At 68.5% G+C, this 41,577-nt stretch carries 37 protein-coding genes, 1 tRNA gene and 1 pseudogene; 19 read left to right on the forward strand and 20 right to left on the reverse strand.

Annotated features, from left to right (window positions below; genetic code table 11):
- The 3 genes from K8638_RS42150 to K8638_RS42160 form a co-directional block, all read left to right on the forward strand.
- Positions 1-923 (forward strand): hypothetical protein (locus K8638_RS42150; RefSeq protein WP_223760443.1); only part of this gene is annotated, 923 nt, incomplete at its 5' end.
- A 12-nt stretch (positions 924-935) separates the two neighbouring features.
- On the forward strand, positions 936-1,511 hold the full coding sequence (locus tag K8638_RS42155; protein ID WP_223760444.1) for a rhodanese-like domain-containing protein: 576 nt from the start codon (positions 936-938) through the stop codon (positions 1,509-1,511).
- A gap of 229 nt (positions 1,512-1,740) precedes the next feature.
- On the forward strand, positions 1,741-2,490 hold the full coding sequence (locus tag K8638_RS42160; RefSeq protein ID WP_223760445.1) for a glutathione S-transferase family protein: 750 nt from the start codon (positions 1,741-1,743) through the stop codon (positions 2,488-2,490).
- Positions 2,491-2,534: 44 nt separating this feature from the next.
- On the opposite strand, the gene K8638_RS42165 is transcribed toward K8638_RS42160, so the two are convergent.
- The 10 genes from K8638_RS42165 to K8638_RS42210 form a co-directional block, all read right to left on the reverse strand.
- Positions 2,535-2,780 (reverse strand): hypothetical protein, encoded by a 246-nt coding sequence (locus tag K8638_RS42165; protein ID WP_223760446.1) that lies wholly within the window; start codon positions 2,778-2,780, stop codon positions 2,535-2,537.
- On the reverse strand, positions 2,777-3,403 hold the full coding sequence (locus K8638_RS42170; protein ID WP_223760447.1) for a hypothetical protein: 627 nt from the start codon (positions 3,401-3,403) through the stop codon (positions 2,777-2,779). The genes K8638_RS42165 and K8638_RS42170 overlap by 4 nt, the downstream gene beginning before the upstream one ends.
- A gap of 108 nt (positions 3,404-3,511) precedes the next feature.
- Positions 3,512-5,314 carry an Ig-like domain-containing protein gene (locus K8638_RS42175; RefSeq protein WP_223760448.1) on the reverse strand — a complete coding sequence of 601 codons (1,803 nt, stop codon included), beginning with the start codon at positions 5,312-5,314 and terminating at the stop codon, positions 3,512-3,514.
- 71 nt (positions 5,315-5,385) lie between these two features.
- Positions 5,386-6,915 carry a caspase family protein gene (locus tag K8638_RS42180; RefSeq protein ID WP_223760449.1) on the reverse strand — a complete coding sequence of 510 codons (1,530 nt, stop codon included), beginning with the start codon at positions 6,913-6,915 and terminating at the stop codon, positions 5,386-5,388.
- A complete protein-coding gene (locus tag K8638_RS42185; RefSeq protein WP_223760450.1) occupies positions 6,912-7,631 on the reverse strand; it encodes a hypothetical protein in 720 nt (239 codons plus the stop codon). The genes K8638_RS42180 and K8638_RS42185 overlap by 4 nt, the downstream gene beginning before the upstream one ends.
- Positions 7,628-8,143 (reverse strand): RNA polymerase sigma factor, encoded by a 516-nt coding sequence (locus K8638_RS42190; RefSeq protein WP_223760451.1) that lies wholly within the window; start codon positions 8,141-8,143, stop codon positions 7,628-7,630. The genes K8638_RS42185 and K8638_RS42190 overlap by 4 nt, the downstream gene beginning before the upstream one ends.
- Positions 8,144-8,266: 123 nt before the next feature.
- Positions 8,267-9,139, reverse strand: coding sequence for a carboxylating nicotinate-nucleotide diphosphorylase (nadC, locus tag K8638_RS42195; RefSeq protein ID WP_223760452.1), 873 nt, complete (start codon positions 9,137-9,139; stop codon positions 8,267-8,269).
- Positions 9,140-9,150: 11 nt separating this feature from the next.
- Positions 9,151-12,858, reverse strand: a complete 3,708-nt coding sequence (locus K8638_RS42200) for a valine--tRNA ligase (RefSeq protein ID WP_223760453.1) — start codon at positions 12,856-12,858, stop codon at positions 9,151-9,153.
- Positions 12,859-12,924: 66 nt separating this feature from the next.
- The gene (locus K8638_RS42205) at positions 12,925-14,223 is read right to left on the reverse strand and encodes a PleD family two-component system response regulator (protein WP_223760454.1); all 1,299 of its coding nucleotides are present in this window, start codon (positions 14,221-14,223) and stop codon (positions 12,925-12,927) included.
- Between the two features lie 119 nt (positions 14,224-14,342).
- On the reverse strand, positions 14,343-15,158 hold the full coding sequence (locus K8638_RS42210; RefSeq protein WP_223760455.1) for a chemotaxis protein CheW: 816 nt from the start codon (positions 15,156-15,158) through the stop codon (positions 14,343-14,345).
- Positions 15,159-15,208: 50 nt separating this feature from the next.
- Between K8638_RS42210 and K8638_RS42215 the strand changes: the two genes are divergently transcribed.
- Entirely contained in the window at positions 15,209-16,600 is a 1,392-nt protein-coding gene (locus tag K8638_RS42215) for a diguanylate cyclase (protein ID WP_223760456.1), read from the forward strand.
- Positions 16,601-16,602: 2 nt separating this feature from the next.
- Here the strand turns inward: K8638_RS42215 and K8638_RS42220 are convergent, their stop codons facing one another.
- Positions 16,603-16,998, reverse strand: coding sequence for a demethoxyubiquinone hydroxylase family protein (locus K8638_RS42220; RefSeq protein ID WP_223760457.1), 396 nt, complete (start codon positions 16,996-16,998; stop codon positions 16,603-16,605).
- Between the two features lie 143 nt (positions 16,999-17,141).
- Between K8638_RS42220 and sinK the strand changes: the two genes are divergently transcribed.
- Together sinK and sinM are read left to right on the forward strand one after the other, a co-directional pair.
- Positions 17,142-18,662, forward strand: a complete 1,521-nt coding sequence (gene sinK, locus K8638_RS42225) for a hybrid histidine protein kinase/response regulator SinK (RefSeq protein ID WP_223760458.1) — start codon at positions 17,142-17,144, stop codon at positions 18,660-18,662.
- The gene (gene sinM / locus K8638_RS42230) at positions 18,659-19,885 is read left to right on the forward strand and encodes a signal integration modulator SinM (protein WP_223760459.1); all 1,227 of its coding nucleotides are present in this window, start codon (positions 18,659-18,661) and stop codon (positions 19,883-19,885) included. The genes sinK and sinM overlap by 4 nt, the downstream gene beginning before the upstream one ends.
- Positions 19,886-20,063: 178 nt before the next feature.
- On the opposite strand, the gene groL is transcribed toward sinM, so the two are convergent.
- Positions 20,064-21,704: a chaperonin GroEL gene (groL, locus tag K8638_RS42235; RefSeq protein ID WP_223760460.1), complete on the reverse strand. Its 1,641-nt coding sequence runs from the start codon at positions 21,702-21,704 to the stop codon at positions 20,064-20,066.
- A 163-nt stretch (positions 21,705-21,867) separates the two neighbouring features.
- A complete protein-coding gene (locus K8638_RS42240) occupies positions 21,868-22,224 on the reverse strand; it encodes a response regulator (RefSeq protein WP_223760461.1) in 357 nt (118 codons plus the stop codon).
- A 91-nt stretch (positions 22,225-22,315) separates the two neighbouring features.
- On the opposite strand from K8638_RS42240, the gene K8638_RS42245 reads away from it, so the two are divergent.
- The gene (locus K8638_RS42245; protein WP_223760462.1) at positions 22,316-23,389 is read left to right on the forward strand and encodes a metallopeptidase family protein; all 1,074 of its coding nucleotides are present in this window, start codon (positions 22,316-22,318) and stop codon (positions 23,387-23,389) included.
- Here the strand turns inward: K8638_RS42245 and K8638_RS42250 are convergent.
- On the reverse strand, positions 23,343-24,341 hold the full coding sequence (locus K8638_RS42250) for an NAD-dependent epimerase/dehydratase family protein (protein WP_223760463.1): 999 nt from the start codon (positions 24,339-24,341) through the stop codon (positions 23,343-23,345). The two genes, K8638_RS42245 and K8638_RS42250, sit on opposite strands and share 47 nt — an antisense overlap.
- Before the next feature lie 107 nt (positions 24,342-24,448).
- Here K8638_RS42250 and K8638_RS42255 point away from each other — a divergent pair, with 107 nt between their 5' ends.
- The 5 genes from K8638_RS42255 to K8638_RS42275 all read left to right on the forward strand — a co-directional run bounded on the left by K8638_RS42255 (position 24,449) and on the right by K8638_RS42275 (position 28,127).
- On the forward strand, positions 24,449-25,090 hold the full coding sequence (locus tag K8638_RS42255) for a TetR/AcrR family transcriptional regulator (RefSeq protein WP_223760464.1): 642 nt from the start codon (positions 24,449-24,451) through the stop codon (positions 25,088-25,090).
- A gap of 50 nt (positions 25,091-25,140) precedes the next feature.
- Positions 25,141-25,239: transfer RNA gene (locus tag K8638_RS42260), tRNA-Sec, on the forward strand.
- A gap of 109 nt (positions 25,240-25,348) precedes the next feature.
- Positions 25,349-26,491 carry a tyrosine-type recombinase/integrase gene (locus K8638_RS45060; protein WP_305071230.1) on the forward strand — a complete coding sequence of 381 codons (1,143 nt, stop codon included), beginning with the start codon at positions 25,349-25,351 and terminating at the stop codon, positions 26,489-26,491.
- Positions 26,492-26,689: 198 nt separating this feature from the next.
- Positions 26,690-27,475 carry a hypothetical protein gene (locus tag K8638_RS42270; protein ID WP_223760465.1) on the forward strand — a complete coding sequence of 262 codons (786 nt, stop codon included), beginning with the start codon at positions 26,690-26,692 and terminating at the stop codon, positions 27,473-27,475.
- Positions 27,476-27,584: 109 nt separating this feature from the next.
- Positions 27,585-28,127: an HNH endonuclease gene (locus tag K8638_RS42275; protein WP_223760478.1), complete on the forward strand. Its 543-nt coding sequence runs from the start codon at positions 27,585-27,587 to the stop codon at positions 28,125-28,127.
- Positions 28,128-28,254: 127 nt separating this feature from the next.
- Here K8638_RS42275 and K8638_RS42280 read toward each other — a convergent pair whose 3' ends face one another.
- Positions 28,255-28,767 (reverse strand): hypothetical protein, encoded by a 513-nt coding sequence (locus tag K8638_RS42280; protein ID WP_223760466.1) that lies wholly within the window; start codon positions 28,765-28,767, stop codon positions 28,255-28,257.
- A 280-nt stretch (positions 28,768-29,047) separates the two neighbouring features.
- Positions 29,048-31,375 carry a DUF3854 domain-containing protein gene (locus K8638_RS42285; protein ID WP_223760467.1) on the reverse strand — a complete coding sequence of 776 codons (2,328 nt, stop codon included), beginning with the start codon at positions 31,373-31,375 and terminating at the stop codon, positions 29,048-29,050.
- A 276-nt stretch (positions 31,376-31,651) separates the two neighbouring features.
- On the opposite strand from K8638_RS42285, the gene K8638_RS42290 reads away from it, so the two are divergent.
- Positions 31,652-32,134: a hypothetical protein gene (locus K8638_RS42290; RefSeq protein ID WP_223760468.1), complete on the forward strand. Its 483-nt coding sequence runs from the start codon at positions 31,652-31,654 to the stop codon at positions 32,132-32,134.
- Between the two features lie 34 nt (positions 32,135-32,168).
- Here the strand turns inward: K8638_RS42290 and K8638_RS42295 are convergent, their stop codons facing one another.
- Positions 32,169-32,501 (reverse strand): helix-turn-helix domain-containing protein, encoded by a 333-nt coding sequence (locus K8638_RS42295; protein ID WP_223760469.1) that lies wholly within the window; start codon positions 32,499-32,501, stop codon positions 32,169-32,171.
- Between the two features lie 69 nt (positions 32,502-32,570).
- Here K8638_RS42295 and K8638_RS42300 point away from each other — a divergent pair, with 69 nt between their 5' ends.
- The 3 genes from K8638_RS42300 (at position 32,571) to K8638_RS42310 (ending at position 35,222) form a co-directional block, all read left to right on the forward strand.
- The gene (locus K8638_RS42300; RefSeq protein WP_223760470.1) at positions 32,571-33,596 is read left to right on the forward strand and encodes a hypothetical protein; all 1,026 of its coding nucleotides are present in this window, start codon (positions 32,571-32,573) and stop codon (positions 33,594-33,596) included.
- 11 nt (positions 33,597-33,607) lie between these two features.
- Positions 33,608-33,823, forward strand: coding sequence for a hypothetical protein (locus K8638_RS42305; RefSeq protein ID WP_223760471.1), 216 nt, complete (start codon positions 33,608-33,610; stop codon positions 33,821-33,823).
- Between the two features lie 232 nt (positions 33,824-34,055).
- On the forward strand, positions 34,056-35,222 hold the full coding sequence (locus tag K8638_RS42310) for a serine/threonine-protein kinase (RefSeq protein WP_223760472.1): 1,167 nt from the start codon (positions 34,056-34,058) through the stop codon (positions 35,220-35,222).
- A 59-nt stretch (positions 35,223-35,281) separates the two neighbouring features.
- Here the strand turns inward: K8638_RS42310 and K8638_RS42315 are convergent, their stop codons facing one another.
- Entirely contained in the window at positions 35,282-35,641 is a 360-nt protein-coding gene (locus tag K8638_RS42315; protein ID WP_223760473.1) for a helix-turn-helix transcriptional regulator, read from the reverse strand.
- Between the two features lie 137 nt (positions 35,642-35,778).
- Complete coding sequence (locus K8638_RS42320; protein ID WP_223760474.1) at positions 35,779-36,030, reverse strand: helix-turn-helix domain-containing protein; 252 nt, start codon at positions 36,028-36,030, stop codon at positions 35,779-35,781.
- A gap of 200 nt (positions 36,031-36,230) precedes the next feature.
- Here K8638_RS42320 and K8638_RS42325 point away from each other — a divergent pair, with 200 nt between their 5' ends.
- The 3 genes from K8638_RS42325 to K8638_RS42335 all read left to right on the forward strand — a co-directional run bounded on the left by K8638_RS42325 (position 36,231) and on the right by K8638_RS42335 (position 39,598).
- Positions 36,231-38,219, forward strand: a complete 1,989-nt coding sequence (locus tag K8638_RS42325; protein ID WP_223760475.1) for a serine/threonine-protein kinase — start codon at positions 36,231-36,233, stop codon at positions 38,217-38,219.
- Between the two features lie 39 nt (positions 38,220-38,258).
- Positions 38,259-39,158 (forward strand): DUF2381 family protein, encoded by a 900-nt coding sequence (locus K8638_RS42330; protein WP_223760479.1) that lies wholly within the window; start codon positions 38,259-38,261, stop codon positions 39,156-39,158.
- A gap of 101 nt (positions 39,159-39,259) precedes the next feature.
- Complete coding sequence (locus tag K8638_RS42335; RefSeq protein ID WP_223760476.1) at positions 39,260-39,598, forward strand: hypothetical protein; 339 nt, start codon at positions 39,260-39,262, stop codon at positions 39,596-39,598.
- Between the two features lie 1,131 nt (positions 39,599-40,729).
- Here K8638_RS42335 and K8638_RS42340 read toward each other — a convergent pair.
- Positions 40,730-41,500: pseudogene (locus tag K8638_RS42340) on the reverse strand (hypothetical protein); the annotation flags it as partial.
- Positions 41,501-41,577 lie beyond the last annotated feature (77 nt).

A 41,577-nucleotide genomic window follows, 5' to 3' on the forward strand; every position in this document is an offset into this window, starting at 1 on the left:
CGGAGGGACGGGCGGCCCAGGTGCAGCAGGGAGCCCTTTACCTCGCTCCTTGCCCGTTACAGCAACACGCTCCTAGCCCTGCCACGAGCATCGCGCATGGCCTCTTCGAGGCCATGAGTGAGGCCCTCCCGGCCCTCGATGACCTGCTTGATGAGGGCCCTGCCCTCTTCCAAGGGCTCCGCGAGTTGCTCGAAGACGTATTGCCCACGACTCCGGACGAGGTCTCCACCGCTCTCGTGGAGGCGGGGGTTGACCCGTCCTCGCTCGCTCCTGAGCAGATTGATGCCATCGCCACGAGCCTCGGCGGAAACCAAGCAGCGCCTTCCGCTCCACCCGCCTCCGAGGGCGTGCGCTTCAGTGGGTTCGACAGCATTGAGGCCATCAACGACAGTCAGGGGAGCCTGCCCACCTGCTTCCCGGAGACCGTCGAGAACATCATCCAGCTCTACCAGGGCGATGCCTACGGCATCCAGAATGAGCTGGCTCAACTGGTCTCTGACCAAGCCCAGGCTAACGGTTGGACGAATCCCAAGGGAATCATTCTCCACGGCCATCATCAGGACGTCTTCCAGATGCTGGGCATTCCGACCGAGCTGGTGGCCTTCAATAGCCCGAACTTCAGCTTCGATTACTTCAAGGCGCACCTGGATGCGCAATGTCCCATCCAGCTGGGCGTGGACCCAGCGGACTTCGGCAATCCCGGGCCGAATCCGCACAGCGTCACGCTGGTGGATGCGAAACCGGACGCCCAGGGCCGCTGGTTCTATCGCGTGCTCGACTCCGCCAATCCCCAGACGCAGTGGTACCCCGTGGAGACCGTGGAGCGGTCGGCCCGCTCCGCCTGGTTCAAATGGAACGACGGTCACAATGGCAGCGCCATAATCTGCAAGCAGCCGGCCTTACGCTGGCCATTCCGCACCTGATCTAAATACGCCGTGGTCGCCTACGATGACCAGGGCGGCATGAATGCCGCTGCACGCATGTGGTGGATGGTGCGGGCGCTCGGCCACGAACGTGTGTACGTGCTCGACGGCGGCCTCGAAGGGGCGCGCTCGGCGGGCATGACGCTCACGACGGCGCTGCCGGACGTCGACGAGCGGCCGCCCTACCCGGCCGATACCTGGCGCCTTCCGACGGCGGACATCGACGAAGTGGAGCGCGCGCGCCTCTCGCCCTCCATGCGCGTGCTCGACGTGCGCGCCGCCGTGCGCTTTCGCGGCGAGCAGGAGCCCATCGACCCGGTCGCGGGGCACATCCCCGGTGCCCACAACGTGCCGCTGTCCGAAAACCTCGAGGGCGGCCGTTTCAAGTCACGCGACGCGCTGCGTGCCCTGTACGCGCCCATCCTGTCGGGCTCGAGCCCTGAGCAGTTGATCGTCCACTGCGGCTCCGGAGTCACCGCCTGCCACACGCTGCTCGCCCTGCAGCGCGCCGGCCTGACGGGCGCGAAGCTGTACGTGGGCTCCTGGAGCGAGTGGTGCAGAAACCCGGAGCGGCCGCGCGTCCCCTGAGCTCGGCTCGCGCACTGCTCACAGCTCTGGGGCGCGGCGAACGTGAGGCGAACCGCGGCAAGGAAGCCTGGCACCTAGTGAACACAGGCGAGGGCTGGAGGATTGTACGCCGCACTCGGCGGAAGGTGGAGGCCGCGCCGTGAATGGACGTGTGCCGCACCGTCGAGAGCAGGGCGCGCCAGACAATCCTGACATATAGCTGTCACAGGCGGGGTATACCGTGTACGCCATGAACACGAAGGCACTGCCATCCCTGACCCTGCTCGAGCTGGCCGACCCCGGCCTCCCCGGCCTCGAGAGCTATTCCCCGTTCTGCCTCAAGGTGCACCGCGCCCTGAAGTACGCGGGCCTGCCCTACACGCGGGCGTGCGCGGGGAACCCGGCGTCGCACCGGGCCCACAACCCCACGGGGCAGGTGCCCGTGCTGCTGGTGGACGGCGAGGCGGTGCCTGACTCCACGAACATCCTCGCCCGCCTCACCCTGCTTGCTCCGGACCGCTTCGCCGCCAGCCCGGAGGCCCTGCTCTGGGAGGAGCTCGCCGACACGGCGGTCAACGGCTTCCTCGTGGCGTCGAGGTGGGCGGACGAGCGCAACTGGCCGGCCACCCGCGCGGCCTACTTCGCCTCCATGCCAGCGCCGGTGCGCGCGGTGATTCCCAACCTGATCCGGCGCAAGGTGGTGCGGGGGCTGGTGGCTCGCGACGTGTGGCGCGCGGGCCCGGAGGCGTGCTGGCGGCGGTTCGAATCGCTGCTGGACCAGCTCGACGCGCGCGCCCCCGAGCAGGGCTTCTGGCTCCCCGGCGGGCTCGGCGTGGCGGACCTGGCCCTCTTCGGCCAGTTGCACAGCCTCCGCACGCCCCTCACGCCCTGGCAGGCGGGGCAGGTGGCCCTCCGGAAGCGGCTGAGCACGTGGCTGGACCGGGTGGATGAGGCTACCCGCGGCGCGGCCACGCCCCTCCACGCCGTGGAAGGGCCGTGACCGCCACAGGGGGCACGGCCCTCCACGTCACGCCCTGGGCGCGCTCACGCCCCCGAGCCGCGCACCGAGCGCCCTCCGAAGGGAGGGTCGGCCATGATGGCCCGGGCCATGCGGTCCGCGAAGGCGCGGCCCTCCCGTGCGTAGGCGGCCGCCTCGTCCGCGTTGAGCCGCACGCGGACCTCGTACATGGCGATGCCGCCCACCACGACCTCGAGGGTCAGCGTCCCGTCCGGAGCCCGCAGCAGCCGATACATCAGCGGGCTCTGGATGAGGACCTCCTCGTCGCTCACGGGACCTCGGTGACGGTGGCCTGCTCCACCGGCGCGTTGATGGCCATGAGCTCCGGGATGCCGCCGGAGGTGTAGCCCCCGAACTTGAAGCAGTCCGTGTCCTCGGGCGTCTGGCACTTCCACACGCCCGGGTCCTCGTCCACCGGCAGGCGGGCGCAGGTCTTCGAGGCCGCCAGGTCCAGCGTCATCATCCGCAGCGTCCCCTCGAAGTTCTTCGCGGGCAGCCCGAGCGCCTGGCCGATGACCGCGGGGGCATGCTTCCCATCCACCATCGACTTCGCAACGGCCTCCTGGATGGTGGCCGCGGGGGCCGCGAAGAGGAAGCAGCCGCTGTCGTTGCACCGGCCGAAGTTCTTCGCGCCCGTCTGCACGATGAACTTCTGGTAGGCGCTGTCCGTCATCAGCCACGACACCTTGCGGTCCTTGAAGTTCTTGTCGACGTGCTGGTCGATGCCGTACGGGCTCGCGCGCAGGTCCGCGTCCTTGGAGATGGCCTTCTGCGTCTCGTCGCAGTAGGCCACCGTGGACTCGAACACGGGCTCTTGGGGAGTCGGACGGACCTCCGCTCCCGTCTTGCAGCCCACGACGATGAACAGGGAGCACAGCAGGGCACTTCGGAGCATCACTCGCATTGCCATTCCTCGTTTCCAGGGGAGATTGGGAATGCGTAGCTATCACAACGCGGTGGCAATGCCCCCGGCAACGCGTCCGCGCTGCCGGGGGGAGCGACGTCACTGGTTGTACCAGGCGACGTGCACGCTGGCGCCTCCATCCCAGGCCACCACGGGCCTGTTACCCGCGCCCATGACCATGGACAGCCGCCCGGTGCCGCTCGAACTCCCCACCTGCTCCACCGACTGGACGCCGAACGGGTACGTCGCCAGATGCACATGCGCGCCGAACGCACCGCCATTCCAGGCATACACCGGGCGCCCCAGCGCATCGAGCACGGCCACCGGCCCACGGTCCATCTCCATGGAGTCCGAGTTCTCCACGGGCAACCGCTCCCAGTCCATCCCGGACCAGGTGGCGGTGAAGACGGTCGTCTGCCACGTGATGTCCGGCGCTGACTGCTCACTCCAGACAACCCGCGGGTGCTGGCCCTGCTGGATGACGAGCGCGGGGGCCCTCACGCCCAGCCCCGAGCGGTTCAGCGCCTGGAAGCCGCTCCCCAGCGCCGTCCAGCCGGCGCCAGCCCACCGGTGCACGTGGAGGTCGGCGGGCGCACTCGCGCTCGAGGACTCGGCCCATGCGACGACGACCCCGCCCTTCGCGTCCGCCGCCAGCGCCGGCGCCTGCGCCGAGATGACTCCGACGTCCGCGGCACTGGCCCGCCGCGGCGTTCCCAGCGCGACCCAGTGGTCGGTCTCCCAGCGGACGACGTGGACGCCTCCCTCGGCGCTCCACGCCGCGACGGGGCGCCCCTCACCATCCACGGCGAGCGCCGCGCCGTGGACCCGTCCTCCCCCGGCGTCGTTCAGCTGCGTGCCCAGCGGACGCCAGGTCCCCGCCTCCCACTGGAAGACATGGAGCGCACGCCCCGGCTCCAACCCGGTGCCCTGGAGGAACGCGACCACGGGGCGTCCCCCCGGGCCCATCACCATGCGCGGATGGCGCACCGTCGTCTCGGCCACGGCCTCTCCCGCCACCAGCGGACTTCCCTGGAGGGCCCAGCCGGTGGGCGTCCAGCGCTTCACGTAGAGGTGCTCCCCGGGCAGCGAAGGCGCCCCCAGGTCAGCGGCCGTGTAGGCCACGACGGGCTCGCCATCGGCCCCCAGGGCCAGGGCCACGCCGTCGGACACCGACTCGCTCGTGTTCGGGTTGGACTCCCAGTAGGTGGGGACCTGCCACGACCAGCGCAGGAGTCCCTGATCCTGCGTGCTCGGCGCCGACAGCGGGTTGCCCGCCAGGTCCATGAGGCCCGACGTCTCGAGAATGGCCGTCAGCGGCTCTTCGCGCGTGGAGTTGTAGGAAATGCTCAGCGTCTTTCCGTCTTCCGACAGCGTCGCGGACGAGGCGGCGTGCGTCACCGACAGCTGGTCGCTCCGCACACTCGCGGAGAGCATCGGCTCGGAGAACGTGACGCTGGCGACGCCCGTCTCCGCCCAGCGCACGTTGTTGCCCTGCGGCTGCGTCTCCACGACGGTGGGGGGCGTCCGGTCCACCACGACCGGATGCGTGGGGCTCTCGTACGTACGCCCCCGCCACTCGGCGCGGGCCTTGAGCTTGTAGGCCCCTTCCGGCTCGAAGGAGACGTCCCACGTGTACTGGAACGGCGGCGGGAGGACGGCGAGACGCTTCCCGTCACGTGTGAGCTCCACCCGCTCGGGCGTGACGCCCGTGGTCTGCACGGTGATGAGCAACGACTCACCCCGGACATGGTCCACGGCCCTCGGACCGTTGATGTCCAGGACGAGCGCGTCCGCGGCGGGCGGCGCCTCACCATCGGACAGCCCTCCACACGCGAGCAGTGGCAGCAGACACGGGAGGAGGAGAAAGCGCGGTGCGCGGTGGGAGAGGGCTGGACGTGACATCGGGGCTCCTGGCGAAGACCTGAATCGTGTGCGCTTTGGACACGCGAGCCGGTTTCGCTGGGAACCCGAAGTCAGAAGTTCCAGCCCACTCCGCCGCTGGCGCCGAAGCGCGCGGTGAGCCGGGGGCCCGAGTCCTCGGGGATGCGCGCGGCGCCCGCCGTCCCGGCCAGCACCACGGCCACCGGCCCCAGGTCGAGCCAGAGCGACGCGCCCACGCCCCCATAGGGCGCGAGCCCCGTCCGGGAGGTTCCCGGCGCCGTCTGTTCGAGGAAGAGCAGCCCCACCTCCGGCCCCACCAGGAGCGTGCCCTCACCTCCCCGGAAGCGAGGCCCCAGCCCGAGCCGCAGCTCCCACTCCCGCTGACGGAAGTCCTCCCACCGCGTGGAGCGGCTGGACCGCCATGAGGCCGTCGCGAAGAGGGCCTCGGCCACGCGGGGCACCAGGGGCGCGTGGAACGCCGCGAGGACCTGCACGCCGGTCGCGGACGAGAGGTTGCCGCCCGTCCTCGTGGCGAAGGTGCCGCCCACGCTCACCCCGCCGCGCCACGCGTCTTCCGCCATCTTCCCCCGGCTGGCGACGAGCGTCCCATGGCGGAGCACTTCCGCGTCCACCGCCGCCACGCCCCGCGCCGGCACGGTGACTCGGGTCTCCAGCCATGCCGTGTCCCGGCGCACGCGCAGACGGTAGCCACCGGGCGGCACCGCGAGCATCACCGGCCCGCTGCCCTTGGAGAAGACGCCCAGCACCACGCCACCATCCTCTGAAGCAACCACCCACTCGCCCGGCTCGGGCACCGCGATGACGAGCTGGCTGGACGCGGACACGGGAGCGGTGAGGACCAGCTCGCCCTGCCCCTTCAGGTCGAAGAGGAACTCCGGGTGCTGCGTGCCGGCGCGCGTGAGCAGCGTGGACTCCACCGTGCGCCCATACGCATACGTATACGCCTCCTGGAGCGTGACGCGTCCGTCCTTCGTGAGGTCTCCCGCGCCGCGCAGCCCCGCCAGCAGGTGGTGCGTGAAGTAGGAGCCCTGGATGTCATCGGACTCCTGGGACAGCTCGTCCGCGCTGGACGAGGTGACGATGACGCGGCCCTGGATGGCGGGCGTGGACCACTGGACGAGGCGCTCCTCCACGGGCTGAATCCCCTTCACGCGCGTGGCGGCCCCCGAGCGGCACGAGTCGATGAACATCACCGCCACCCCCACCGGGGCCTCTTCCACGAACCGCACCAACTCCTTCACCGGAAGCCGGGTGCCGGACAGGTGCAGCGAGTCGCCGTCCGCGTGACTCGACACGTAGACGACGAGCTGGTCGGCCGGCCCCGCGTGACGCGCCATGCGCGCGCGCAGCGTCTCCAGCGCGGAGCGCACGCGGGCCGCGTCCGCGCCCGTGACGAACTGGGCGTCTTCCGGCAGGAGCCCGCCCGCCTCGCGGAACAGCGAGAACATGCGGCGCGCGTCGGAGTCCGCGAAGCGCAGCGGCTCATCCGCGGCGAGTCCCCGGTTGGCGCCAATCAGCAGCGCGTACCTGCGGGGCAGCGGCTCGGCCGTGGCAGGGGACTGCGACAGCAACACGGCGGCCATCAGGGGGAGGAGCATCATGGGGCCGGACTCACGGTAACGGAGAGGCGGTAGTGGCGCGCCAGGCCCTTCACCTCCGAGGGCGGCGCGCAGTCCGCGGGCCGGCCCCGCTCCTCGCATCCGGCGACCGCGCGGGCGACGGCCTCCCGCACCCGGGCGAGCGGCAGGGGCTCGTCCGAGAAGAAGGCATCGAGCATGAAGTCGCCGGGCGTGATGACGAAGGTGGGCGACGCCGGAACCTCGACCGGGTCTCCGCTCCGGTCTCCACGCGACGGCCAGAGCGGAGCCGTGGCGCCCCCCGCGTCGGTGACGAGCACGAACGCATACCGGTGGGGCGCCGCATGCACCGAGAGGGTCACCACGTCGCCCGGACTCAGGGGCGCATCCACCGCCCCATCCCGCAGGCGCACGAGCGACACGAAGGGCCCACCCTTGATGCGCGTACCCTCGGACGGACTTCCCACCCACACCAGCACCGCGAGGCTCATGGCCATGGCGAGTGGGGCCGCGAGGCGCACCCAGGAGAACCACGGGCGAGCCGGGGCTGCCGCTTCCGCGTGGGCCAGGATGCGCGCCTTCCCACGAGAGAACTCCGGCGTCGCACGGAGGGCCACGCCCCGCTCGCGACGCCGGGCCAGCCGCGCGCGGCACTCCTCGCAGGCGTCCAGATGGGAGGGCGGCGGCCTGCTCCCCACGGTCAGCTCGTCGAGGACGAGGTTGGAGAGGTGCTCACTCATGACGACGCCCCCCATCCGGGTTCGAGCGTGAGCTGGCGGGCGCGGACCCGCACCTTCTCCAGCTCCTTGCCCACCGTCTTGCGCGACAGGCCCACCACCTCGACGATTTCCTCCTGGGTGAGCCCATCCATGAAGTGCAGCGTGGCAATCTGGAGGGCCCGCTCATCCAGGTCGCGAGCGAGCGCTCGCAGCAGGTTGCGCGCCTCCACCTCCCCGGGCGACGCCCCCTCCTGCTCCTCCGAGGGCTCCGGCTCCCGGGTTGTCACGTCCCGCAGCGCGCGCGAGCGCAGCAGGTTGAGGCTGACGTGGGTGGTGACCCGGTAGATGTAGGTCATCGGACGCGCCTCCGCGCGAAACGCCCCCGCGGACTCCAGCAGCCGGCAGAAGACCTCCTGCACGGCATCCCAGGCATCCGAGTCACGGCCAAGCAGGGTCCTGGCCCGGCCGAAGACGGTGGGCGCGTACAGTTCGTAGATTTCCGCGAGCTCCGAGGCGCTCAGTCCCCGTGCCATTTCGACTCCACGCCGGTTGAGACACGCGACCGGCCTGGCGTGGGAACCCGGCCCGCGAAAAAAGAAGCGGGCGGGCCCCGGACGGGCTCGCCGCCGGTACCCACCCGCCCTTGTGGCCGCGCGTCAGGCCGTCTTCGGCTTGCGAGGCCTCTTCGCGGCGCCGGTGATTTCCAGCGACAGGTCCATGGCCCGCGCGGAGTGCGTCAGCGCGCCCATGGACACGAAGTCCACGCCCAGCTTCGCCAGGCGGGGCAGCCGGTCCAGGGTGACGCCGCCGGAGACCTCGAGCGGAACGCGGCCGTTCGTCAGCTTCACGGCCTCGCGAATCTGCGCGTCGTCCATGTTGTCGAGCATCACCACGTCGGCGCCGTGCTCGATGGCCTCGGCGAGCTGCTTGAGGTTGGTGACCTCGATTTCAATCTTCACCAGCCGGGGGCCATGCAGCTTCGCGAGGCGGAGCGCCTCGGAGACGGAGCCGCCCACGGCCGCGATGTGGTTGTCCTTGATGAGGATGCCGTCGAAGAGGCCGAAGCGGTGGTTGGACGCCCCGCCCATCCGGACGGCTTCCTTGGCGAGCGTGCGCATGCCCGGCGGCGTCTTGCGGGTGTCCAGCACCTTCAGCTTGGAGCCCCGCACCGACGTCATGGCCTGCTGGGCCAGGGTGGCGATGCCGGCGGCGCGCTGCACGAGGTTGAGCGCGGTGCGCTCCGCCGCGAGCAGCGAGCGCATCCGCCCGTGGCAGCGCGCGGCGACCACCTTGGGCTTGATCTCCTCGCCGTCACGGCGCAGCAGCTCCACCTCCACGTCCGGGTCGACCTTGTGGAAGGTCCGGATGAAGGCGTCGAGCCCCGCGAGCACCAACTGCTCCTTGGCGACCAGCTCCGCGCTGCCCTCCGCGTCGGGAGGGATGAGGGCCTGCGAGGTGACGTCTCCCGCCGCCCCCAGGTCCTCATCGAGTGACAGCGCGATGAGCCGGTCGAGGTAGTCCTGCTGCACGTCTCCTCCAATTACCGCCGGGCCCTGGCCCGTGCAGTGGGCTTCGCCCGGGTGGCCTTCTTCGCCGCCGCCTTCTTCGCGGGGGCCTTCTTCGCGGCCGGCTTCCGGCCCGCCGCCTTCTTCGCGGGGGCCTTCTTCGCGGCTGCCTTCTTCGCCGGAGCCTTCTTCCCGGCCGCCTTGACCACGGCCTTCTTCGCCGCGCCCTTCTTCACCGCCGCCTTCTTCGCGGGGGCCTTCTTCGCGGCCGCCTTCTTCGCCGGAGCCTTCTTCCCGGCCGCCTTGACCACGGCCTTCTTCGCCGGGGCCTTTCCGGCCGCGGGCTGCGCGGCGGCCTTCTTCGCCGGCGCGGCCGCCTTCTTCACCGGGGCCGGAGCCTCGGCGGCTTCCGCGGTCGGAGGCGGCGCCAGCTTGTCGCCGTGCACCTTCTCGGGAGCGGCCGCCTTCTTCTTCCCGGCCGGGCGCGCGGGCTTCGCCTGCGCCTCCTCGCGCGCGACCAGCTTGTCCCCATGGGCCTTCACGGGAGCGGACTCACCCTCCTCCGCGCCGGCGGCGGGAGCCTCGCGGGTGTCGCCGCCCTCCTTGGCCCGGTTGAACTCCCGCATCGCGTCGTCCACGAGCCCCATGGTCATGTACGCGACGCCGAGGTCATGGTGGTCGGACGGGGACAGTCCCTCCTTCGTGCCCTCGCGCAGCTTCGCGAGCGCCTCCTGCACCTGCGTGTCCGTGGCCTCGGGCGCGCTGCCCGTTTCGCCCAGCTCACCCTTCAGTTCCTGGCCCAGGTCCACGCCGCCCGCCTCTTCCTGCTTCGGGGCGACCTTCACCTGGGCCGGCTCGGAGGGGGAGGCACCCTCTTCCGCGGGCTGCATGCTGCGCTCGGACGTGTGGCTTTCGGACGGCGTGGACTCGGGCATGGAGGGCTCCGGGGCAATCCGCTGCAGGTGGTCCTGAAGCTTGGCCTTGCGCTCCTTCAGCTCCTCGACGCGGGCGCGGTCCTTCTCCACCACGTCCGGGGGCGCCTTGGCCACGAAGTTGGGGTTGTCCAGCTTGCGCAGCACGCCGGCCATCTCCTGCTCGGCGCGGGCAATCTCCTTCTTCAGCCGCTCGCGCTCCGCGTCCAGGTCGACGAGGCCCGCCAGCGGGACGTAGATCTCCAGGTTGGAGCCCATGAAGGCGGCGGCCTGCGGCGGCTTCGCGCCCGGCGCGCCCACCTGCACCTCGGACAGGCCGGCCAGCGGCATGAGGTAGCCGCGCCACCGCTCCAGCAGCTCACGCGTGCGCGGGTCCGCGCTCTGCACCACCGCCTTCACCTTGGTGGCGGGGGGCAGGTTGCTCTCGCCGCGGATGGTGCGCAGGCCCTCGATGGCGGCGATGACCGGCGCCATCTCCGACTCCGCCGCCTCGTCCACCAGTGCCGCGTCCGGCTCCGGGTACGGCGCAATCATGATGCTGTCCGTCGGCCGGGACATCGGCAGCTTCTGCCAGATCTCCTCGGTGATGAACGGCATGAACGGGTGCAGCAGCCGCAGGATGCGGTCCAGGCTGTACACCAGCACCGCGCGGGTGGAGTCCTTCGCCGCCGCGTCCTCGCCGTAGAGCGCGCCCTTGGCCAGCTCGATGTACCAGTCGCAGAACTCGGCCCAGAGGAACTGGTACAGCGTGGAGGCCGCCTCGGCGAAGCCGTACGCCTCCAGCGACGCGCGGGCCTCCGTGGTGGCGCGCTGCAGCCGGGAGAGAATCCAGCGGTCCGCCAGCGTCAGCTTGCTCCTGTCGAGCGGGCGGTCCTCCAGCCGGAAGTCGCCCATGTTCATCAGGGCGAAGCGGCTGGCGTTCCACAGCTTGTTGCTGAAGGCCTTGTAGCCCGCGAGCCGGTCCATCGACAGCTTGATGTCGCGGCCCTGCTGGGTGAGCGAGGCGAGCGTGAAGCGCAGCGCGTCCGCGCCGAACGCCGGCATGCCCTGGGGGAACTTGTTCTTCAGCGCGGGCGCGAGCTTGTCCGCCGTGGCGCCGAGCACGATGTCCAGGGGGTCGATGACGTTCCCCTTCGTCTTGGACATCTTCTCGCCCTTCTCGTCGCGCACCATCGCGTGCAGGTACACGGTGCGGAAGGGCACGTCGCCCATGAAGTGCAGGCCCATCATCATCATCCGGGCGACCCAGAAGAAGATGATGTCGTGGCCCGTCTCCATGACGGACGTCGGGTAGAAGGTCTTCAGCTCCGCCGTCTCACGCGGCCAGCCCAGCGTGGAGAACGGCCACAGGCCGGACGAGAACCAGGTGTCCAGCACGTCCGGGTCCTGGATGAAGGACGTGCCGCCGCACTTCGGGCAGGACGTGGGCTGCTCGCGAGCGACGATGGGCTCCGCGCGCGCGAAGTCCACCCCGCCCACCTTCACCGTGGGCGCGTCCAGCGGCAGGTCCGTGTCGTCGCCCTGCCGCGGGCTGCACGAGGTGCAGTAGTACGCGGGAATCTGGTGGCCCCACCAGAGCTGGCGGCTGACGCACCAGTCGTGGATGTTGCGCATCCAGTGGAAGAACGTGTTCGTCCAGGACTCGGGGACGAACTTCGTGCGGCCCTGCTCCACCGCCTCAATCGCCGGCTTCGCCAGCGGCTCAATCTTCACGAACCACTGCGGCGACAGGCGCGGCTCCACCACGGTGGCGCAGCGCTGGCAGGTGCCCACGGACAGCTTGTGCGGCTCCTCCTTCTCCAGCAGCCCCTGCTCCGTGAGGTCCGCCAGCACCTGCTTGCGCGCCTCGAAGCGGTCCATTCCGGCGTACTTCCCGGTCTCCTTCAGCATCCGGGCCGCGTCGTCCAGGATGGTGAGCATGGGCAGCTTGTGCCGCAGGCCCGTCTGGTAGTCGTTGAAGTCGTGGGCCGGCGTCACCTTCACCACGCCGGTGCCGAACTTCGGGTCCACCAGCTCCGCGTCCGCGATGATGGGAATCTCGCGGTCCGTCAGCGGCAGCTTCACCACCTTGCCGGCGAGCCCCTGGTAGCGCTCGTCCTCCGGGTGGATGGCCACCGCGGTGTCGCCCAGCATCGTCTCCGGGCGCGTGGTGGCCACGGTGAGGGTGCGGTCGCTGTCCTTGACGGGGTAGCGGATGTGCCAGATGGAGCCGTTCTTCTCCTCGTGCTCGACCTCCAGGTCGCTGAGGGCGGTGCGGCACGAGGGGCACCAGTTGATGAGCTTCTGGGCCCGGTACATCAGGCCCTCTTCGTACAGGCGCACGAAGACCTCGCGCACGGCGGCGGAGGATTGCTCGTCCATGGTGAAGCGCTCGCGGCTCCAGTCCAGCGAGGCGCCCAGGAAGCGGTGCTGCTCGCCGATGCGGGCGCCGTACTTGCCCTTCCACTCCCAGACGCGCTCCAGGAAGGCCGCGCGGCCCAGGTCGTGCCGGCTCTTGCCCTCGGTCTTCTTCAGCTCCTTCTCCACCACCATCTGCGTGGCGATGCCGGCGTGGTCCGTGCCGGGGAGCCACAGGGCGTTGTAGCCGCTCATCCGCTTCCAGCGCGTGAGGATGTCCTGGATGGTGGCGGTGAGCGCGTGGCCGATGTGGAGGCTGCCCGTCACGTTGGGCGGCGGCAGCACGATGGAGAAGGCGGGCTTGTCGGAGGTCGCCTCGGCGCGGAAGTAGTTCCGCTCCATCCAGACGGCGTACCAGCGGGCCTCGACCTCGGTGGGCTCGTAGGCCTTGGACAGTTCAGTGGTGTCGGTCATTGCAGACGGCCGGCCCCGGGAACGGGGCCGGCGGGAAGGTCAGAGGGTACGGCGAAGAAGAACGCGTCAGTGCTGCGTCTCTCGGTCCTTGATGAGCCGCTCGAGCTCCTCACGGATGATGGTCTCCGCGAGCTGCGGTACGACCTCCCAGGCAATCTTCTCGATGACCTCGCGGGAGGCCTTCGAGAGGGCCTCGCGCAGCAGCGCCTCGCCCCCATCCGCGGGACGGGCCGCGGCCGGAGTGACGGCCGCTACCGGCGCCGGAGCGGCCGGCGCCGGGCCGCCGATATCCAGGGAGATCTCCTCGGCGCCGCTGGGCTCGGGCAGCGAGTCCTCGATGCTGATGGACGGCTGGGCCGGCGCCGCGGGAGCGCCCAGGCCGAATGGATCCCTCGCGCGGGCCGCCGGCTGCGGCGCCGCACCCGGAGCGGGAGGCAGCGGCTGGGCGCCCCCCGGGGGACGGGGGAAGCCCGGCTGGGTGCCCTGGGGAATGCCCGGACGGGCCATGCCCGGAGGCGCGGGCACACCCGGACGCGGCGGCATGCCCGGCGCGTGCGCACCCGGCGGAGGCGGCACGCCCGGACGCGCGGCGGCGCCCGGCGGCATGCCCGGGCCCGGAGGACGCGGCGCTCCCGGAGCACCCGGCGGCATTCCAGGCCCCGGCGGGCGGGCCATGCCCGGCCCCGGCGGCATGCCCGGGCCCGGAGGACGCGGCGCTCCCGGAGCACCCGGCGGCATTCCAGGCCCCGGCGGGCGGGCCATGCCCGGCCCCGGCGGCATTCCAGGCCCCGGAGGACGCGGCGCTCCCGGAGCCCCCGCAGGCGGCATTCCGGGCCCCGGAGGACGGGGGAAGCCCGACTGGGTGCCCTGCGGAATCCCACCCGGGCGGGCGCCCGCGGGAGCCGTGGGCTGGGGACCGGGGGCCGGCGCGGGCGCCGTGGGCTGGGCGGAGGGCGGGCGCACCTGCGTGGCCATGGAGGCCGGCATCGTGTTGGACTTCTGCCCCACCAGCGCCTTCACCTTGTCGAGCAGCACCTGGCTCTCGAAGGGCTTGGCGATGTGGTCGTCCGCACGGGCGGCGCGGGCGCGGTTCTCGTCGAAGGCCTCGAAGGTGCCGGCCAGCAGCACCACGGGGATGCCCTGGGTGGCCGGGTCGTTCTTCAGGGCCTCGCAGACCTCGTAGCCGCTCTTCCCCGGCATCATCACATCGGCGAGCACGACGTCCGGGCGCAGCTCGCGGGTACGGGAGATGGCGTCCAGCCCGTTGTCCACCGCGGTCACCTGAAAGTCCTCGGTCGCGAAGATCATCCCAATCACCTTGCGGATGGTGAGCGAGTCGTCGGCGACCAGCAGATTCTTGGGCATCGGTTCGGGCCTCGGGGGGTGTTCCACCCCCCTGAATTCGTTGGAGATTCCTGCCGCGTCAAACCCAGGTCGCGGCACTGTATCAAGCGGGGCAGCTTACGGTTCGCGCTCCGGCACGATCAAGAAAACATGCGCTGCAGGTCCAGGAACAGCACGGGGCCGGGCACCCCGGGCGCGCGGAAGGAGCCGGCGGTGTCGTCTGGCTCGAAGTGCTGCAGCACGCCGAGCACCCGTGTGGCCGTCAGCCCCACGTTCCGGCCGGCCAGCTCCGTGAGGATGAAGAGGGCCTCGGGGGCTGGAGCCGCCCCCAGCAGCGCGGGCACCGAGCAGATGGGCCAGAGCACCTGGACATGCGGAAAGATACCGGCCACGGGCCCGCTCTGCACGGGCAGGACGCTGAAGGCCTCCCCCCGCTCCACCACCTGCGAGACGAAGCCCAGCGGGACGCCGTACAGGCGCCCCTGCGACTCGAAGACGAGCGCCTTCTCGGGCGCGGCCTCGGCCCAATGGACGGGGCGCGGGGGGGCGGGCGAGGCCCGGGGGCCTACCCGGTGGGGCAGCGCCTCCGCGATGAGCTCCAGGTAGAGCCGGTCCTTGTGCAGCACCGCGCCACGGCTCAGGGGCGCGAGCGAGTCCGCCAGCCCGGGGGGCAGGAGGAAGAACGGCGCCCGCGCCACGTCGGCGACCTCCACCACGGAGCGCACGCGCACGGCCAGGGTGGGACTCACGTCGAGCACCACCACCATGCCCGGTCCCTCCTCGGGCGGGCCGCCGAGCAGGGCCGACAGGTCCTTCACCTCCAGCACGCCGCGCAGGCTGGAGCCGTTGGCTCCTGGCATCGCCACCTCCATGACGGAGGTGGCCTCCACCGCGTAGCGTGTCTCCCCTGCTTCCACGAGGAGGCAGAGCCGGCGTCCGCTTTCAAAGGGTGACACGGGGCCACCCTAGCAGCGTTCCACGCCTTGGTGGTAAGCCCGCGTGTGAGATGGCGCGCATCCTCCTCGTCGACGACGAAAAGATCGCCCGCACCCTCTACGGCGACTACCTCACGGCCGTGGGGCACGCCGTCACGGCGGTGGGCTCGCTCCAGGACGCGCGGGAAGCGCTGGCCGGCGACCGCTTCGACGCGGTGGTGACGGACCTCATCCTTCCCGGTGGCGACGGCATGGAGGTGCTGCGCTACGTGCGCGAGCGCCACCCCGGCGTGGAGGTGGTGGTCATCACCGGCCTGGAGAAGGTGGACCCCGCCGTGCGCGCCATCAAGAGCGGCGCGGCCGAGTACCTCGTCAAGCCGGTGGCCCCCGAGGCCCTCCAGCACGCCGTCCGCCGCGCCCTCACCACGAGGGACCTGATGCAGGAGAACGCCTCCCTGCGCCGGCACGTCGCCATGCTGGAGGCCGGACAGCGCATCGCCACCACGCTGGAGCGGGAGAAGCTGGCCGCCGCCACCACGAGTGCGCTGCAGTCCATGGCCTCCGCCAGCGCCGTGGTGCTGCTGGAGCGCGACGGCACCTCCGGCCTGCTGCGGCTGCAAGGCGCGAGCGGGCTTCCCGCCGGGCGGGAGGAGTCGCTGGTGGCCGCGCTCATCGGGCACCTGTCGGACGCGCGCGCCCCCCGGGAGCTGGAGGGCCTGGACGCGTCCTTCCCCCGTACCCTCTCCATCCCCGCCGTGGAGGGGACGACGGTGCTGGGGCACGCGGTGCTCTTCTTCGACGGCGCCGAGCCGGAGTGGACCGGCGAGACGGCGGGCTACCTGGTGCGCAACTGGGCGCTGGCGCTGCGCAACCTCGGCCGCTTCGCGGCGGTGGAGGACCTGGCGTACGTCGACGACCTCACCCGCCTCTTCAACACGCGCTACCTGCACCTGGTGCTGGACCGCGAGGTCCAGGACTCACTCCAGACGCAGCGCCCCTTCAGCCTGCTGTTCCTGGACCTGGACCACTTCAAGTCCATCAACGACACCCACGGCCACCTGGTGGGCTCCAAGCTGCTGGTGGAGACGGCCCGGGTGGTGAAGGGCTGCGTGAGAGACCACGACGTGGTGGCCCGCTACGGCGGGGACGAGTACGTGGTGCTCTTGCGCAACACCGACTCGGGCGGCTCGCTCAAGGTGGCGGAGCGCATCCGCCGCACCATGGAGACGCACCACTTCCTGGCGCGCGAGGGGCTGTCGCTGAAGCTCACCACCTGCATCGGCGTGGCCAGCTTCCCCGAGCACGCCCGGGACAAGGCCACGCTGCTGGACTTGTCGGACCGGGCCATGTACCGGGGCAAGCGCGGCTCCCGGAACGTCGTCTACATGGCGGCGCGGGACTTGGAGCCCCTGCCGGCGGAGCGGCGCCTGGGCGGTACGGGCCCCGGCGGCTCCGGCGCATAGCGTCAGCGGCGCAGGTTGCCCACGGTGAGCTGCTTGTGCGGGCTGACGTCCACCTCGGCGCGGGCGCTGCCGCCCTCCTTGCCCACCGCCTCCACCGCCTCGTGTGACGCGCCCGAGGTGATGAGCCGGTACTTTTCCGACGCCTCGCGGTCATGCTGGGCCTGCTCGGGGTCCAGCCGGGCAATCAACTGCCAGAAGAGGGAGGCGTGCTCGCGCTCCTCGTCCATGACGTGGCGGAGGATGGCCTTGGCCTCCTCGTTGTCGGTGGCGTCGAGGTGGGCGGCGTAGAGGTTGATGGCGTCCAGCTCCGCCTCGATGTTCAGCCGGATGGAGCGGGCCAGCTCCGAATCCGTCATCTTCCGGGGCACCAGCGAGTGGAACGGGTTGGTCTGCGGCATGGAGGCCCTCCCGAGGCCGGCGGAGGCGTCCAGAACCTGGACGCCAGGGATTGCGGGGAGCATCCGCGCGGCCAGGGGCCCGGGTCAACGGAATCCCTCCGCCCGCGTTGCGTAGAAGCCGCTGCCTCCGTCATGCTCAGGGCATGGAAACACCCGCGCCGCTCTCCCAATTGCTCCAGGCCCTGGAGGCGGGAGACTTGCCAGCCGCGCGAGCGGCGGCGGCGGCCATGCAACGGGCGGGCGCCCATTCGACGCAACTCGCGGCGGAGGTGCTGCACGAACTGCGGCAGCCCCTGCTGGGCGTGAAGGCCTACGCGCAGCTCCTGGCGGAGGACGGCGGCCCCACCGGCCCGCTGCGGCTGCTGCTGGCCCAGGTGGAGCGGATGGAGCAGATTGTCTCCGACTACATCCGCCTGGCCAGCGAGCGCCCCGCGCCACAGCAACGCCTGTCGCTGGCGGCACCCATCTGGGCGGCGGCGAAGCTGTTCAGCGTCAACCCGGACTCGGCCCGCATCTCCCTGGAGGTGGAGGCGCCCGAGGACATCACCATCCAGGGCAACGCGCGCCTCATCGAGCAGCTCACGCTGAACCTCCTGAACAACGCGCGCGACGCCATGGCGGGCCGCGGGCGCGTGAAGGTGGTGCTCTCGCGCGAGGGCTCGTCGCCGGTGCTGTACGTGGCGGACTGGGGCCCGGGCATCCCCGAGGAGCTGCGCGAGCGCATCTTCGAGCCGTACGTCACCGCCAACAAGCGGGGCACGGGGCTGGGGCTGGCCGTGTGCAAGCGCATCGCCCAGGAGCACCGCGCGACGATTGGCCTCGCGGCCCCGGGAGCGATTCGCGACGTGCCCCCACCGGCCACCGTGTTCCGGGTGCTCTTCCCCGCCACGGACGCGCCGCCCCAGCAGCGCAAGCGGCTCCTGGTGGTGGACGACGAGACCATCATCCGCATGGTCTTCCGCGACCTGATGAGCAAGGACTGCGAGGTCATCGAGGCGGCCAGCGGCGAGGAGGCGTTGGACCTGCTGCGCCAGGCGCCGGTGGACCTCATCGTCACGGACAAGAACCTGCCGGGCCTGTCCGGGCTGGAGCTGGCCCAACAGGCGCGGCGGCTCTACTCCAACTCGCGCGTCATCCTGATGACGGGCTACCCGTCGCTGGTGACGACGCAGCAGGCGCTGGAGCTGGGCGTGGTGGACTACCTGCTCAAGCCCTTCGACGACATCCGGCAGGTGCGCGGGCTGCTGCGCACGACGCTGTCCTCGGAGCCGCCCGTGCCTCCGGTGGTGGCCCCCGGGGCCGAGATGCGGCGGGTGGACGTGCTGGAGGACAACCCGGCCACGGCGCGCCTCATCTCCGAGGCGCTGGGCATACTGGGCCTGGAAGCGCGGGTGCTGCCCTCGTCGGAGTTGATGGCGATGGAGAAGCCCGTGGGCGTGGTGGTGAGCTGGGACTTCGCGCCGGCCTATGGGCGCAAGGCGCTGGAGCTGGCCAAGGCGCTGGCCCAGGGCGCGCCCTTCGTCGTGTTGGCCGAGCACCTCACCATGGAGACGGCGCTGGAGTCGCTGCGCGCCGGTGCCTCCGCGTGCCTGCCCAAGCTGCTGTCCGACACCACGGCGCTCAGCCGTGAGCTGAGCCGCGCCTTCAAGAGAGAGGTCCCATGAGACTCGCGCTCCTGTCCGTCCTGCTGCTCGCGGTGGCTTGTTCCTCGGACAAGCCTCCGCGGACAGGACAGCCAGACGCGGGTGGCACGGAGGACTCCGGGACGGGCGGCGACGACGCGGGAACGGTGGAGGATGGCGGCACGGAGCCGGATGGTGGCTCCGGCCCCGATGGTGGCGCCGAGCCGGCGGACTCGGGAACGGACGGCGACGCGGGCACCGGGGGCGATGGTGGAACCTCTGACGCGGGAACGGCGGATGGTGGAAGCTGTGAGGCGCCCGCGGCGGAGCGCGGCGCGGAGCTGGCCACGCGGCTGAATACGCCCCGGCGGCTCGCGGTGGACGCGACGGACCTCTACATCTCCGAGTCCCACACCCTGAACCCGCAGCAGCCGCAGCCGGGGCCGGGACAGGTGCTGAGGCTCTCCCGCTCCGGAGGCGAGCCCACCCCCTTGGCCACCGGCTTCCGCGCGCCGGACGCCATCGCCGTGGACGCGACGAGCGTCTACGTGCTCGACCTGGACGGGTTGTGGCGCGTGGACAAGGCGACGGGGAGGCGGGGCGACCAGCCCATCGACGCGACGGTCAGCAACGTCACCGTCGGCGGCACCGAGGTGCTCCGCGCCACCCTCTCCGGCCGTGACGTGCTGGTGGTGGCCACGGGGCAGCGCTGGCTGGTCCGGGTGGACACCGACGGAAACAACCGCCAGGAACTGTACGCCGGCACGGGCGCCGCCCAGGTCCGTGGCGCGCGGGTGGTGGGCACGGACGTGTGGTTCCTCGTCAACGCGGGGACGGCCGCCGGGAACAGCTCGGGCCTGTACCGCGTCCCGCTGGACGGCAGCGCGCCCGCGGAGCGGACGGATGCCACGATTCTTCAAGGCAACTCGCTGGAGGTGACGCCCACGCACTTCCTCATCACCGAGGGAGGTGGGGGCACGGGCCGGGTGCTGAGGCTGCCCCGCGGCGGGGGCACCGCCGAAGTCCTCGCCGAGGGACTCCAGGGCCCGTGGTTCCCGGTGGAACTGAACGGAGCCGTCTACTTCAAGGAGGCGCGTGCCGGCAGCGCGGACTTCCTGCGCCGCGTGCGCGCGTGCGCGCCTGGCACGTCGGACCCGGTGGGCCCCCTGGGCACGGGCCCGGGCGGACTGCTGGTGGACGGCAGCACCCTCCTCTACACGTCGCAGGAGAGCGGCTCCGGCGGCACCGTGGGCCGGGTGCCCTGAAGGACTCCCCAGCCCCTGCGCCTCGCATGGGGCATCCAGGGCTGCGTCCCTCACGTCCGCCGACTCCCCTACCCCGGAAATGACAACGGCCCCGGCGCCTCGCGAGGAGGCATCCGGGGCCGCGTCCTTCACCGGACCGGCGGGCCCGAGGCCTGGGCCCCGGGCCGCCAGGAGCGGCTCAGTACTCCATGTCGTCGCCGCCGTACTCCGGCATGCCGCCGCCGCCGCCGTTCTTCTTCTTCTTGGCGGGGCGGTCGGCGATCATCGCCTCGGTGGTCAGCAGCAGCGAGGCGACGGACGCGGCGTTCTGCAGCGCGGTGCGCTCGACCTTCGTCGGGTCGATGACGCCGGCCTTCTCCAGGTCCTCGTACACCTCGGTGCGGGCGTTGTAGCCGAACGCGCCCTGGCCCTCGCGGACCTTGTTGATGACCACGGCGCCCTCGACGCCGGCGTTGCTGGCGATCTTCCGCAGCGGCTCCTGGAGCGCGCGGCGAATGATCTCCACGCCGAAGTCCTGCTCACCGCCCAGCTTCAGCTTCTCCAGCGCGGGCAGGCAGCGCAGGAAGGCCACGCCGCCGCCAGGGACGATGCCCTCCTCGACGGCCGCGCGGGTCGCATGCAGGGCGTCCTCCACGCGGGCCTTCTTCTCCTTCATCTCCGTCTCGGTGGCGGCGCCCACGTTGATGACGGCCACGCCGCCCACCAGCTTGGCCAGCCGCTCCTGGAGCTTCTCGCGGTCGTAGTCGCTGGTGACGGTGTCGATCTGCCCGCGGATGAGCTTGATGCGGCCCTCGATCTCGCTCTTGGCGCCGGCGCCGTCGACGATGGTGGTGTTGTCCTTGTCCACCGTGATGCGCTTGGCGCGGCCCAGGTCGTTCAGCGTCAGGTTCTCGTACTTGTGGCCCAGCTCCTCGCTGACGACCATGCCGCCCGTCAGGGTGGCGATGTCCTTCAGCATCTCCTTGCGGCGGTCACCGAAGCCCGGGGCCTTCACCGCGGCCACGTTCAGCACGCCGCGGATCTTGTTCACCACCAGGGTGGCCAGCGCCTCGCCCTCGATGTCGTCGGCGATGATGAGCAGCGGCTTCCCGGAGCGCGCCACCTGCTCCAGGATGGGAATCATGTCCTGCATCGACGAGACCTTCTTCTCGCTGATGAGGATGTAGGGGTCGTCCACGACGACCTCCATGCGCTCGCGGTTCGTCACGAAGTACGGAGAGACGTAGCCGCGGTCGAACTGCATGCCCTCCACCACGTCGAGGGTGGTCTCCAGGCCCTTGGCCTCCTCGACGGTGATGACGCCCTCCTTGCCCACCTTCTCCATCGCGTCCGCGATGATGGCGCCGATGGTGTCATCACCGTTGGCGGAGATGGTGCCCACCTGGGTGATGGCCTTCTTGTCCGCCGTGGGCTTGGAGAGCTTCTTCAGCTCCTCCACGACGACTTCCACGGCCTTGTCGATGCCGCGCTTGAGGTCCATGGGGCTGTGGCCGGCGGCCACCAGCTTCAGGCCCTCCTCGTAGATGGCGCGCGCCAGCACCGTCGCGGTGGTGGTGCCGTCACCCGCCTTGTCGGAAGTCTTGGACGCGACCTCCTTCACCATCTGCGCGCCCATGTTCTCGAACTTGTTGTCGAGGTCGATCTCCTTGGCGACGGTGACGCCGTCCTTGGTGATCGTGGGCGAGCCGAAGCTCTTCTCGATGACCACGTTGCGGCCCTTGGGGCCCAGGGTCACCGAGACGGCGTCCGACAGAATCCGGACACCGCGCAGGATGGCCTCACGCGCGGACTGGTGGAAGAAAATCTCCTTCGCTGCCATCGCAACCTCCTGAAATCACTGGGGGATTTAACTATGACTACGCTGGCCGTTAGCACTCGGCCATGGCGAGCGCCAACATAAGGGCCGGCCCAACGATGTCAACCAGGAAGGGCGGGCCTGTGGGCGAGCGGACGCGGCCAGGGCCCCTGGGGCAGGCCGGGCGCTACTCGGCGAAGCGCACGAGGTTGAGCAGCTGCCCCATGTCCAGCGGCTTGCGCAGGGTGAGGGCCACGCCCTTGCGCAGGCCCTTGTCGGTGACGCCCTCGTCGGTGGCCCCTGTCATCAACAGGACGGGAATGGCCTGGAAGCGGGGGTCCGCCTTGAGCATCTCCGTGAAGTGGATGCCGTCCAGGTGGGGCATGAGGTAGTCGGTGATGACCATGCCCACCTGGTTGCGCTCCAGGATGTCGAGCGCCTGCAGCGCATCCGCCGCCGAGTAGACCGTGTAGCCATGCATCTCCAGGAAGCGAGAGAGCATGGTGCACAGCTCGAGATCGTCATCGACGACAAGGATGTTCACGGGACGGGCCGCCACACATGGACGGGCCGCGGAACCTAACAGCCGTCCCCGTCGTTGACAACGCACAGTGCGGCTTCATATGTGCCGGCCCATGGGGAAGCGGACCGCGAAGCGAGAGGGGGTGGGCGGCGTGGAGGCTCGGCTGGACGCGGTGGCGGACGCTTTCGACGCGGGGGACTTCGAGGCCGCGCTGGCCGGGGCGGAGGGCCTGCTGGCGGACGCGCCCGAGCGCCCCGAGGCCCTCCACTTCCGGGCGGCGGCCCTGGTGGAGCTGGGGCGGCTGGAGGAGGCCGGGCGGGCCTTCGGGCAGGCCCTGAAGGTGGCCCCGGAGGACCTGGAAATCCTGCTGGGCGCGGCGGACTGCCTGGTGTGCCGCGCCGGGGAGGACCGGGAGGCGGTGGCGGAGGGGCTGGCCCTGTGTGCGCGGGGGCGGCGCCTGGCCCAGAAGGCCGACGATGTGGAGATGTTGTACGAATTCCTCCTGCTGGAGGGCATGGGGCTGAACCAGATGGGCGAGTGCGCCACGGCCCTGGTCAGCCTGGAAGCGGCGCTCGGCCACATGCCGCGCTCGCTGGACGCGCAGCTGGAGCGGGGCATCGCGCTGTTCGAATTGTGCCGCTTCGACGAGGCGCGGGCCGCCTTCGACAAGGTGCTGAAGGACGCGCCGGACGAGGCGTGGGCGCACCACTACCTGGGGCTGATTGCCGAGCGGCACGGGGACGAGAAGGAGGCGAAGCGGCGCTTCGGCAAGGCGCAGGCGCTGGTGCCCGAGGAGTTCCCCCCGCCGGTGGAGCTGGAGGAGGCGGAGTTCGACCGCGCGGTGGAGGACGCGGTGAAGTCCCTGCCCCGGCACGCGAAGCAGTACCTGGACAACGTCACCATCGCCGTGGAGGACCTGCCCTCGGACGAGGACCTGCTGGGGCAGGACCCGCCGCTGTCCCCGAGCATCCTCGGGGTGTTCCGCGGCACGCCCGTGGGCGAGCGGAGCGTGACGAACGCGTATGACCACTTCCCCGCGTCCATCGTGCTCTACCAGCGGAACCTGGAGCGCTTCGCGAAGACGCGCGAGGAGCTCATCGAGCAGATTGGAATCACGGTGATGCACGAGGTCGGTCACCTCATGGGGCTGGATGAGGACGACCTGTGGCAGCGGGGGCTGGACTGACGAGCGAGGCCCGCGTGGCCTCGAGCGTCTGGCGGATGCCCTCGCTGTAGGGCGTCTTGTGCACGGTGCCCAGCAGCCCGCGCAGCGCCGAGTCGTCCATGAGGACGGGCTCGGTGAGCAGGTAGTGCATCTCCACCATCTCGCGCATGAACGGGTCGAACAGGCCCATGAGGCGGAGCATCCCCTTCCCCGCCGTCATGAACTTCGGGCGGTGGCCGGCCTGGGCGTAGATGTCCTCGACGAGCTTCCGCTGGGTGGTGACACCCGCGCCGGCCAGGTTCCACCAGCGTCCGTAGGCGCGGGGCTCGTCCATGAGCGCCGTCACGGTGGGGCCCACGTCGGGCACGTAGACGAACTCGTGGGGCCGGTCGATGGGGCCGATGAGCGAGGCGCGCTGGCCCTGCGCGGCGGCGAGGAAGGCGCGGTGGAGGAAGCTCTTGTCCACGCCCGGGCCGTAGAAGTCAGGGAGCCGGAGGATGGTGGCGCGGAGCTTCCCTGCCGCATCCGCGGCCATGAGGAGGTCCTCCTGCTTCTTGCGCATGCGTCCCTTGAAGGTGTGCGGCTCGCGGGGGTGGTCCTCGGTGACGGGCGTGGTGCGGGGCCGGCCGTATGGGTACACGGTGCCGATGAGCACCACCCGCTCCACGCCCTCGGCGATGGCGGCGTCCACCGTGCGGCGCATCAGCTCCGGGTGGAGCTGGAAGCGCCAGTAGTCCACGCCCACCATGTAGATGAGCGTGCGGATGCCCCGGGCGGCGGCCCGGATGGTGCCGGGCTCGTCGGGATTCCAGGTGACGACCTCCGCCTTCGGGTCCGCGCCGTACTGGGCCTGGAGTGACGCCCGCGAGCGGCCCACCACCCGGTAGGACCGCCCCTGCTCCCTGAGGCTCTTCACAATGCTGTGCCCAATGGCGCCCGAGGCGCCGAACAACGCCACCTTGTCCGTGTCCATGCCGTGCTCCCTCGTTCCGAACGGCGAATGGATTCTGAACGCCGTTCATTGTGAACACTGTTCATCTACTGCTGGCTGTTCGGAACGTCAAGGCCTACACTGCGGATATGGGGATTGCGGAACGGAAGGAGCGACAGCGGGCGGAGCTGCGCGAGCAGATCCTCCGGGTGGCGCGGGACATGGTGATGCGCGAGGGCTTCGCCGCCCTGTCGATGCGCAAGCTGGCGGACGCGGTGGAGTACGCGCCGGCGACGCTCTACCTGCACTTCGAGAACCGGGACGCGATTGCCCGGGAGCTGTGCGTGCGAGGCTTCCAGGACCTGCTGGCCGCGTTCGAGCCGGCCGCGGCCGTGGAGGAGCCGGTGGAGCGGCTGTACCGGCTGGCCGAGGCGTACGTGAAGTTCGGCCTGGAGCAGCCGGAGACGTACCGCCTCATCTTCATGGAGGACCCGAAGCTGTCGACGGAGCTGTTCAAGGACGCGCCGGACGGCGCGGGGCCGCGGTCGTTCGGGGTGCTGGTGAAGGTGTTCGAGGATTTGAAGGCGGCGGGACGGCTGGCGGAGGAGGCCGAGCCTTGGAAGCTGGCCGAGGTGCTGTGGGCCGGGGTGCACGGCCTCGTCAGCCTGCGGCTGACGTGTACCGGGTTCAAGGGCTCACCGGCGGACGAACTGGCGCGGCTGCTGGTGACGACGCTGGTGAATGGGTTGCCCGAGTTGAAGCCGGCCAGGGCGGCGAAGAAGGCGCGCTGAGACGGGGCGTTGGTTGACGAGGCCCTGGCCGTGCGGCAGTAATCGACGACGGTAGGGCCTCCGGACCTGGTGGCCGGCCCGGTCTTCAAAACCGGTGAGGGGCGCCGAGAGGCGTCCCTGGTGAGTTCGATTCTCATGCTCTACCGCCATGATTTTCTTGGGGTTTTCTGACGCGGCCCTGATCGGGTTGCGGGACGTCCCGCCCTCCTTTACCTCTCGTACCCAAGTTTTACCCAAGTAGGGGTACGGGAGCCGCGCATGCCGAAGTGGAGCGGGAAGTGGAGCGGGGGCCGCACGTACACGGCCACGGACGGAAGCACGCGCTGGATCATCCGCAAGACCGTCGCCGGGGTCGCGTACAACGTCACGCTGGACGTGCGGAGCGAGGCCGAGGCCCTGGCCGAGCTGGCGGCCTTCCGCCGCAACCCGGCCGCGTACCGGACCGCGAGCCAGGAACGCCAGGACGAGGCCCAGCAGGCCCAGGTGGACGCCGCGCAGGCGGTGTTCCTGGACGAGGATCGCGCCCGGCGGTTCCTCCAGCACCTGAAGGCCAGTGGCAGGTCCGACGAGTACCTGAAGAGCACGCGCAGCTACCTGGCCGCGTGGGCAACGGCGCTCGCGGACAAGGACCTGCGCGCGGTGACCGGACCGGCGTTGAAGAAGATCCTGGCCACCTGGGACACCGGCAAGAAGTGGCGCATCATCGTCTTCAAGTCCTTCACCTCGTTCCTTCAGGACGCGGGCGAGCTGGACCCGATGGTGAACCCCGGGCGCTTCCTGAAGGTCCCCCCTGCCCGCCGGAACCACGAACTCAAGGGCTACAGCATCGAGCACGTCCAGAAGCTCTACGCGGCCCTCGGCTCGCAGGCGATCCGCGACGTGCTGTGCCTCCAGGCCAAGACCGGGATGCACGGCACCGAGGTGGACCGGCTCGCGCGCGGTGACGGCAAGATCGCGGTTCTGAAGGACCAGGGCGAGATCGCCGCCACCGTCACGTTCAAGCACAAGACCGGGAAGCGGTTCACTGTTTCGCTCGATGCGCAGGGACTCGCCGCTGCCCAGCGTCTCCAGAACCGGGGTTCAGCTCCAAATCGGCAGACCATCCGTGAGGCCGTGGAGCGCGTGTGCACGCGCACGGGCTTGGAGTTCATCCACTTCGGCGCGATCCGGCACAGCTTCGCAACGTGGCTGGTCGAGCGAGGCAGCATCTACAACCCGCAGGGCGGCGGCCTCTCCTTGGAGGCCGTCGCTCAGGCACTCAACCACAGCAGCACCCGGACCACAGCCCTCCACTACGTCAGCGCCACGGTGCCGCCGATGTACGTGGTCCCCATCCAACTGGAGCACCCCGGGGGGCCAGCAAAGCCGCACGCAGCACACGATCCCGGGGACGCTAAATAGCTGTGCACTCCAATCACAATCCCTGCTCTTCGGCAAATCAACCACGCGGACCATGCGCCTTCCAAAAAAATGGTCCAAACAAATGGCATATAGGGCGGCAAACCAGGGCACGCTAAAGCTGCAACGTGCTTTAAACTTGATCGTCAAACAAACCTTGGAGTCAAATCGGCTTCTCCACCCAAACCCGCGATCAACAGCATGCCCAGCACTCGCTCAGAGAAAGAAGCACAGGAACTGTTGGAGTCAAATCATTTTTCCGTCGAGAAGATCCCCGAATCCGATCGACGCACAGCAGACTTCTTCGTAAGCAAGAACAGCGACAGATACTTAGTTGAAGTAACCGAGAAAGAGCCAGCGAACGCGTTCACGCAGATGCTTCAGACGGCGGACAAGGAGGGCCTTGGGACGCTCATTCGAGAACTGGATCGAAACAATAGGCTTGATGGGGTCATAAAGGAGAAAGTGAATCAACTACGCGCAACCAACAAGGAGGCCGACTTCAGACTATTGTGGATTGCTGGACTGCATGGAGATGCCGACTTCTTGCGCGACGTGCTCACACGAACACTGTATGGCATGGCGCGACTCCTTGTATTTCACTCAACGGATCTGGACGTCCTGAGTAAATCTCCGCCGACAACATGCACATGTTTCTATTACGATTACTTCTCATTCTACCGAGTGCCCGATCTCGATGGCGTCATTTTCTCGGCCCAGGGGCAGAAGACTTTATTTGTAAATCCTTTTGGAGACAAGATATCCGCGTTTCGCGAATCCGAAATGTACGACCTGTTTAAGAATGTCGGGACTGTGGCTGATCCCGGCACCATCAAGGATCCCTCCGTACTCTTTCTTGGCCTTGATGTAGATCGCTCAGAGGAACGTGCGAAGTGGGAGTACATCAGAAAGACCTACGGTATTCCCACGAGCCGCATGGTGGAGTCTTCCTTCCAAGGAGTGGTCCCTTTTAAGATCTCAACTTGATACTACCCGGGCACATCGGCTCATTTCTGAGGGAAGAAATTCCATAGGAATTCTCTAACACCCAATAGCCCCTCCCCCGAGGAGAAAGCCAACTCGGACGGTGGAGGAGATGATCGGGCAACTGCTGGCGCCGTGGTCCCCTTTCGTTTGTTTAAAAAGGAATATCAAGTTGGGAAAGCCAACGTCTTCTCAAGCCAAGAGCACGATCAAGAGTTCGCTACTTTTGATTGTCGACCCGGAGCTAAGGGATGAAGAGAAGGATCGTGTCTGGTCGTACTTTGGCTCTGCATGTGGCTACTGTGGCCGGAAGCTCAATCGTGCGGCGAGAGAAGGCCATGTGGATCATTTGATTCCCGTGTCACTGGGAGGGCGCAATCACATCGGTAATCGGGTGCTTGCATGTGCGGCATGCAATGGGAACGAAAAGAGAGATCTTCCGTGGGAACCATTCCTCAAGAGCAAGTGCACGACGCCCGATGCTTTTGCGGCGCGGCGAGCCCGGATCGATGCATGGAAGGCGCACTTCGGTACGGATGACCTCCAGTTGCCACCCGATGTTCTTGCGGTGCTTGAAGCAGCAACAGCCCGTGTCTTTGCGGCGTACGATGCCGCAGTAGAGGAGGTTCGCGCCCTCAAGAACAAAATGGATTAGAGCCCATTGTCACTCGGTCGCTGCCTCTGCTCCCCAAGTGCTTTTCTCCTCGGGAAGGATTCCGATCTGACCGGGCAGTACCAATGCGCCACTGGTTGAATGCGCCTGCCATCTGAGCGGTTTCCCCTTATATCGCTATCTCGCGGATCGCACACTCAAGGGCATTCAAGACCTTGATGCCCTCACAACTTCGAGTTTGTGCCCCTCTCTTCTTTGAGCCAAGGCTCGCCCTTGGCTTCGTCAGCTGCGTGTTGCCCTTCCGTGGCACACCCTCCGCGAGCAGAGCCTCGATGCTCGCCACCGTGATCATCACGGACCGCCCGACCTTCGGGGCCCGCTTCAACCGGCCTTGCGCCAAGAGGTTAAAGATCTGTGCCCGCTTGCAGCCGAGCATCGTCTCTGCGCGCTCCAGCGGCACGGCCGAGGCATTCAGCGTGGCCGATTGAGCGCGAAGCGCACAAACCTCGCGCTTGATCTCGGCCAACTCCTGGAGGATGGCGCATTCCAGGGGCGCGGGCTCATGGTCTTCAACAGTCTCGGCAGGTCGGAAGACTGGAATGGGAATAGGAATGAAATCCGACGGTGGTTCCGTTCGGGCAAGCAAGGAGTTTGCACGGATGTAGCTGAGGTTCTCGAACATGGACTTGTACTCGACCGGTCCCCATCGGAGCCGGTGGATGGTGTCGAAGGTGTGAATCGAGCCGAGGGCCCTAACAACCACGGCGGTGGAGGACGGCGCTCGTGACGCCCGGTGACGACCCGGTTCGGTCGGGCCAGAAGAAGGGGGCAGTTCCTTGTCTCTTCTGCTTCTTCTGACTCAATCAAAGGGTCGTCACGGGTGTCACCGACGCGCTACCCGAGCGAGATCGGAGTGACAGCCTCAACGGCTCCGGTTGTCACTCCGGCCGTCACGGTCGTCATCAGCGAACCGGTCCCCGCAGCACCTGTGGAAACGCCTCCGGAGGGAGTGGTAGCTCATTCCTCCCTTCGGCCAGGTTCTCGTAATACCGCTCGGAGTTGGAGCGCCGGTAATTGATGCCATGGGTGCGCTCCATCCATTGCTTGAAGTCGCTGATTTCGTTGTCGCTCAGGTGCTCGGCGCGCGCTCGCTTCGAGACGATGCTGGCCGTGAGCTTCGCGCCCTGGGCGAAGACGAAGTTCTCGTCGAAGAAGTCCTGGAACTTCTGCTCGAATGAGGCAGCGCGCTCATCCTGGAGCGCGCGCGTGGTGTCCGTCAGTGGCAGGTCACCATGATGCGGACACAGGCGCTGGTAGATGAGCCTGCACATCCACAGGAAGCCCGGCAGTTCGACCATGAGCCGGGACCGCCACGTCGGGTCGTCCTTGCGCTTGCTCTCGGCGATCTCGATGTAGAGCATCCTGGAGCGGTCCGAGTTCTGGCTGCTGATCTCCGGCTTCGGGTTGCTGGCCACGAACAGCTTGGTCTTGAGCGGGTACGAGAACGGCGTCTGGCCCTTGTACTCGACCAGGACGTGATCGCCGCTCGTGAGGTTCCGGACGATCTCCATCATGCCGAATCGGGGGTTCTTGCAGTCGGCGTAGACCGCGAGGCGCTTGCCGTAGAAGGCGCTGTAGACGAACTGGTTGCCCTTCAAGTGGCTGTTCGTGATGCCCGTGGCAGCCGGGCCGAACACCTCCATCAACACACCGAGCACCACGGACTTCCCATCCTGCCCCTCGCCCCGGAGCCACAGATACTGGCGTCCCATGTTCTTCGGCTCGAAGCAGGACCAGACGTAGGCCATGAACGTCTCGCGGTCACTCAGCCGCTCCAGGAACTCACTCCATGCCGGGCAAGGGGCCTGGGTGGGCTGCCAGTCGAAGCGTTTGAAGCAGAGCCGCTGGTCCCCCTCGAAGCAGAACGGCTCCGGCTCAGCCACGAGGCGCGGGCATTCCTTCTTCCAGAGCAGGATCGCATCGCCGAGGAGTTTGTCCGGCGGGATCTGACCGAAGCGCGCCTTCAGGTGGTCATGAAGAACCTGTCGCAGGTGCGCGTCACCGTGGAGCAGGTTCACCTCTCGGCGGGTGTTCATCGAAAAGATGCGCTCAATGCCATCCTCGGCCCGCAGGAGCGCGAACCGCTTGTTCAGCACCGGGACGCAGTGCTCCACGAGCTTCGCGGTCCCGAAGTTCGTGTACGCGGCCTCGGCGGTGAGCACTTCGGCAGGAGATGCGTGGTTCGCGATCTCGTCCTCGTTGATACCGCTGAGCCTCTTCTTTGCCTCTCTCTGCCACCGGTTGAAGTCGTGCCTCTTGAGCAAGAGCCGCGCGAGCTTCGCAACCCGATCGAAGTCGAGCATCTGCTGCTTCCGGTTCATGTCGTCCCAATGCTGCTCCAGCCAGTCCAGGGCCTCGGCCACATTGAATGGTCGAACCGAGTCCTGAAGAAGCTCCAGACGGCACTCCAGCTCCGGAGAGGACACGGCGAGGTAATCGTCGATCCCCAGCTTCTCCTCCCCCTTCTCGTGCGGCAGGTACGCGACTTCGACGGTGGCACTCTCTCCGGCAAGGAGCACACCGAGTTGGTGGAGGCCCGAGAGGACGTTCCCGTTGGTGTCCACGTCGGAGTCGAAGCAGATGATGAAGGTCTTGTCCGCGACGGCGAGCCGCTTCAGCCCCTCGGCGAGCACGCGCTCGTCCCTGCCCTCACACTTCGCGATCCAGCGCGCATTGCCATCGCCGCCGTTCTGCGCCCCTTGGATGGCAACGGCCGCGAGCCCTGCCTGACGCAGCGCCAGTGCCTTGAACTCGCCCTCGCAGATCCAGATGCGCGTGGCCGAGCGCAGGAGAGGGTCATCCAGCCCGAACGGGTAGTACACGAGCGAGCCCTTGCCGCACGGGCATAGATACTTCGGGCCTTCGATGAACTGCGGCGGCGGGTCGCGCATGTACTCGACCGCGATGCTGTGCGGCACCTGGTCCTCGGGGACCGGTACCCGAGGATCATCGGGCCGCAGTTTCACGTACCCGTCGCAGCCCGAGTACGGAATCACGAGGCCAGGGGCTGGGATGTACCGGTGGCCATCACGTAGGTCGAGAAGTTCAGCTCCCTCTTCCTGTGTCCAGTACGCGCGAATCCCGGCCTTGATCGCGGTTTCGACGGTGATGCCACGCTCAGTCAGAGCCGCCTGCGATGCGGCAGAGAACTTCGACGTGTTCGTGTTGCTCCCCGTGTCGGTGTTGGTGTCACTGCTGCTGCATTCATTGAGGTTCGTCGAGTTGTCCATACCGAAGAGATATCGAATTGAGTTGCTGGCCTTCTGCGCCCCGAGGGGCGGCACCGAGCACCACGCGCGGGAAGGTGTTGATATGGATGTATCGAATTCAGGCTCCAGACCTCCCCCGTGGTGGGCAAGGGCGCATGTAGGCCCCTAAGCGCATCCACGCGGTGAGTGCGCATGAGGTACACGGCTCAGTTGTCCAACCGCGCTATCCTGAGCCGAGGATCGTCAGGGGCAGGAAGGGGGGATTCGCGGCGTACACCGGACGGCAACCTTACGTGTATGAGCCGTGGCACCCGCTGGAGCACGGAGTACCTGGACGCGATGATCGCGGCCTGGGAGAAGTCCGGGCTGACCTCGGAGCAGTTCACGGCCACGGCCGCGCCAGGGCTGCCTGCGCGTACCCTACGGCTGCACCGCCAGCGAAAAGAGAAGGAGATCCACGCAGAGCTTCAGCGGCTTCGGGATGAAAACGCGACGCTCCGGTCGATGCTCGAACGGAGCGCGTTGGTCCCTGATGGTTGCCGGGCGGCAACCGTCAGCGACTCCAGCGGCCACGGCATTGGAGATCGCCATGTGGCAAACGGAACCGAAGCCCCTTCGCCGACCGCGACCGGGCCGCCAGCATCGGAGCCGGTACAGCCGCGCGTGGTGCCGCAGGACCAGGTTGCCGGACCCGCCCCCGGTGATCACGATGGTCGTGTGCTCGTAGGGGAAAACACCGAGCCGGTGCCCCCGAAGCGACCGGCGTTCTCCTGGGATTGAGGGCCCACGCCTGCTGGCCGATGTCGGGCGCCATCTACCGCTGGTCTTGGTCCGCGAGCGCCTTCGAGAGCTTCTTGATCTCGGCCGAGGACATTGTGCGGATGCGGTCCACGAGGCGTTGCCGCTCGTCATCCTCGGGGAACGTCAGGAGGTCCAGCGGCAACACTCCCAGGTGGTCCGCCAGCACCTTCAACGTGCGCAGGGTCGGACGGGCCAGCCCCTTCTCGATGTCAGAGAGGTACCCCTTCGAGCCGAGATCGCTCTCGTAGGCGAGCTTTTCCATCGTGAGCCCGGACTCCTCACGGAGCTGGCGAATGCGGGCGCCCACAGTCTTCGCGAGCGGGTCCGGGGTGCGGCGACGGGGCATCCGGCTTGACTACGACCTGGGCCCCGTTCACCAGTTCGTCCTGGACGAACCTCAAGCCCGGGGCCCTGGATGACGAAGAGCCTGACCGCCGTTCTTGCCGTAGCCGCTGCCGTGGGCGTGATCGGCTTCCTCGTGGTCGGCGCTCAGGCAACGCCGGACGCATTCGCGCCCGACCAGACCTTGCCCGCATCACCTCGGGAGAATCCTGTGCGCGATGCTGAGGACGCGGGCCAGTTCGGACCGGAGGACTGCGCTCCCCAGGTACTCGAAGAGATCAAATCAAGCGGCATGCTGCTCATGGATCTCCAGACCGTCCTGACCGCATGCGACCACGATGTTCCGAGCGGAGCACGTCGTGCCCTGGCGGAGCTGCCGACGCCTCTCCAGGTGCTGCTGGCCGATCCGGATTCAGCAACCGAGCGCTTCGTTCTGGTTCACGTGGCGGTGTCGCCCTCGGGCTACTTCAATTGGGGGTATGGCAACGCACGACGTACCCACTTCGCCTTTGAGCTTCGGAGCATCCTCCACGCTGGCGGCCAGCCCGAAGGGCCGCGTGCGTACGGGTACGCCGAGAAGGCATGGGCCAGACCCTTCTTCCAGCAGGTGACCGACGACATGCAGAGGAACGGCACGTCTTGGGCACCTGCCACCCTGGTCGTCGGCTTCCTGTCCAAGCGCATGAACATGGAGTCCGTGGAGCAGTTGGAGATCCTGGCCGCCGAGTTGGGGCTCAGCCCGGTTCCAGATCCGGCGCTCGTGAACCAGAGGCTCCAGACCGAGAGGCTGGCGGCCGAACAGAAGCGCCAAGCTGCGCAGGTGGCCGCCGCGAGCGAGAGCGCGATGTGTACGAGCGAGAAGTTGCGGCGCACGTTCATCTCCTCGTGTCAGGGGCTGTATGCGCTCGGCAACATGATGGGCGGCGACCACGGTGACTCCAGGCCCTTCTGCCGCTGCGCCTCCGAGCACGTGGACTACCGCAAGCTGCGGAAGGTCGTCATGTACGGCGGCTGCGACATCATCAACTCGCAGGTGCTCGTCGCCACCATCAACGACGACGTGATTCAAAACCGGTGCGCCCCTCCGGCTCGTCGGTGAACGGAGGGCTTATGGCCGAGTGGTCCATCAGGCGGTTGAGCACCGGCGAGATCGAGGTCCTGTACCTGAACCACTTCACGCGGGAGATCGTTTCCTGCGGCAAGAACCGCTGCGACACACCCGAGGCCATGATCGCGGACTGGATGATGGCAAACGCGGACGAGCACGACCTCATCCGTCTCCTGGACCGCACGGTCCTGCTCAAGCTCCCTGCGGCCAGTGCCTAGAGGTGGGACGCAGGGCATGCAGCTGCGGCAGAACGCGCGCACCGGGCAGGCGAACCGCCGCACGCACTCGGCCGAGTCCTGTGGTCGCTTGTAATACCTTTTGGGTTTATGAATAGTAGACCTTGGACCGCGATCGCCACCGGCCCCGTCTCCCGCAGCCGAGGCCCCACCAGGGAGCCGGGAGGCCCGAGCCAGTGCCCGCCGCGCGTCCCTTCCCACCTGGAGGCCGCACATGACCGATGACCGCACTCCGACCGACGAAACGCAGATCGAGGACCCGACGCCGGAGAACACCTCCGACCTGGAGAGCGCCCGCCCCCGGCTCCGGTTCACAGTCGAGACCACCACGTACGAGGCCATCCGCACGCTGGAGCGGCGGGGTAACGGCGAGGTGGTGCTCCTGGCCGAGCGTCACCTCCCCCATGGACTCGCCGGGCTCGTCACCATCAAGCGCCTGCGCAATCCCGTTACTTTCGAGCGCTGCCAGCGGCTGATCGAGGAGGTCCAGCTCGCCTTCCGCCTCCACCACCCGGCCATCGCCCAGGTCCATCACCTGAAAATCCACGCCGACCGGCCGCACGTCATCGCGGAGTACGTGGACGGCCCCACGCTGGACACCATCATCAGCCTCGCCACCATGCGCGAGAAGCCGCTCTCCGCGCCCTTCGCCCTCTACATCGCCGCCGAGGTGGCCGACGCCCTCCACCACGCGCACACGCTGAGAGATTCGGAGAACCGGCCGCTGGGCATCATTCACCGCGACGTGGCGCCCCGGAACATCCGCGTGGCCCGGAGCGGCGAGGTGAAGGTGACGGACTTCGGCGCCACCTACTCGCTCATGGTGGGCCGGGAGGAGACGCCGGGCCTCCTGCTCAAGGGCGACGTGGCGTACGCCTCGCCCGAGTACCTGCACCGCAAGCCCATGGATGGCCGGTCCGACATCTTCTCTCTGGGCCTCGTCCTCCTGGAGATGCTGACGTGCAAGCACCTCTTTGACGTGGAGGACGAGAAGGCCCCCAACGCCACCGTGGACGTGAAGACGGAGGAGATGCCCTCGGTGCCCCTCACGCGGATGATCGCGCTCGTCAACCGCTACCGCCCCGAGGACGTGGAGAACGCGATGGCGGGCCTGCCAGACGCGCTCAAGGCCATCGTCCACAAGGCCCTCCAGCGCAAGCTCTCCGAGCGCTACGCCACGGCCGCCGAGATGCGCGATGCGCTGCGGGCGGCGCTCGCGGCGGAGTCACAGCGCTTCGGCCGGAAGGAGGCGAGCGAGGAGCTGGCGCGGATGCTGTCGGAGGCGTCCGTCCTGCGCGACCGGGTGGAACTGGACGAAGAAGGCATCTTCCCCGAGGGACTGGACGCCGACGAGGCCACGCCCGCGCCGAACGAAGAGTGAGAACGGGCGGCCGAACATTCCTGGAAGCAAGCGGGCCCCAGGTGTGGGCCCGCGTCGTTTCAGCGCAACAACACCTGGGCCACCTTCACGAGGGCATCGAGCTGGTCCTCGTCCATCTTGCGCGCGAGGCCGGTGAGCTGGCGCAGCTTGGGCGCCCCGCCCTGCCCTCGCGCCCCCTTGCCCGATTTCGCTCCCTCCTCCGCGTCCGAGAGCCCCAGCAGTTCGTCCGAGGAGATGCGCAGCACCGAGCATATCCGCAGCAGCGTCTGGACGCTGGGCAGCATCTTCCCGCGCTCCAGACGGCTGTAGACCATGTGCGCGAGGCCCAGCTTCTCGGCCACCTCCGCCTGCGTGAGCCCGAGCTGCGTCCGGGCCTCTCGGGCGGCACTTCCAATTCGGGTCGCCAGTTCTTCGTTCATGCGTCGGGGTACCAGGAACACCGAGAACCAGGTCTGGCGCGGGCAGGGGGCCCGCGCCTCGGGGACGCCCCTTCCTGCCGCATCTTGGCGGCCGTGTCGATGCGCGATCCGCACCCCGTCACGAGGCGGCACCGTGCCTATTGGCCGGAACCTTCGGGGGCAGAGACCGCCAAGCCATTGCCGCCCAGGATCAGGTCCACGGGGACTCGGAGGACACCGCACAGGTCCACCAGCGTGGGGAGGCTGGGCAGCAACCTGCCGCGCTCCAGGCGGCTGAACACCAGCGTCGGCACGTGGATGGCCTCGGCCACCTGGGCCTGCGACAGGCCCGCCCGATGCCGGGCGGCGCGGACATGGGTTCCAATCTGCTGGGAGAGCTTCGCGTACATGAGGAGACCTGGGAGAAAGAGGAGAATGCCGCGTGGGCGGCACTCCGAGCATACAGCTCATCAGGTTCAACGATAGTATCCGCTCAAGGTTTACCCTTCTCCCGCGCCACTTCGCGGTGGGAACTCGTATGAGATCCGCTACCGGTTGAGAGCATGTCCAGGAACGCCGACCCCACACGCCCCGCCGAAGGAGAGGACACTTGAGCCCGCGTCTGCATCCCGTCGTCCCCCCGGGCACGGACATCGGAGGGTACCTCGTGGAGGAGAAGCTGGGGGCCGGAGGCTTCGGAGCCGTGTACCGCGCCCGGCGTGGAGGGCGGCTCTACGCGCTCAAGCTCATCCCACTCTGGGGGCTGGCCGAGTGGGCCGAGCGCGAAGTGGCCATCCTCCTGCGGCTCAAGCACTCCAATCTGGTACGCATCCGTGGGCACGGACAGTGGCCGGACGAGGCGCCTCAATACTTCTTCATCGTCATGGACTACGTGGAGGGGCGCCGGTTGGACGTGTGGGCCAGGGAGGAGAACCCCTCGGCCCGCGAGGTCGTGCTCAAGGTGCGCGGCGTGGCGCGCGGGCTGGGCGCCGCGCACCGGGCGAAGGTGGTGCATCGAGACCTGAAGGAGAGCAACGTCATCGAGCGCACCTCGGACGGCGAGGCAGTGGTGGTGGACTTCGGCGCGGGCGGGTACGAGAGCGCCCCCAGCATCACCGGCGGCGTGCTGCCACCGGGCACGCCGGAGTACCGCGCGCCCGAGGCATGGCGCTTCCAGCAGGAGCACGGGGACGAGCGTGGCCGCTCCTACCAGCCCGGCCCCTCGGATGACCTGTACGCGCTGGGCGTCGTTCTCTATTGCCTCCTGACGGGCAGGCAGCCCTTCCTCCCGGACGAGGCCGCAGGGGTGGAGGCCGTGCTCAACCGCGCCCCCAAACCACCCCACGTGCTCAACTCGCGCGTCCCCGAGGCCCTGAGTGCCGTGTGCATGCGCCTGCTGGCCAAGGAGCCCGAGGAGCGTCACCCGGACGCCGACGCGCTGTGCGCGGAGCTGGAGGCCCTGCTGGCCCAGGCGGACGAGTCCTGGGACGTGAAGCTCTGCGACGCCTATGGCCCGGACACCGCCACCACGCTCGCGGAGGTGCCGCACGCGGGCGAAGACGAGCTGGTGCAGTGGTTGAAGAAGCGCAAGGCCCGGCCTCGCCGGGGGCCGCGTCAACGAGCGGAAGATGCCGCGCACGATTCGGAGTCAAACGCGGTGGCCATCCAGGCCGAGCTGCCACCCCCAGCTCATGCACGCCCCGGCCCCCCGCCTGCGCCGCCCCCGGCACGTGCCCTTCACTTCAATGTCCTGCGCGTGGCGATCTGGATGAGTCTGCTGGTGGGCTTGAGCGTGGGCGTGCTGGTGCTCGCGCGCAACCTGACGCCCGCCCCTGCTCCTGCCGCACGTCACGGACTGGAGCCCCATCCCATTGTGGCCACGGACTCACCACCCGCATCTCCCGCGCTCGCGCTCGCGTCCTGGGCTCCCGGCCAGGAAGTGGCGGCCCCCTGGATGCCACTGGAAGCTGACCCAGCCGCAGCCGCGCTCGATGGCGCGCCCACCCTTGCGGCCGTCGCCCTTCCCGCGACGTTCTCCCAGGAGAAGGCTTCCGTGAAGATGAAGAAGAACACCAGCGTATCCCCCGAGCCCGAGCCGCAGCGCCTCCGGGGCGGAGCCGTTGGCAAGGCGCTCGGCCTCGGTGTCGCGGTCTGCATGGCGATGGCCTGCCCTGGCCCCCAGGTGCGCCCAACGCCTCCGCCCGAGGAGTGTCCTCCTGGGGCCGTTGAGGCCATGGAAAAGCTCGGCCTTTTCGCACGTGGGGCTGGCAGGGGTGAATCCACCTTCGACCTGCGCCCCGAGACCTCCAGGTTCATCACGGTGCGCGAGGGAGAAACCACGATTCGCATGATCCGCCGATGGGGAAACCTACCCTCCCCGACGCTGTTCTCCGGGCGGCTCATCGTAGGCCCGGAACGTGTCTACGGGCGGCTCACAGAGGCGCGTACTCCTGACAACGAGCGCATCCCGGTCTGCGTGCAGTTCCTCGACCCCCAGGACAATGCCATCGGAATCCAAAAGCGAGAGCCCACGAGCGATCCCAGCACTGCCATCGTCTACTCCACCATGGACCTGAAGGCCGTCCGCCGCTTCGAGTGAGGACTGATCGTGCCCGCGTCACCCATCGTTGTTCTCGTGGTGCTCACGCTCCTGTCCGGAGCCGCGACCGCACAACCGCGTCCTGTGGCCCCGAGTCTCGGTGTGCGTCGCGTTGAGATCCCGGCCGAGAACTCTGAGGCGACGCAGACACCCGAGGTCCAGATAAGCCCAGGCGTTTCCACCACGTTCGAGTTCGACTCCGACCTCGCCACGGAGAAGATCGTGCTCGAAGGTGCAAAGCGCTTCTCGCTCGTGGACGTTGGGCGGAGCACGCTCCGGCTGGTGCCCTCGGAGCAGATCCTGCCCGGCGAGCGCCTGCGACTCACTGTGCGGTTCCTGGACGGTTTTGTCCCGTCCGGTGCAGCCTTCATCCTGGTCGCGCACCCCGCGCGTGTGGAGCGACTTGTCGAAGTATGGCGCCAGCCACGCACGGCGGAGTCGTACCGGCAGGAAGCGAAGGATGCCCGCGCGGAGACCCAGCAGTGCCGCGAGGAGAACGAGCGGCTACGCGCGGAGCATGAGGGACCGGGCGGGATCGCGGGCCTCCTGGCCAACGGCTTGATTGTCCGCGAGCAGGGAGTCGCCGCGAAGTTCCTTCTCGTCAACGAGGCGATCCGCCAGCGTCCGGGCGAGATTCTCAGGGTCAACCGAGCCTGGAGTTATCGATCCCCTGTCCGCGTAGCCATGGATGTACTTTTTGATACTCCGGATGCCGCAAATCCCTGGACAGCAGAAGGGGCGTCGCTGGTGAGCAAGACCGGCACGTCGTTGAAGGTTCTGACGGTCTGGAGCGATGTGCCCTCAAATTGCAATCCAGGGTGTCGTGTCGTGGTGGAGGCGGAGGCGACGCCCGATGCAGCCCACGGAACGTTCACGCTGAAGCTGTGGGACTCGGGCGGGCTGCGCACGATCACGCTCTCCGGCGTGACTTTCCCGTAACGTGGAGCCCATCTCCGAGAGACGCACAACTACGCGGCATGAAGCCCGTCCCCCATGAATGTCGCGGGGCCCTTGAACAACAAGAACAGGAGAACGGTTCCATGAGCCAGCGCGGAGCAATCGGCCACAGGCGCAGAGGCGAGATCGTCAGGGCGTTGTTCGAGATCGTCATCAATGCCCCTGGAATCAAGGGCTCCAAGGTCCTGGACCAGCTCGTTGAGCGAATGAACTTGGACGACGACGAGATCGACAGGGCATCGTGGGGAACGACCGGGGCGACCAAAGTGGGCTGGTTCCGGAAGCAGCCTCGCGGCTGCTGGACGGTCACAGCGGATGGTCGGCGCGCGTACGACCAGTTCTCGGACCCAGAGGAGTTCCATCGCGAACTGGACCGCCTGTACCGCGAGCGAACCCAGGATCGTAGCAAGTCGCACAAGTAGCGCTATGGTGCCCCCATGCCACGCATCAATGGAAGGTCCCCAATCAAGGGCAGTCCGCGCGTACTGACGATTGAGCCGGACAGTGACCCGAAATGGCTGCGCATCCGGATCCACCCGCCGGGCCCACAGGCAAGGGCGGGCTGGACGATCCGAGTCCGCAAGGCCCAGTTCAAGAACTTCATCCAGAGTCTCCCTCCGTCCTTGCTCGGCCCATGATGAAGGAGCTTGGTCGGGCGGGCCGATTCGTACCCAGGCTGTACCCAAGATGAACGGACGCGGGTGGACCTCCATGGACGCTCCACCCGCCCCGCTCCAGAGGGAAACCGGCCGACCCTCAATCCCTCCGGGCACCTCGCGGATCGGGGTGGCGGGGCTTCAAAACCGGTGAGGGGCGCTGAGAGGCGTCCCTGGTGAGTTCGATTCTCATGCTCTACCGCCACTTTTTCCCTCTAACTCCAGGCATTTGACGCGGTTCGCGGTGAAGCCCGAACTGTTCGGGCGGGTACGCGGGCGTTCAGTCGGTTACGTCCCGGGGAAGCGCCAACGCCCAGCGGCACGGTGTTCTCGCAAGCTCTCGCTCCCGCCCGGGCCCCCTCGTGCCCCTGAATCCGTGCCGCAGGGGCACATGGCGAAGGTACCGGGCCACAGAGTCGGTGCTCCCCGGATCGCCCCGAGCACGAGCCGACGCCTCCTGATTACAAATCGGGGCTGCGGCGACGCAGTGGCGCTTGCTCAGCAGCTGCCGACCATACAGGCGCTACCCGTGGGAGCACCTGAACGTGGTGCTACGAGTCATCAACGATCACCCCCATGAACCAAGTCGCGGACCTCGCGCCCGTCAATGCGGCGCGAGCCACTCTGCTGTTGGGGATGTGGCCGAGGGTTTACGCCGTCACGGAGGTCGTGCGCGCGCAGCTCGCCGCCGAGATCTCTGCGAAGACGACCTACAGCCCCGATTCGGGCACAGCTCGCAGAAGCCCACCATCCACTGAGGGAGAGCCCGCCATGGCGACGTTCGCGCCGTGGCGGCTCGCCGGGCTTGAGGTTCAACCGGTGCCCGCGGCGCTCATTTCTTGCCGACACCTCCCGGGCCGAAGGAGGCGAACGCCCCCCGGGCGCAGCCCCCCATTCTCAGGAGCGGTGGCGCGCGGCGACGCGGTAGAGCTGGGTGAGGGAGTAGTCCAGCAGCGACTGGCGGGAACGCATGTACCGATGGGCGCGAATCATGGGCAGCCAGACGCGGTTGCCCACGAGGACCTGCGCCTCCCCGAGCTTCTTGCGCGGTATCCACTGTCCTCCCAGGTTGCGCACCAGCACCTCTCCCAGGTACGCGCCCACGGCGGGCACCGCGTGCTCGTCGATTTTCTCCCGCTCGAAGACTTCCGGAAAATTCTCGAACCAGAACCGGGAGTCGACATCCGTGAGCGACTCGGGGGTTTCCTCGAAAACCGAGGGCACGTTCGTGTGCAGCAGCGCGACGAGGTGCTCGGCGAGGTAGCCGTAGTGCTCGCGCACGCGCTGGGGGCTCTCCACGTCCGAAGGCAGGGCGGAATCGGCGGGGAGCCACTCCTCGGGCTCGGGCGGCTGGTACGCGTTGAGCTCGGCAATCCTGCGCTGGCGCTCGCCGAGGGAGCTCAGGTCAACCACGCGGGAGAGGAGCGGAGCCACGTCCGAGTGGAAGCGGGGCTCCACGGGGGCCAGCGTGGCGCTGCGCTCGCGCAGGGTGCGCAGCACGGTGGAGAAGTCGAGTTCCGGGCGGAGGTGGACGTGGGCACGGGCCTGGGCCACACGAGCCTCGTCGCTGGCGAAGTCCGCGGCGGTGGGCCACGTCACCAGGAGGACGGAGCCATTGGGCAGTGCCTCCACCCGGTGCGCTGGCGTGGACAGCATCCGCTCGCGGCCCTGTTGACGCGCACGTCTGCTGATGGGCGAGCAAGCCGGCTGGTTGATGGGCATCCGTCAGGAGCAGGCGGGCCGTC

Origin of the sequence: Myxococcus sp. RHSTA-1-4 (genome assembly GCF_020037125.1) — a bacterium.
Lineage (GTDB): Bacteria > Myxococcota > Myxococcia > Myxococcales > Myxococcaceae > Myxococcus.

What these genes read in the sequence shown, in the direction of transcription:
- K8638_RS42160 (WP_223760445.1), top strand. Translation starts at nt 1,741, where the DNA reads ATGAACACGAAGGCACTGCCATCCCTGACCCTGCTCGAGCTGGCCGAC.
- K8638_RS42170 (WP_223760447.1), bottom strand. Translation starts at nt 3,403, where the DNA reads ATGCTCCGAAGTGCCCTGCTGTGCTCCCTGTTCATCGTCGTGGGCTGC.
- K8638_RS42175 (WP_223760448.1), bottom strand. Translation starts at nt 5,314, where the DNA reads ATGTCACGTCCAGCCCTCTCCCACCGCGCACCGCGCTTTCTCCTCCTC.
- K8638_RS42180 (WP_223760449.1), bottom strand. Translation starts at nt 6,915, where the DNA reads ATGATGCTCCTCCCCCTGATGGCCGCCGTGTTGCTGTCGCAGTCCCCT.
- K8638_RS42185 (WP_223760450.1), bottom strand. Translation starts at nt 7,631, where the DNA reads ATGAGTGAGCACCTCTCCAACCTCGTCCTCGACGAGCTGACCGTGGGG.
- K8638_RS42190 (WP_223760451.1), bottom strand. Translation starts at nt 8,143, where the DNA reads ATGGCACGGGGACTGAGCGCCTCGGAGCTCGCGGAAATCTACGAACTG.
- K8638_RS42200 (WP_223760453.1), bottom strand. Translation starts at nt 12,858, where the DNA reads ATGACCGACACCACTGAACTGTCCAAGGCCTACGAGCCCACCGAGGTC.
- K8638_RS42205 (WP_223760454.1), bottom strand. Translation starts at nt 14,223, where the DNA reads ATGCCCAAGAATCTGCTGGTCGCCGACGACTCGCTCACCATCCGCAAG.
- K8638_RS42215 (WP_223760456.1), top strand. Translation starts at nt 15,209, where the DNA reads ATGGCGCGCATCCTCCTCGTCGACGACGAAAAGATCGCCCGCACCCTC.
- K8638_RS42220 (WP_223760457.1), bottom strand. Translation starts at nt 16,998, where the DNA reads ATGCCGCAGACCAACCCGTTCCACTCGCTGGTGCCCCGGAAGATGACG.
- sinK (WP_223760458.1), top strand. Translation starts at nt 17,142, where the DNA reads ATGGAAACACCCGCGCCGCTCTCCCAATTGCTCCAGGCCCTGGAGGCG.
- sinM (WP_223760459.1), top strand. Translation starts at nt 18,659, where the DNA reads ATGAGACTCGCGCTCCTGTCCGTCCTGCTGCTCGCGGTGGCTTGTTCC.
- groL (WP_223760460.1), bottom strand. Translation starts at nt 21,704, where the DNA reads ATGGCAGCGAAGGAGATTTTCTTCCACCAGTCCGCGCGTGAGGCCATC.
- K8638_RS42245 (WP_223760462.1), top strand. Translation starts at nt 22,316, where the DNA reads ATGGGGAAGCGGACCGCGAAGCGAGAGGGGGTGGGCGGCGTGGAGGCT.
- K8638_RS42250 (WP_223760463.1), bottom strand. Translation starts at nt 24,341, where the DNA reads ATGGACACGGACAAGGTGGCGTTGTTCGGCGCCTCGGGCGCCATTGGG.
- K8638_RS42255 (WP_223760464.1), top strand. Translation starts at nt 24,449, where the DNA reads ATGGGGATTGCGGAACGGAAGGAGCGACAGCGGGCGGAGCTGCGCGAG.
- K8638_RS45060 (WP_305071230.1), top strand. Translation starts at nt 25,349, where the DNA reads ATGCCGAAGTGGAGCGGGAAGTGGAGCGGGGGCCGCACGTACACGGCC.
- K8638_RS42270 (WP_223760465.1), top strand. Translation starts at nt 26,690, where the DNA reads ATGCCCAGCACTCGCTCAGAGAAAGAAGCACAGGAACTGTTGGAGTCA.
- K8638_RS42275 (WP_223760478.1), top strand. Translation starts at nt 27,585, where the DNA reads ATGATCGGGCAACTGCTGGCGCCGTGGTCCCCTTTCGTTTGTTTAAAA.
- K8638_RS42280 (WP_223760466.1), bottom strand. Translation starts at nt 28,767, where the DNA reads ATGTTCGAGAACCTCAGCTACATCCGTGCAAACTCCTTGCTTGCCCGA.
- K8638_RS42285 (WP_223760467.1), bottom strand. Translation starts at nt 31,375, where the DNA reads ATGGACAACTCGACGAACCTCAATGAATGCAGCAGCAGTGACACCAAC.
- K8638_RS42290 (WP_223760468.1), top strand. Translation starts at nt 31,652, where the DNA reads ATGAGCCGTGGCACCCGCTGGAGCACGGAGTACCTGGACGCGATGATC.
- K8638_RS42295 (WP_223760469.1), bottom strand. Translation starts at nt 32,501, where the DNA reads ATGCCCCGTCGCCGCACCCCGGACCCGCTCGCGAAGACTGTGGGCGCC.
- K8638_RS42300 (WP_223760470.1), top strand. Translation starts at nt 32,571, where the DNA reads ATGACGAAGAGCCTGACCGCCGTTCTTGCCGTAGCCGCTGCCGTGGGC.
- K8638_RS42305 (WP_223760471.1), top strand. Translation starts at nt 33,608, where the DNA reads ATGGCCGAGTGGTCCATCAGGCGGTTGAGCACCGGCGAGATCGAGGTC.
- K8638_RS42310 (WP_223760472.1), top strand. Translation starts at nt 34,056, where the DNA reads ATGACCGATGACCGCACTCCGACCGACGAAACGCAGATCGAGGACCCG.
- K8638_RS42315 (WP_223760473.1), bottom strand. Translation starts at nt 35,641, where the DNA reads ATGAACGAAGAACTGGCGACCCGAATTGGAAGTGCCGCCCGAGAGGCC.
- K8638_RS42320 (WP_223760474.1), bottom strand. Translation starts at nt 36,030, where the DNA reads ATGTACGCGAAGCTCTCCCAGCAGATTGGAACCCATGTCCGCGCCGCC.
- K8638_RS42335 (WP_223760476.1), top strand. Translation starts at nt 39,260, where the DNA reads ATGAGCCAGCGCGGAGCAATCGGCCACAGGCGCAGAGGCGAGATCGTC.